This window comes from Curtobacterium sp. RIT-PI-V (genome assembly GCF_025642935.1).
In the GTDB taxonomy this organism is placed as follows: Bacteria; Actinomycetota; Actinomycetes; order Actinomycetales; family Microbacteriaceae; genus Curtobacterium.
The window spans coordinates 1-56,104 of the sequence record NZ_JANZKM010000011.1 but is presented as its reverse complement, the minus strand read 5'-3'; the positions used below and the strand labels follow the sequence as shown (position 1 = coordinate 56,104).

Sequence of the window (56,104 nt, the reverse complement as noted above, 5' to 3'; positions counted from 1 at the left end):
TCGGCAACCTGCTGCGCCCGGTCTCCGACCACGACGCCCGTGCCACCGTCGACGCTGCCTGGGACGCCGGCGTGCGCGGGTTCGACACCGCACCGCACTACGGCCTCGGCCTGTCCGAACGACGGCTCGGGGCGGCGCTCGCCGACCGCCCGCGCGACTCGTTCCTGGTGTCGACGAAGGTCGGGCGGTTGCTCGTCCCCGGGCGTGGCGACGGGGACGACTTGGCCTCTGGCGGGTTCGCGGTGCCGAACGACACCGTGCGGCAGTGGGACCCCTCGCCGTCGGGCGTGCGGCGGTCGTTGGACGAGTCGCTCGACCGGCTCGGACTCGACCACGTCGACGTCGCGTACCTGCACGACCCCGACGTGTACTCGCTCGAGGACGGCCTGACGCAGGCGCTGCCGACGCTCGCCGAGCTGCGGGACGAGGGTGTCGTCCGGGCTGTCGGCGTCGGGTCGAACTCGGTCGAGGCCCTCGACGCGGCGGTGTCCACCGGGCTCTGCGACGTGGTCATGCTCGCGGGGCGGTACACGCTCCTGGAGCAGCCGGCGGCGGACCTCGTCGACCGGTGCGCCTCGCTCGGCGTCGCGGTCGTCGCGGTCGGTGTCTACAACTCGGGACTACTCGGGCAGGACCGGCCGGACGCCACGGCGACGTACGATTACGCCACGGCTCCGGCGGCCCTCGTCGCCCGGGCGAACGCGATCGCCGACGTCTGCGAGCGGCACGGGGTCACCCTGCCCGAGGCGGCGTTGGCGTTCCCGCGCCGTGCTGCTGCGGTCGCCGCGATCGCCCTCGGTGCGCAGTCCGCCGAGCAGGTGCGCTCCAACGTCGAGCGGGCGGCGGCCGTCGTCCCGGAGTCCCTGTGGGAGGACCTGCGCGCCGCGGGCCTGCTCGGCGCCTGAGCCCCGCACGACCGAAGTCACCCCGAACCGCACGGATGCGCGGTTCGGGGTGACTTCGGTTGTGCGCCGGGTCGTGCCCGGCGGGGTGCTGGTGCCTAGCGGGTCTTGGCGCTGCGACCCGAGAAGCGGATGTAGATGATCAGCACGATGATGGCGCCGATGATCGAACCGATGATGCCGGCCGGCTGGAAGAAGCCGTCCATCGGGTCGTGCTGGAAGATCAGGAACCCGAGGAACCCGCCCACGAACGAGCCGATGATGCCCAGCAGGATGGTCATGGGGATCGAGATGTGCTGCTTGCCGGGGACGACGAGCCGGGCGATGGCGCCGGCGATGAGTCCGACGATGATCAAGCTGATGATGAGACCGAGCACGGTTTCCTCCTCGTGGGTGCGGTTGCCGCGGCATGGTTGCCGGAGTCAGGGCCGACGCCCGACACAACACCCACCCACCTGCAAGCGTTCTCGGTTTCAGTCGAGGGAGCGCCGCAACCAGCGCTCGACGCCCTCGACGTGCGACACCACGAGCGCCTGCACGAGCTGCGGGTCCCGGCGTCGGATGGCGTCCACGATGGCGGCGTGCTCGTCGAGGGTGCGCTGCACCGAGCCGTTCTGCGTCAGGCCGCGCCACACCCGCACCCGCACGGTCTTGCTCGACAGGGCGTCGAGCAGCCCGGACAGGTACTGGTTGCCGCCGATGCCCGCGATCGTCGAGTGGAACAGCAGGTCGTGCGCCACCAGGTCCTCGACGCCGGTGTCCTCGCCGACGGACTGCATCAGCGTGGCGAGCTCGTCGATCTGCTGCTCCGAGGCCCGCGCGGTGGCCAGGACGGCGGACGCGGGCTCGAGGATGCGGCGGACCTCGAGCAGGTCGACGAGGGACCGGTCGTGGTGCATGTCGACGACGAACGACACGGCCTCGAGCAGGACGCCGGGTTCCAGCGACGTGACGTAGGTGCCGTCGCCGCGGCGGACGTCGAGCACGCGGATGAGCTCGAGGGCCTTCACCGCTTCACGCAGGCTGTTCCGGGACAGGCCGAGCGACTCGCTCAGTTCCTTCTCGGGCGGGAGGCGCTGCCCGGGTTGGAGCTCACCGCTCACGATCATCTGCTGGATGCGTGCGATCGCATCGTCGGTCAGCGACGCCACGTCATCACCTCCTGATCCCGGCCCGCTCGCGGACGCGAGCCGACAGGTCGACGATAGCCGGGCCTCCCGGTCGTCACGGGCCGACCATCAGGCGGGCCGCAGCCGGAGGGCCTGCATCCCGCCGTCGACGGCCAGGTCGACGCCCGTCGTCGACCGGGCGAGCGGGCTCGTCAGGTAGGCGACCGCCTCGGCGACCTCCTCCGCCTGCACGAGCCGGCCGTGCGGTTGCCGGGCCTCGAGCGCTGCGCGTTCGGCGGCCGGGTCGCCCGCGGTGGACAGCAGCCGCGCGACCCACGGGGTGTCGGCCGTGCCGGGGTTGACGGCGTTGACGCGGATGCCCTCGCGGATGTGGTCGGCGGCCATCGCGCGGGTCAGCGCGGCGATCGCACCCTTGGTCGCCGAGTAGAGCGCCCGCTGGGGCAGCCCTGCGGTGGCGGCGATCGAGCAGGTGTTCACGATGCTCGCGTTGCCCGACGCTCGCAGGTGGGGGAGCGCTGCACGCGACAGCCGGACAGCGCCGAGGACGTTGACCTCGTACACGCGGCGCCACTCGTCGTCGTCGTTGTCCTCGACCGTGCCCTGCGCGCCGATGCCGGCGTTGTTGACCAGGACGTCGAGGCCGCCGAGCTGCTCGACGGCGGTGGCGACGGCGGTGCGGACCGAGGCGTCGTCGCTGACGTCGCACGTGACCGAGAGGAACCCCTCGACGGTCGACGGCTGGAGGTCGAGCACGGCGACCGTCGCTCCGCGGTCCTGCAGGGCGGCGGCGATCGCTGCGCCGATGCCGGACGCGCCGCCGGTGACGATCGCCCGGACGCCGTCGTGGCTGCCGGCGCTGCCGGCGCGGCCGGAGCCGGTGCTGCCGGTGCTGCCGGTGCTGCCGGTTGCGTCCGCCATCAGGCTGCTCCGACCGTCTGGCGCTGCGAGCCGAGCCCGTCAGCGGTGAGCTCGACGACGTCGCCGGGCTGCAGGTAGGGCGCGTGTCCGGCCAGCGCGACGCCCGCCGGGGTCCCCGTGCTGATGACGTCGCCGGGGTACAGCACCATGAACTGCGACAGGTACCGGACGATCTCCACAGGCCGGAAGATCATGTCGGCGGTGGTGCCGTCCTGGCGGACCTCGCCGTTGACGGTCAGTCGGAGCGCGAGTGCCGCAGGGTCGAGGCCGGCGGCGGCGAGCGACCCGGGTGTCACCAGCCACGGCCCGAGCGGGTTGAAGGTCTCGCAGGACTTGCCCTTGTCCCACTGTCCACCGTGCTCGAGCTGGAACTCGCGCTCGGACACGTCGTTCGCGATGGCGTAGCCGGCGATGGAGGCCTCGGCGTCCGCATCGGTCTCGCAGTACCGAGCCGTGCGGCCGATGACGATCGCGAGCTCGATCTCCCAGTCGGTCTTCGTGCTGTTCCGGGGGATCAGGACCTCGTCGTCGGGGCCGATCACCGTCATCGGGTCCTTCATGAACACGATCGGTTCGGTGGGGATGTCGGCGCCGGTCTCGGCGGCGTGGTCGCGGTAGTTCAGGCCGATGCACACGACCTTGCCGGGGCGTGCGATCGGCGCTCCGCGCCGCATGCCGTCGGCCCGGTCGCGGCCGATGATCGTCAGGTCGCCGGCGCTGCGCGCGTGGTCGACGCGGCCGACCGGGTCCGAGGCCAGGAAGGCCCCGCTGATGTCACTGGTGATCGAGCGGAGGTCGAAGACCTCGCCGTCGATGTCGATGGCCACGGGGATCTCGCTCCCCACCGGGCCGAGTCGTGCGAACTGCATCGTTCCTCGCTCTCCGGCTGCGCCAGTGCAGCCAGAAACATCCTATGTCTGCGTGGTCATCGGGACAAGGTAGATGCGCTCCGCGGTGCCGCTGAAGACGGCCTCGTGCTCGGTCGTCGACAGGTCGGCGAGTGCGCCCGTCGTCCGCTGCGCGACGTCGGCGTACCCGGTCGCCAGGGTCGACACCGGCCAGTCCGAGCCGAACAGCGACCGCTCGGGACCGAACTGCTCCACGAGCTCGCGGACGTACCGGTCGACCGGGCGGTCGCGCCAGTCCGGGCCAGCCTCGGTGAACAGGCCGGAGACCTTGCACGTGACGTTCGGGCGTGCGGCGAGGTCGGTCATCCGTCCGCGCCAGGCCGCCGCCGACTCGGCATCGTCGTGCGCGATGTCCGGCTTGCCGGCGTGGTCCAGCACGAACGATGCCTCGGGGACGGCGTCGACCAGGGCCAGCGAAGCGGCGTGCTCCCGCGCTCGGACGAGGACGTCGAACACCAGGCCGGCACCAGCGAGGGCGCGCACCCCGCGGGCGACGTCCGGGCGGGCGAGCCAGCCCGGATCCGGTTCGTCCTGCGCCTGGTGCCGGATGCCCGCCAGACGCTGCCCGCCCGGCAGCGCACGGACGGCGGCGATCCGGTCGGCCACGTCCGGCGCGGTGAGGTCCACCCAGCCGACGACGCCCGCGACCGGTTCGGGCTGTTCGAGCAGCCAGGCGGTCTCGCCGGGATCGTGCACGGCCTGCACGACGATCGTCCGCGTCACGCCGGTGTCCCGCGTCGCCGCTCGGAGGTCGTCCACGTCGAACCGGCGGCGGATCGGGGCGACGGAGTCGTCCATCCAGGGGTACGGCCGGTCGGCGGGGTCCCAGAGGTGGTGGTGAGCGTCGATGATCACGCCCTCATGATGCCCGATTCATCCGATGTCCGCCCGGCGCGCAGGTGCAGCGTTCCCCCGAGACTCGGGGTGGGCGACAGAACTCGGGCTCGGAGCCCCGAGACGAGTCGCTCAGCCCGAGTCTCGGGGCGAGCTGCCCGAGTCTCGGGCCGAGCCGCAGCTCAGACGGCGCCGGAGGCCTCGAGCTCGGCGCGCAGCTCGGCGTCCGACGGCTCGACGAAGTGCTTGCCGTTCGGCAGCACCACGACGGGGATGTTCTTCCGCCCGCTGATCGCCTCGGCTCGGTCGGCCGCCGACAGGTCCTGCTCGACGTCGACGTACTCGTAGTCGACGCCGAGGGTGTCGAGCAGCGCCTTGGACCGGCGGCAGTCGCGGCACCAGTCCGCACCGAACATCGTCACCTTGTCGAACACTCCGGTCGTGGATGCATCGCTCATGCCCAGAGAGTACGTCGGCGGACCCCCGCGCATTCCCTACGATTGGGGCATGCCGCCAGGACCCGACCCCGAGACGCGATCCTGGGCGTCGGCAGCACTCCGACGCTTCGCCTCGGTCACGAACCTGCTCGTCGCAGCCCGCCGGTTCCGCATCGTCGGTGGCGACCCCCGCGACACCGCGGCACTGCACGGGCTGCTCACCGGACTCGGTGCCCGTCCGGCCGCGGAGCACGAGCCGATCGACCAGCTCTGGTGCCTCGGTTCCCCCGACGACTCCACCCCCGTCATCGAGCGCGAGGCGGACCGCCCCCGCGGCGCCACGCTCATCGTGATCGACGCCGGCCGGCACCTGCCCGCCGTCGACGAGGACGCCTTCGGCCCCGTCGTCACCGCCCGCCCCGGCGTGCTCGGCGTCCCGATGCTCTCCGACGACGTCTTCCTCGTCTCCACCGGCCGCGACCCCGAGGACGACCCGGCCGCCGACGCCCGGCTGCGCTGGGCGCGACGCTCGATGCCCGTCTCGCGCGCGGTCGCCGCCGAACTCCGCGACGGCGGACTGCTCCGCGGCACCCGCATCGGCGTCGCGATGTTCCTCGAGCCGAAGACGGCGGTGCTGAGCCTGCTCCTCCGCGACGCTGGTGCCGAGGTCGTCGTCTACGCGCACGCCGACGAGACCGACGACGCCGTGGCCGCGTCGCTCCGAGCGGCGGGTCTGACTGTGCACGCGAGCAGCACGGCGTCGCTACCGGAGCAGAAGGCGCTCGCCCTCGCGATGCTCGACACCCGGCCGCACATCCTGCTCGACGACGGTTCGCACGTCATCCGACTCGCCCACCAGGAGCGTCCGGACCTGCTGCCGACGATGCTCGGCGCGGCCGAGGAGACCACGAGCGGCCTCCGACCCCTGCGCGTGATGGCGTCGCGGGGCGAGCTCGGCATCCCCGTGGTCGCCGTCAACGACGCCCGCACCAAGACGTTCTTCGACAACCGGTACGGCACCGGGCAGTCGACGGTGTTCGCGGCGCTCGACCTGGTCGACGGGCTCCCGTCCGGCACGCACCGAGTGATCCCGGGAGGCGCGGCGGTCGTCGCCGGGTTCGGGCACGTCGGCGAAGGGGTCGCGCTGGTGCTGTCCGCCCTCGGTCTCCGGGTCACGGTCGCCGAGACGGATCCCGTGCGCGCCCTGCAGGCGCTGTTCGCCGGCCACGCCGTCGCGCCGCTCGCCGAGGCGGTGCAGGACGCCGACCTCGTGGTGAGCGCCACCGGGGTCGCCGACACCATCGACCTGCGGGTGCTGCGCTCGTGCGCGGACGGGGCCGTCGTCGCCGTCGCGGGCGGGGTCGACCACGAGGTCGCGCTCGACGACGCCCGCGCCGCCGGAGCCGAACTGCGGCCAGTGGGCCCGAAGGCCGAACGCCTCGTGTTCCCCGACGCCGAGGGCGGACCGATCGTGCTCGACCGCGGCGGCTGCATCAACATCACCGCGGCCGAGGGCAACCCGATCGAGATCATGGACCTGTCCTTCGCCGCGCAGCTCGGGGCCGTCCGCATGCTGCTCGAACGGGGCGACGAACTCGAGCGAGCCGTCGTGCCCATCGACCCCGCGGTCGACGACGCGACCGCCCGCGTGGCGCTCGCCGCGTTCGGAGCGCGCCCCGTTCCTCCCGGCCTTCCAGCCGAACACCCTGCGGACCGCGAGCCGGACGTCCGGACTCGCCGTTTCGGAGACCCCGCATGAGCGCCGCGCCCCCGAGCGCCGCGCACCCGCGTGCCGACCACTCCGTCGTCGTGCACTCGGCGCGCGTCGTCGTGCCGATGACCGCGCCCCCGATCGCCGACGGCGCCGTCGCCGTGCAGGACGGCCGCATCCTGCACGTCGGCGACCGGTCGTGGGTCGTCGACCAGCTCGCCGGCTCGGGTGCGACGTTCACCGAACGGCAGTGGCGAGGGGCCCTCCTGCCGGGCCTCGTCAACGCGCACTCGCACCTGCAGTACACCGGCATGGCCAGTGTCGGACGCCGCCAGTACGACGGATTCGAGGACTGGGCGGCCGCGTTCAACGAGGACTACGCCGAACCCCACGACTGGCGGGCCGAGGCTGCGGCCGGTGCCGAGGCGTCGATCCTCGCCGGCGTGACGAGCATCGCGGACATCGTCACCGACATCGAGGCCTCCACCGCGCTCGAGACGTACGGGCTCGGCGGCATCGCCTACTGGGAGGTGATGGACTGGGAGAACGACGCCTGGCAGACCCACGGCCGCGACCAGGTGCTCGACGAACTCGCCCGGATCCCGACCACCCCCGGCGCCGGGCTGTCACCGCACGCGCCGTACTCGCTCGACGTCGCGCCCCTGCTCGAGCTCCCCGACATCGTCCGGCAGCGCGGACTCCGGCTGCACCTGCACCTGGGCGAGGCCGCCTTCGAGGGTGAGCGCATCGCCCTGGGGCCGGTCCCCGGACTCGACGGCGTCGACGGCGTCGGCCACGGCAACGACTGGCACCTGGCGAACGTGCCCTCGTTCCGGGCGCTGCGAGCCCTGGGCTTCGGCGCGAGTGCCACCGCGTTCGTCGACCGGCTCGGGGTACTCGGCCCGGACTGCCACATCGCGCACGGCGTCTACATGACCGCTGCCGACCGGGCTCTCCTGCGAGCTCGCGGCACCGCGGTCGCACTGTGCCCGCGGTCGAACGCCGTCATCGGCCTCGATCCGCCACCGGTCGCCGACTACCTGCGCGAGGGCAGCCCGATCGCCATCGGCACCGACTCGCTGTCGTCGTCGCCGTCCCTCGACCTGATGGCCGACGTCACCGCCCTCCACCGGATCGCCCGCGCCCAGGGGTACGGCCACCGCGACCTGCACGAGCGGCTCCTGTCAGCGGCGACCCTCGGTGGTGCCCACGCCATGGGCCTCGCCGTCGGGCCGGACCGCATCGGTCACCTCGCCGTGGGGGCCCGCGCCGACCTGGCCGTCTTCGATGTCGACGCCCGGACCGTGCCCGACGCACTCGCCGAGCTCGTCGAGGACGGTGCCGGGCGTGCGTCCGCGACCGTCATCCGTGGGGTCGTCCGCGCCGTCGACGGAGCACTGACCGGCGTGCCCACGTCATCGCCCGACCGCCCTGCCCGCCCTGTCATCCCTGTGGAGGAATCATGACCGAGACCGCACCCCGCCCCGGCATGGCCGCCCGTCGCACCGTCGACGGCGAACTGATCGAGTGGCTCGACGTGCCGAAGCGTGCCATCGCCCTCGGCATGGAACCGCACCCCGAGGGCGGTTGGTACGTCCGCACCTGGACCTCGCCGGCCACGGTGACGACACCCGCGGGGGACCGACCCGCCGCGACCCTGATCCACTTCCTGCTGCCCCCGGGCGAGGCCTCGGCCTGGCACCGGGTGACGAGCGACGAGATCTGGATGTGGCACGGGCCGGACACCGTCGAGCTCGAACTCGGCGGCTCCGGCGATGCTCCCGAGCCCGGTGCGCGGATCACCCTCGGGCCCGACGCCGGACGCGATCGGGTGAACGACGCGCAGGCGTTCGTGCGCGGTGGCGTGTGGCAGCGGACGATCCCGAACGACGGCGAGGTGCTGCTGAGTTGCCTGGTGTCACCGGGCTTCTCGTTCGAGGACTTCACGATGGCCGACTGACCTACCACTTCCGTGACCGCGGCGTCGAGTGGTGAGGGGTGGTCAGCGGATTGCTGCGTTGTCCCAGATGTTGCGCACGAAGCCAGCAACACGTGGAAGCAACGGGCCGGCCATGAGGGCTGTGGTTGCGAGCAGCGTTGCCGCCTGCAGGGCCAGGAACAACTCGAGCCACAGCGGCACGAACCCGCCCACCGCCCACGACACCGCCAGGATCGCCGTGAGCGACGACCCCACGCGCAGCACCTTCATCGGAGATCTGCTCCATGTGACGAGCGCGGAGGCCGCGAACGCTAGCGGCACGAGCACGTGCAACGCGGTCGACAGCGGGAGCCACAGATCGGTGCCGAGAGCCGGCGACTGTGTCACGACGAACCCCGCCACGGATGCGGCGGCGACGCCGGGTGCGAGATCATGTCCACGCACTGCGAACACCATGCAGGCCGATCCACCGAGCAAGGCCAACGCGACGAAGAACGCCGTCGCGCCGAAGCCGAACAGGTGGGAGCCACCGAAGCCGAGCAGGTTGTCGACGGACAGGACGGTGCTGCTGAGTGATGCGATCGTTCCGGTGGTCGCGACCGCGGTGCGCTCCGAAGCAGGCCTGGACGTGCTCGTCACGGGCTTCCCTCGACTGGACTCACGGTGGCGGCCACCTTCTCGTACGCGGTCGCGCACTTCGCCTTGAGGCGAGGACCGATCGGTGAGAGCGCTGCTGCCCATCGCTCCGTGTCCGGGACCTTGCGGATGCGGTCCCTGCCGAGGCTGTCGACTGCTCTGTGCACTTCGGCAGTGACGGCTGGGAACAACCTGTCGTACTGGGCCGCTGTCTCGTTGCGCTCATCCGGATTGTTCACGTATCGTTCTCCCTCGCTCGCGACGAACTGCGTGCAGGTGGTGAGGTACTCCTGCTCCGCTGTCAGCTTCGTGGGGGACCCGGCATCCCTGGCGATCTTCGGCGCGTCTGGAGGAGCGTCCAACGCCGCGACGATGGCAGGTGGTCCGATCACGTACCAGTTCTCACCGCGAGCGACGGCACGTTCCCCGTTGAACGTGTCGGCCCAGTCCTCAAGCGTCTGAGGAACGGACGCGGTGTGAGCGTAGGCGCGGACGAACGTTGCATCACCACCGTTGAAGCAATCGAATCCCCGCATTGCGTCCCAGAAGGAAAGGTCATCGAGCAACGCGTCGGCGTCTTCGCACGGCACGGAATCGCGGAGCTGATCAGCGATTGACTGCATCGAAGCCACGTCGAGCGCAGGCTCGTCGGGCCCGGACGCCGGGCCGGAATGAGCCGCTCGAAGTTCGCCGGATGCGCAACCCGACAGAAGAGCTGCGGCGACGCAGCTCGAGGCGATGACCCCGAGCCCGCGTCGCCGCATGCTGTGCCGTGTCACTGCCACTGCACGCCGGCCCAGCCGACCGCGGTGAGCCCCTTCACCTTCTTGGTGCCGGCAACATTGCCCCACGGAACGGTCTTCGTCTGCCCCGAGCCACAGCCGATCGCCGTCCAGGTGGGTGCGTGCTTGGAGTTGAACCCTTTGCCCCAGATGCAGGGGTTGGTGGTACCCATGTGCTTGTACCACTTGTACGGGGCCCGCGCTGCGGCGTTCCAGCCGATCACGTTGCAGCCGTTGACGGACTGGCCCATGACCGGTAGCACCGTGAAGGCGCGGTCCTTGCAATTACCGGACTGGGTCGTGGGGCCGTCGCCGACCATCACGACCTCACTGTCGGGATCAAAGCTCCCATCGACCACGACGTGTGGCGGGATCGAGTCCGTAGGCGTTCACTGCTTGCATGCGCCGGGACGGCGGGTGCCAGCACTGAAGCCGCGACTGCGGTCGACACGAGGACAGCAGAAAATGTGTTCTTCTTGGTCATCTCTCACCCTTGAGTAGCCGGTGAAGTTTTACCGGATGAACACATACTGCACGGCGACAGCGATCTAGGCAACCCGTCTCCTGGCCGGACGAGAAGTCGTTGCCGTGACCTCCCGCGTCGTCGACGTTGGGTCGGCATCGAAGGCTGATGCGCAACCGGCTGTGACTGCAAATCTCGGCGGATCGCCTGGTGCGCTCGGCGCGAGGCTGTCGTCGGTCTGCGGGACAGAGCGGGCGGAGCGCGTCCAGAGCGCAGAAAGGGGGCACCCCGTGGTGGGGCGCCCCTTGATCTCAGACCTCAGCCGAGCATGCGCTCGGTTCAGCCCGCTTCGCCAGATTACCGGCCCGACGTCGACCGGTCGACTGGTGTGTGACACGGAACCGGGTCGCGTTAGACGCCAGGAGTCGCGTTGGTATCCCACCGCGAAGTACACTTCGACCTGCCCCCAACCCCCTCGCACGAAGGCCCGACCGTGACCCGATCCCTCCGCTTCACCCTCGCCGTCGCAACAGCCGCGGTCGCCGCCCTCGCCCTGACGTCGTGCGCCGCCGGCAGCGGCAGCAACGAAGACGGCACCGTCACCGACGGCAAGCTGACGATCGCCACCGGTGAGCCGGCGTACTCGCCGTGGATCGAGGACAACAAGCCGGAGTCCGGCAAGGGCTTCGAGTCCGCCGTGGCCTACGCGGTCGCGAAGGAGATGGGCTACAGCAAGTCCGACGTCGTGTGGAAGCGCAGCACCTTCGACAGCGCGATCGCACCGGGTCCGAAGGACTGGGACCTCAACGTCCAGCAGTTCTCGATCGACGCCAAGCGCAAGAAGGCCGTCGACATGTCGAGCGCCTACTACACGACGACGCAGGCCGTGGTGACGACCAGCACCTCGAAGGCCGTCGACGACACGAGCATCGCCGCGCTGAAGAAGGACGCGATCGGCGTCGCCACCGGGTCCACGTCGATCGCCAGCGTGAAGAGCGTGCTGGGGGTCACTCCGCAGGTCTTCAACTCGAACGACGACGCCGTGCTCGCACTGAAGTCGGGCCAGATCGACGCGATCGTCACCGACCTGCCGACGGCGTTCTACATGGCGGCAGCGCAGCTCGACGACGGCACGGTGTCGGCGCAGTTCCCGTCGGACGGCAAGGGCGACCAGTTCGGCTTCGTCCTGCCGAAGGGCTCGGAGCTCACGAGCAAGGTGGACAAGGCGCTCAAGTCGCTGACGGACGACGGCACGCTCGAGGACCTGCAGACCAAGTGGCTCTCCTCGGAGACCAACACCCCGGTCCTGAAGTAACCGCATGACCGTGCCAGCAGGCGCCGGTACCGCGGTCGCCGCAGCCGCGCCGAGCCAGGTCGAGGCCGAGCGGCGGCTCTACCGTCGGCAGCGTGGACGCCGGTCGATCGTGGTGTCGGTGGTGTCGACGCTCGTGGTGATCGCGATCGCCTACTTCGGTGTCGTGAACACCCCCGGCTGGGCAGCGGTCCAGCAGTCGTTCTTCGACCCGCAGACCGCGATCGACAGCTTCCCGGACATCCTGCTGGGCCTCTGGCTGAACGTGCGCATCCTGTTCTTCAGCGCCATCGGCGTCGCCGTGTTCGGCACCCTGCTCGCCGTGGTGCGGGGCCTGCGGAACCCGGTCTTCTTCCCGCTGCGGATGCTCGCCACCGGGTACACGGACCTGTTCCGCGGCCTGCCGCTCATCATCGTGCTGTACCTGGTCGGCTACGGGATCCCCGGTCTCGGGGTGTTCCCGCGGCTGCCCGCCGAGGTCTGGGGCACGATCGCGATCGTCCTGACGTACTCGTCGTACATCGCCGAGGTCCTGCGTGCCGGCATGGAGGCCGTGCACCCCTCGCAGCGTCTGGCCGCGCGGTCGCTCGGGCTCTCGCACGCCAAGACGCTGCGGCTCGTGGTGCTGCCGCAGGCGATCCGCAAGGTCACACCGGCGCTGATGAACGACTTCGTCTCGATGCAGAAGGACGTCGGTCTGGTGTCGATCCTCGGCGCCGTCGACGCGGTCCGTTCGGCGCAGATCGCGCAGGCGGAGACCTACAACTTCACGCCGTACTTCGTCGCGGGGCTGCTGTTCGTGGTGATCAGTCTGCCGCTGATCCGCGTCACGGACGCGATCGCGCGCCGCCAGCAGCGGCGCGAGCAGATCGGAGGGACCGTATGAGCGAGGTCGGCCAGGAGGCCCGTGGTGCGTCGGGTGCGGACGCTGCGGTCCTCGAACTGCGCGGGTTGCGCAAGGCCTTCGGCGAGCAGGAGGTCCTGCGCGGCATCGACCTGACGCTGCACCGCCACGAGGTCATCTGCGTCATCGGGGCGTCCGGCTCGGGCAAGTCGACCCTGCTCAAGACGGTGAACCTGCTCGAGGGCATCGACGACGGCGAGATCCTGCTGCAGGGGACCGACATCGCCGATCCCCGCATCGCCGTCGACGGCGTCCGGGCGCGGATCGGCGTGGTCTTCCAGCAGTTGAACCTGTTCCCGCACATGCGCGTGCTCGACAACGTGACGCTTGCCTCACGGCAGGTGCACGGCGTCGGTCGAGCGCAGGCGGAGGCGACCGCGCGTCGGCTGCTCGAACGGATCGGGCTGGCAGAGTTCGCCGACGCGTACCCGGACCGGCTCTCCGGCGGCCAGCAGCAGCGTGTGGCCATCGTCCGGGCGATCGCTTCCGACCCCGAGCTCCTGCTGCTCGACGAGGTCACGAGCGCGCTCGACCCCCAGCTCGTCGGTGAGGTGCTCGACCTGGTCACCGAGCTGAAGCGGCAGGGGTCGACGATCCTGATGACCACGCACGAGATGCACTTCGCACGGAACGTGGCCGACCGGATCGTGTTCCTGCGCCGGGGCGAGGTCGTCGAGCAGGGCGTCCCCGCCGAGGTCCTCGACGCCCCGCAGCACCCGGCGCTGGTCGAGTTCCTCTCCCGCGTCCACGCCTAGAGCGTCAGCAGCACCTTCCCGACGACCTCGCCGTCGCGGACCTTCCGGTGCGCCTCCTCGACCTCGGCGAGCGGCAGGACGGTGTCGATCACCGGTCGGACGCTGCCGTCGGCGACGAAGGGCCAGACGTGCTCACGGACGGCGGCGACGATCGCGGCCTTCTCGGCGAGCGGCCGGGCGCGCAGGGTCGTCCCGCTGATCGACGCCCGCTTCCGCATCAGCTCGCCGAGGTCGAGCTCGGCGGTGCTGCCGCTGCCCGAGGCGATGACGGCGATGTGCCCGTTGGGTGCGAGGGCCTGCAGGTTCCGCGCCAGGTACGACGGTCCGACGACGTCGAGCACCACGTCGACCCCGACGCCGTCCGTGAACGCCAGGACGCGCTCCACGAAGTCCTCGGCGCGGTGGTCGACCACCAGGTCCGCGCCGAGGTCACGCGACGCCTGGACCTTGCGGTCACCGCCGCTCGTCGCGATGACCGTGGCGCCGAGGGCCTTCGCCCACAGGACGGCGTGCGAGCCCATGCCGCCGGTGCCTCCGTGCACGAGCAGCGTCTGGCCGGGGCGGAGTCCGGCGAGCATGCCGATGTTCGAGTACACGGTGCAGGCGGCTTCGGGCAGACCGGCAGCCTCGACCAGGTCGACCGAGTCGGGGACCGGCAGCACCTGCGTCGCGGGAGCCACGACGAGCGAGGCGTAGCCGCCGCCGGAGAGCAGGGCACAGACGCGGTCGCCGACGGCCACCGAGGTCACCCCCTCGCCGAGGGCCCGGACGGTGCCGGAGACCTCGAGCCCGAGGATCTCCGAGGCCCCGGGCGGCGGCGGGTAGTTCCCCGCGCGCTGCTGCAGGTCGGCGTTGTTCACCCCGGCGGCAGCGACCTCGATGAGCACCTCACCCGCGGCGGGCACCGGGTCGGGCAGGTCGGTCACGGACATGGTGGTGTCGTCGAACGTGATGGCGCGCATGCCCTCGACGGTACGCCGGGCGGCCGGTCATCCTGTGAGTGCCCCATGTACGCTCGATGACGGATCTGCACCTCATCCGGGGGAGTGCGGACCGATCGAGGGGGACTCTCCACCATGCCGAAGAACAAGCTCATCGCGCTCGCCACCGCCGGCCTCGCGCTCACCCTGCTCGCCGGTTGCTCGACCGGGCCGTCGAAGGCCGACCAGTGCACCCAGTTCGAGAAGACGGTCAAGACCGCCGCCGAGGGCGTGCAGTCCGAGGCCGCGAACCTGCAGTCCGACCCGGACGCCGCCGTCACGAAGCTCAAGGAGCTCGACGAGAAGATCTCCGACGGCGTCGACGACCTGTCCGACGACGCCCTGCAGGACAAGGGCGAGGCGTTCGAGGACGCCTACGGCGACCTCGTCGACCAGATCGAGGACATCGCGAAGGACCCGCAGTCGGCCGACGTCTCGGCGCTCACGAAGTCCAGCACCAAGGTGCAGGACGCCGGCAACGCCTTCCAGAAGGAGTGCAACTCCTGATGCGCCGCACCCTCACCGCGGTGACCACGGCGCTCGTCGCCGTGGCGCTGCTGGCAGGCTGCTCCGGCGGGTCGTCGGACGACGGCGACTCAGCGGACACGTCTGCTCCGTCGAAGACCTCCGCCCCGTCGAAGACGTCGGCCGCCGCTCCCGCGCAGACCAAGACCGAGGCGTGCGCCCTGGTCGAGAACGAGCTCCGGTCGTTCATCGCCGAGCAGACGTCGTCCTCGGCGCCGGCGGACCCCGCAGCCCGCGCGAAGCTGGTCGGCGAGTTCACCGACCGTCTCGACGCAGCGCTGCCGAAGGTCACCAACGACGACGTCCACGACGCCTTCGAGGACTTCACCGAGGACGCGAAGGAGTACGCCTCGGCGCTCACCTCCAGCGGCTCGAGCGACTCCGCCGAGGCGAAGGACGCCCAGACCGACGTGCAGTCATCACTGAACGAGGTCTCGGCGGTCTGCCCGAGCAACTAGCCCGACGTCGCAGTGCACCAGCACCACACGACGACGCCCCGCAGCTCCGACCGGAACTGCGGGGCGTCGTCGTGCCGGGGACGCGTCAGACGGCCGCCGGCTGCGACGCGTCCAGACGGGCGACGTCCTCCGGTCGCAGCTTCACGGTCGGTGCGGTCAGCGAGTCGAGGATCGACTGCGGCCGCGACGCCCCGGGGATCGGGACGACCACGTCGCTCTTCTGCAGCTCCCACGCGAGCGCGATGACCTGCGGGGTCACGCCGCGGTCGCGTGCGATGTACGCGAAGTCCTCGTAGGCGGTGCCGAGGTCGGCGGCGTTCGCGATGCCGCCGAGCGGGCTCCACGGCAGGAACGCGATCCCGAGCTCGTCGCAGAGCTCGAGTTCCGGCTCGCTCGACCGGAACTTCGGCGAGAACTGGTTCTGCACCGAGGCGAGTCGTCCGTCGAGGACCTCGTTCGCTGTCCGGATCTGGTCGGGATCCGCGTTCGAGATGCCGGCCATCCGGATGACGCCCTCGTCGAGCAGCTCGCCGAGCGCGCCGACCGACTCGGCGTACGGGACGGCGGGGTCCGGACGGTGGAACTGGTACAGGCCGATCGCCTCGACGCCGAGGCGCTTCGCCGACGCCCTCGCCGCCTGCTTCAGGTACTCCGGGTGGCCGTTCTGCGCCCAGGCGCCGGCCTCCGGTCGCAGGTGGCCGCCCTTCGTGGCGATGAGGATCGACTCGGTGTCGCCGTGGAACTCGCGGACCGCCCGGGCGATGAGCTCCTCGTTGTGCCCCACCTCGTCGTGGGCGGCCAGGTGGTACGCGTCCGCGGTGTCGATGAGCGTGACACCGTTCTCGAGCGCGGCATGGATGGTCGCGATGGACTGTCGTTCGTCGGGGCGCCCCTCGATCGACATGGGCATCCCGCCCAGACCGATGGCGCTGACCGACACGTCTCCGATGACTCGTTGCTTCATGGCCCCAGCATGCGCCGGGGGCGCGCGGTCGCGCACAGGGTGCGTCGCGCAGTGGTGGTGACCGCCCGCCGACCGGGAGGCCCGTGGCGGCCCCGCCCCGCGCCTCCCGTCCGCCGTCCGGTCCCGTCCACCGCACCCACTCCGTTCTGCGTCGGTCGCTCAGCGCCGCGCCCAGCTGGGCGCGTGCTCCGGCAGCGGCCCGAACGCGATGCCCCGGGCGTAGAGGCCCCGCGACGGCGGCACGTACCGGGCGAGCAGCACGGGCAGCAGCGGTGGCCCGTCCTGCAGCCGTCCGGCGAAGGCCCGCTCGAACACGACGCGGTGCAGCACGGCCTGCGCCGACTGGACGACCACTGCCGGCGGCCTCCGACGACGCTGCACCGCGGCCAGCGCACCGTCCAGCCCCGCACCACCGAGCCCGCGCCGCAACGACGGAACCAGGATCGCGGCCGTCGCCACGGCGTCCTGCACCGCGAGGTTGATCCCCACCCCGCCCGCGGGCGACATCGCGTGCGCCGCGTCGCCGATGCACAGCAGCCCCGGCCGCCACCACCGCCGCAACCGGTCCATCCGGACGTCGAGCACGTGCACGTCGTCCATCGACCCGATCGTGTCGACCCGGTCGGCGAAGTCCGGACGGAGCCGGGCCACCCGCTCCCGGAAGGCAACGACCCCCTCGGCTCGCAGCGCCGCGTCCGAGCCCTTCGGAGCGAAGTACGCGACCTGGTGGTAGTCGGGCCGCGGGAAGCTCAGCAGCACGTCCTCCCCCGAGAACGCGGGGGTCAGGGCGCTCGCCGCATCGCCCGACCGCCGGGGGAGCCGGAACCACCAGGTGTCGAACGGCACCGGGAACGCCCGCGGCACGAACCCCGCTGCTCGGCGCAGCACCGAGTTCCGTCCGTCGCAGGCGACCACGACGTCGGCGCGGAGCTCCTCGGGTTCGCCGCTGCCGTCACGCGGGCGGAGGTGGACCCCGGTGACGGTGCCGTTCTCCTCGATGAGCCCGGTCGCCGCGCGGCCCATCGCGATGTCGAACGACGGTTCCTGCCGGGCAGCGGTCACGAGCAGGTCGAGCAGGTCCCACTGCGGCACCATCGCCACGTGGTCGTACGGGGGAGCGAGCCGTGAGAAGTCGCCGAGAAGCAGCCGCGACCCGTCGGGCATCGGCAGGGAGAAGTCGTCGAGCCGTGACTGCGGCAGGGCCCGGAAGCGCTCGCCGAGGCCGAGCTCGTCGAGCAGCCGGATCGTCGAGGCGTGCACGGTGTCGCCCCGGAAGTCCCGGTTGAAGTCGTCGTGCTGCTCGATGACGCGCACGTCGATGCCGGCCCGGGCGAGCAGCAGCCCGAGGACGACCCCGGCGGGGCCGCCACCGACCACCGCGACCGTCGTCCGCGACACCGTCACCATGCCGTGGACGCTACGCCGTGTCGGACCCGCGCACTGCGCGCACCCGCAACACGACAGGACACGAGGTGATCACCTCGTGTCCTGTCGGAAGCGTGGTGCGCGTCGGGGCTAGGCGCTCGCGGACACCGAGGACGACGCAGTCTCGCCGTCGGCGGCGTTCGCGAAGACGACCCCGCCCCACGTGATCACGGCGATCGCGAGCACGAAGCCGACCGCGGCGATCCACCACGACGACTTCCGACGGATCCACGCGCCGATCGCGAGCACGATCGTGGCGACGCCGATCACGAACGCGCCGCCGACGGCGATGGCCGTGCCGCCGATGTACCCGCCGGGCGAGCACCCGGCCGAGGCATCGCAGGTCGCGGTCGCCGAGATGACCGCGATGATGCCGACGACGGCGGTGACGATCGTCATCACGGCACCGAAGGCCAGCAGCAGCACGGTCGAGATCCGGTCGGCGAGCTTCGCCGGCGGGAACAACGTGGTGCCGCTGCGCTCCCAGGCCGCGCGCTGCGGGTCCTGGGGGCCGGGCGAGGACTGCGGCGGACCGCCGGGGACGTTGGACCAGGTCATGGGAGCAGTCCTACCGCGCTTCCACGCCGAACGCCTGTGCGAGCCGCTGGATCTTCTGCGCCCGACCCAGGCGGGGCAGGTCCGAACCGTCGCGGATGACCTTGCCACGGGCCTCGAAGTCGTCGAGGAAGTCCTGCGCCCAGGCGACGTCGGTCGGCGTGGGGGAGATGACCTCGTTGATGACGGGCAGCTGCTCGGTGTCCAGGCAGAGCTTGCCGGTCAGGCCGAGCGACACCGCGACCTGGGACTGCTCGCGCAGGATCGGGTGCGACGACCCCACCGTCGGGCCGTCGATCGGGCCGGGCAGGTCGCCGACGCGCGACGCGACGACGAGCTTCGACCGCGGGTACGCCATCGCCAGGGTGTCGGCGCTCGTGCCGGTGTCGCGGCGGTAGTCGCCCGAGCCGAACGCCAGCCGGAACGCGCCCTGCGCCCGCGCGATCGAGACGGACTCCTCGATGCCGAGCGCCGACTCGACCAGCGCGATGACCGGGGTCTGGCCGCCGAGCCGGTGCCACGTGTCGGTGACCTGGGCGGGGGACTCGGTCTTGGCGAGCATCACGCCCTGCAGCCCGGGCAGCCCACGGAGTTCTTCGACGTCGTCGGCCCAGAAGTCGGTCGTGACGTCGTTGATCCGGACCCAGGCCTCACCGCCGCCGGCCAGCCACGCGGCGACGCCCTGCCGTGCCGAGGGCTTGGCGGCGGGGTCGACGGCGTCCTCGATGTCCAGGATGATCTGGTCGGCGCGGGACCGCTGCGACTTCTCGAACCGGTCGGTCGCGGTGCCGGAGACGAGCAGCCACGAGCGGGAGATCTCGGCGGGGACCGATCGACGCCGGTTCGGCGTGGGGGCGGACGGGGTGGTGCGGTCGTCGATGGCCATGCCCCGTTGGTACCACATCGGACGCGTCGGACGGCCGATCGGAGGTCTGTCGCGTCGGATCGGACGCCTGACGCCGTGTACCGGAAACCCCGAAACCTCGGTTCATTGCCAGAGAGGGCGCTCGTTCCCGCCTACAGTGTCGGATGTGTGGCGAGCGGACAGGGTGACCGACGGTGAGGACGACGTGAACGACGACGTCCCCGTCGAGGGTGCCCACGAGCGCCCCGACGACGAGCGAGACGACCGCGGTCAGCGAGACCACCGCGACGACCGAGACGAGCAGCAGGACGTGGACGAGGACCGGACCGACGACGAACCGGACCGTACGCTCCGCCCGGAACTGCAGCTGACCAGCCCGCAGGCGATCAGCCTCGGCGATCCCCGGCTGCAGGCGGGCAACGCGGCCGAACCGACGTGGGACGGCTGGCGCGGCCAGCTCACCGGCGTCGGCGGCACGAGCCCGCTCACCCACTTCAGCGACCACCCCCGCGCGCGCATCGAACTGTCGACGACGCACCCGGGCGGCCTCGCTCAGTTCATCACCGGCAAGACCACCCTGCTGTCCAGCCTGATCCGCGACGAGGTGGCGCTCCGTGCGGCCCGCGTCGCCGCCGGCCAAGTCGAGGCGAAGGGCACCGAGCTCGCCACGGTGCGCGGGATCGACGCCGTGAAGCTCGGCATCGGCATGGCCGACTGGAAGCACGGCGACGAGCAGTTCCGCGGCCCGGTGCTCCTGCGCCCGCTGGCGATCCGTCGCCACGGCCGTGACTTCGAGGTCCGGCTCCTCGGCGAACCCGTGCTCAACCCCGGTCTCGCCGATGCGCTGCACGAGCAGTTCGGCGTCATCCTCGACGCGCAGTCCTTCGTGGCACTCGCGCAGCAGGACGGCTCGTTCACGCCGAACCCCGTCATCGACCGGCTGCGCGGCCTGACCGCGCACATCCCCGGTTTCTCCGTGCACGCCCGGCTCGTGGTCTCCACCTTCGCCGAGGTCGCGACCGGCCTGGTCGAGGACACCGGCGACCTGTCCCACCCCGTGCTCGACGCCCTGGCCGGCAACCCGAGCGCCAAGTGGCAGGTCGAGCAGTCGTACCACCCGGTCGAGCAGACCCCGTCCGACGAGCGCAGCCCGGAGACCGACACCCTGCTGCTCGACGCCGACGACGAGCAGGAGAACGTGATCGCGCAGATCGCGGCCGGCAACTCCATCGTCGTCAAGACCCTGCCGGGCACCGGTGGCACCCAGACGATCGTGAACGCCCTGGGCGGCCTGGTCGCCGCGAACAAGCGCGTCCTCGTGGTGAGCCCGCGCCGTGCGACCCTGCGCGGCATCGCGGCGCGCTTCGGCGAGGTCCAGCTGCCCGGCGTCGCGGTCACACCGTCGACCCTGCGCCGTGACGTCGTCCGTGCCATCGCCCGGAACGAGAAGGCGGCCCGTCCGAACCTGCGCGAGGTCGACGACGCCCTGGTCCGGCTCCGCAAGGTCCTGAAGGACTACCGCGGTTCGCTCACCCGCAAGGACGCCGACTTCGGCGTCTCGGTGCTCGACTGCCTGGTCGAACTCTCGCGCCTGTCCCTCCTGCCGGTCCCGCCGTCGACGACCGCGCGGCTGTCGAAGCAGTCCGTGGCGTCCATGGTGGAGGGGCGCTCGCGCGTCGCCGAGACGATGGTCAGCGCGGCCAACCTCGGTGAGTTCCGCTACGGTCCCGACGACTCGCCCTGGTACGGCGCGAAGTTCTCCACCAGCGACGGCGCCCAGCGCGCGCACCGCATCGCGAAGGACCTCGACTCCGACGGGCTGCCGACGCTGCTCCGCCGAGCACACGACCTCGTGAGCTCGACGCACATGCGCCAGTTCACGACGATCAACGAGCTCGGCATCTACCTGCGCCTGCTCACCGAGATCCGTGACACCCTCGACCGCTTCCTGCCGGTGGTCTTCGACCGCTCGGTGTCCGAGCTCGTCGCCGCCACCGCCCCGCGCGGCGAGGGCGCTCCGATGTCGTCGACGAACCGTCGTCGCCTGAAGAAGCTCGCACGTGAGTACGTCCGCCCCGGCGTGCACGTCTCCGACCTGCACGAGGCCCTGACCCGGGTGCAGCAGCAGCGGGTGCTCTGGCAGCGCTACGTCGCCGCTGGCGTGAACCCCGAGGTGCCCACAGGCATCGCGGACGTGCAGGTGCTGTTCTCGAACGTCGCCGAGGACCTCGCGCGCCTCGACGAGCCGCTCGGCCGGACCGAGCGCGACCGGCAGCTCGCGAACACCCCGGTCGACCAGCTCGTCCCCACCATCGCCGAGCTCGCGGCCGAGTCCGACGTCCTGCACAACCTGCAGGAGCGCACCGAGCTCATGCAGACCCTGCGCGACCTGCAGCTCGAGCCGCTCATCACCGACCTGGCGAACCGGCACGTGCCGGACCTGCAGGTACCGGCCGAGCTCGAGCTCGCCTGGTGGCAGTCCGCCCTCGAGACGATGCTCGAGTCCGACCGGGCGCTGCTCGGCGCGAACACCGACATGCTCGACCGGGTCGAGGCCGACTTCCGCCTCGTCGACGACGCCCACGCGGCCGGGGTCTCCCAGGGCCTGGCGTGGCAGCTCGCCGAGAACTGGAAGGTCGGGCTCGTCGACTGGCCGGAAGAGGCCACGGCGCTGAAGACCCAGCTGCGCGAGGGTGCGATCACCTCGCGCCTGCTCCAGGACTCCGCACCCCACCTGTCCCGGTCGATCGCGCCCGTGTGGCTCGCGAGCCCGTACGAGGTCTCCCAGATCGCCGACACGATGCCGTTCGACACCGTGATCCTGGTCGACGCCGGGGCCGTGACGATCGCCGAGACCGTCGGGGCCGTCCGTCGTGCGCGCCAGACCGTCGTCTTCGGTGACCCGGTCACGCAGACACCGTCGCCGTTCCGCATCGCCGTCGACCCCGAGCACCGTGCGCTGCAGGTCGACGAGGGCACCCTCGACGCCTTCCACGCCGACTCCGCACTGGCGAAGCTCTCCACGCTGCTGCCGACCCTGTCGCTCTCGCGGTCGTACCGCGCCGGCGGCGAGGACCTGGCCGAACTCGTGAACCGTCGCTTCTACGGCGGCAAGATCGAGTCGCTGCCGTGGGCCGGCTCGTTCCTCGGGCACGGATCGATCGCGCTCGACTACGTCAGCGACGGCAAGGCCGTGCCGGACCCCGAGTCCGGCGCCGTCGAGAGCGTCGACGCCGAGGTGGACCGCGTCGTCCGACTCGTCATCGACCACGCCCGCACCCGTCCGAGCGAGTCGCTCATGGTCATCACCGCCTCGGCGAAGCACGCCGTGCGCGTCGAGCAGGCCGTGCTGACCGCGGCGCAGGGCCACAAGGACCTGACCGAGTTCGTCATCGGTGACCGCGCCGAGCCGTTCATCGTGGCGACGCTCGAGCAGTCGGTCGCGCAGAGCCGCGACCGCGTCGTGTTCTCCATCGGCTACGGCCGCACCCCGCACGGCCGTGTCCTGCGTGACTTCGGTCCGCTCGGCAAGCCCGGCGGCGAGCGGTTGCTCGCGGTCGCGATGACCCGTGCGCGCCGCTCGATGGTGATCGTGACGTGCTTCCAGCCGTCCGACATCGAGGCCGAGCGCATGGGGCACGGCACGGTCGCCCTCGCCGAGATCCTGGCCGAGGTGCGTGCGCGCACCACCGCCGAGTACGTGCCGGACGACTCCGACCCGCTGCTCGTCGACCTGGCCCGCCGACTCGAGATGCGTGGCATCCCGGTCGCGCTCGGGCACCGCGGCAAGCTCGGCCTGGTGGCCGCGCACGGCGGTGTCTGCGTCACGATCGAGACCGACGCGTCGCTGGTCAAGGGGTCGCTGCGCGAGTCACTGCGCCTCCGCCCGGAGGTCCTGCGCCGACTCGGATGGCACTACGTCCGCGTGCACGCGTTCCAGCTGTTCTCCGACCCGGACCGCGTCGCGAACACCGTCGCCGCCGTGCTCGGCGTCGACCGTGGCGCCACGCAGGAGATCTCGATCCCCCCGATCCCCGCCCGGCGATGACTCCTCGGCCGAGTCGGCGGGCCTCCCGGCCCGCCGGTCCGGTGACGCCGGAGGCGGACCAGCTGGTGGGCACGTGGACGCGGGCCGACGACGCGTCGTCAGTCGCGCCTCCCGGTCCAGCAGCGTCGACCGGACGCGACACGGACGACCTGTCGGGAGGCCCGGTGCGGCGTCGCAGACGCGTCACCACCCAGCCGGTGCCGGGCTACGACCCGGCGCCGCCGCCGGAACCGGCGCGACACCGCGACGGCGAGAACGACGACCAGCTCCGGCGGGACGTCCCGCCGCACTGGTAACAGGTAGCCTGGCCTGCGATGACTGACACCGTGCGGCAGCGCCCCGACTGGCAGACCTGGCCGAACCTGATCTCGCTGTTCCGGCTGCTGCTGATCCCGGTCTTCGTGTGGCTCGTCGTCGCCGGACACCCCGGCTGGGCGTTGGTCGCACTCGTCGTCATCGGCGTGAGCGACTGGGCGGACGGCTTCATCGCACGCAAGTTCGACCAGGGCTCGAAGCTCGGCAAGGCGATCGACCCCGTCGCCGACCGACTCGCCATCATCGCGATCGTGCTGTCGCTCGTGCTCACCGGCCTGCTGCCGTGGTGGGTCGTCGCCGTCGTCGTGCTCGTCGACCTGGTGCTCGTGGTGCTGTCGAGCGTGCTGTTCCACGGCAACCCGGACCTCGACGTCACGTGGACCGGCAAGATCCGCTCCGCGCTGCTCTTCGTGGGCCTGCCGGTGCTGCTGTTCTCGGCCGTGCACGCCGTCGACGAGAACGCGCCGTGGGTGCGGATCGTCGCACTGGTCTTCGTCTACCTCGGCACCGTGGGCCACGTCCTGGCGGGCATCCAGTACGCGACGGCGATGTTCGCGAAGCGCCGCCGAGTCCCCGCCGCCTGACGGCACCCCTGCCGCACCTTGACGCCGGCTGCGGCCGGTAGCGCACGATCGCGCCCCCGAACGGGCATCGCGCCCCGAAGAGTCGGGGCGCGAAGGCCGTGGAGGGGCGCGATCGCGGCGCCGTCGGCGGGGATGCCCCTGCTAGAGCTTCGTCGAGCCGCCGATGCCGGGGCCCTCGGGCGCGGTGCTCGGAGCGACGTGCGCACCCGATCCCGTGCTCGTCGGCTCGCCGTTCTGGGAGCGGAGCAGGTCGCGGATCTCGAGCAGCACCTCGACGTCCGTCGGGGGCACGTCCTGCGGGGTCTGCTCCTCGTCGTTCTTGACGCGCTCGAACGCCACCTTCTTCAGGTGGTTCACGGGCACGACGAGGGCGAAGTACACGACGGCGGCGACGATCACGAAGTTGATGACCGCGCCGATGATCGCGCCGAACAGGATCTTCGCGCTTCCGCCGGAGACCGTCGGGATGGACCAGACGAGCGCCTTGTCGAGGCTCGAGGCGTTGAAGACCGCGCCGATCAGGGGGTTGATGAGGCTGGTGACGATCGCGGTGACGATCGCGGTGAACGCAGCACCGATGACGACTGCGACGGCCAGGTCGATGACGTTGCCGCGGAGCAGGAACTCCTTGAAGCCCTTCACGGGACTCCTTCCGGTCGAGGACAGTCGCCGGACGGCGACCCCATCAACCTATCGGCGAGGAGTTCTCTCGGTCAGGAGGCGCTGGGCTTCGGCGTGCTCGGCTTCGGCTCGCTCTTGGCCGGAGTGGACTTCGGCTCCGACTTGGCCGGCGTGCTCGACGAGCCCTCGGACTTCGGCGCCGGGCGGGAGTCGGTGCGGTAGAAGCCGCCGCCGTTGAACGTCACGCCGACGGGGGAGAACACCTTGCGCAGGACACCGCCGCACACCGGGCACTCGGTCAGGGTGGCGTCGGAGAACGACTGCTTGATGTCGAACGCGTTGTCGCACTCGGTGCAACGGTACGAGTAGGTGGGCACGTCAGCTCCGGAACGTGATGATGCGTGACGGCGTGATGATGCCGTCGACGGGTTCGTCGTGGGGTTCGCGCGGGACCTCGTCGAGGTACTCCGCGTCGAAGATCACAGCATAGACGGGCGGGCGCTTCGCCATGGACCCGAGGGTCTTGTCGTAGTAGCCGCGACCCCATCCCATCCGGACGCCGTCGTGCCCGACGGCAGCTGCGGGAGCGAGGATCGCGTCGACGTCGTTGATGGCGAGCGGGGACAGGACCTCGCCGACGACCTCGGGCATGCCGAAGATGCCCTCGGTCTCGCTCTCGCCGTCGCCGACCGCCCAGTCGAGCAGGCCGTCCTCGCGCGTGACCGGCAGGAGCACCCGGATGTCGTGCGCGAACGCCCAGTTCAGGAAGGGCCGGACGTTCGGCTCGTCCGACGCCGACAGGTAGAGCGCCAGCGAGGTCACCTGGCGCTCCTCGGCGAAGCGCTGCAGGGTCGCGGTGAGCGCCGCGCTGTCCGCGTCGCGTTCCGTCGTGGTCCGGGTGCGCCGCCGCTGCCGGAGTTCGGCTCGCAGGGCGCGCTTCTCGTTCCCGAGATCAGCGATCATGCGCAGGAGTCTACCGAGCGCATCCGTTGCGGCTTCCCGCCGGGAAACGCGCTGATGCCGTGTCCCCAGTAGCGATGACATGCCCCGGAAACCCGGATCGGATACGGTCTGGGGCATGGGCTTCCAGATTTCCAAGGCGGTGATCCCAGCGGCAGGGCTGGGCACTCGCTTCCTCCCCGCGACCAAGGCGATGCCGAAGGAGATGCTCCCCGTCGTCGACAAGCCAGCCATCCAGTACGTGGTGGAAGAGGCTGTCGGCGCAGGACTCACCGACGTCCTGATGATCACGGGCCGCAACAAGAACGCACTCGAGAACCACTTCGACCACGTGTCGGAGCTCGAGGAGACCCTCAAGAAGAAGGGTGACCACGAGAAGCTGCAGAAGGTCAACCAGTCGACGGACCTCGCCGACATGCACTACGTGCGCCAGGGTGACCCGCTCGGCCTCGGCCACGCGGTGCTCCGCGCGAAGATGCACGTCGGCCGCGAGCCGTTCGCCGTGCTCCTCGGTGACGACATCATCGACGCCCGCGACCCGCTGCTCAAGCGCATGATCGAGGTCCAGGGCGAGAAGAACGCCACCATCGTGGCGCTGCTCGAGGTCCCCGAGTCGCAGACCCACCTGTACGGCATCGCCACGGTCGAACCGACTGACACCGACGACGTCGTGAAGATCACCGGGCTCGTCGAGAAGCCCCCGCAGGGCGAGGCGCCCTCGAACCTGGCGATCATCGGCCGCTACGTCATCCGCCCCGAGGTCTTCGACGTCCTCGAGAAGCAGGAGCCCGGCAAGGGCGGCGAGATCCAGCTCACCGACGCGCTCATGAAGATGGCGAGTGCCGAGGAGTGGACCGGCGGCGTGTACGGCGTCGTGTTCCGTGGACGCCGGTACGACACCGGTGACAAACTCGACTACATCAAGGCGATCGTGCAGCTCGCCTCGGACCGCGAAGACCTCGGCCCCGACCTCAAGTCGTGGCTGAAGGAGTTCAACGCGGGCGAATGAGTCGGCCATCCCGCCCGGGCCCGTGCACTCGGACCCGGGCGGGACACCCCGCCCCGCACAGCGGCGGGATCCCGGAGGAACCAAGCGATGACGACGATCCCGACCCTCTCCCACGGGCGGGTCACCATCCGGCCCCTCCGGCTCCGTGACACGCGCGACCTCGACCTCGCGCTGGCGTCCAACCGTTCGTGGCTCCGCACCTGGGAGGCCACGAACCCCTCAGGACACGTCTCCACCGACGTCCGTGGCAGCATCCGCGCGCTCCAGGCCAACGCCCGCGCGGGACTCGGACTGCCGTTCGCGATGGAACTCGACGGCCGGTTCGTCGGGCAGCTGAACGTCTCCGGCATCACCTACGGATCCCTGGCCAGCGCCTCGATCGGCTACTGGGTCGTCGAGGACGCCGCCGGACACAACGTGACCCCGATCTCGGTCGCCCTCGCCGTCGACCACTGCTTCCGCGCCGTCGGCGTGCACCGCATCGAGATCTGCATCCGGCCGGAGAACGCCCCGTCCCTGCGCGTCGTCGAGAAGCTCGGTTTCCGGTACGAAGGGCTGCGTCGCCGGTACATCCACATCAACGGGGACTGGCGCGACCACTTCTGCTTCGCGCTCGTCGCCGAGGAGGTCCGCGAGGGCGTCCTCGAGCGCTGGGTCCGCGGGCAGGTGCCACCCGGCCTCGGCGCGGTGCCGCTCGCCGCCCGCGACGAAGCGGCGCTGCCGATCACCACCACGCCGCGTCTCTGACAGGAGGCCCGTGGCACGACCCACGGATTCCGCCGCGACACGCGCAACACGCGTTCCGCAATCACGCGACGGGGATACCCCCGCCCCTACCGTGTCCCCATGGCAGGAATCGGCTCGTGGGGTGGCGGCATCGTCCTGCTCGTCGCGGCCGTGCTCTGGCTCGTCTACCTGATGCCGTCGTGGGCCGCCCGACGCCAGTACCTCGCCACCGAACGCAACGCGATCCGCTTGCAGCAGACCCTGCGGATCCTGGCGCAGACCGCCGAACTGCCCGACGAGGTCCGTGTCGAGATGAACGCGAAGTCCCTGGCCGAGGCGCAGCGCGTCGCCCGGTCCGAAGAGGCCAAGCGCACCGCGATCGTCCGGGCTCACGAGGCCGCACGCCAGCGGGAGATCACCCGCCGGCTCGCCGAGCAGGCCCCCGTCCTCGAGCGTGCGTCGTCGGTGCCCGCGCTGACCGCGATGCGCATGCGCCGCTCCCGCCTCGGAGCCACCCTGTTCGGCACGCTCGGCGTCGTCGTCGCGCTGGTCGTCTTCGTCGCGTCGCCCGCCCTGTGGCTCGTCGGTGTCGCCGGGCTCCTCGCCGCGGGTGGGTCCGTAGCCGTCCTGGCCCAGCTGCACCAGGTGGCGACGGCACGGAAGACCCGTGTCGCGGCGGCCGAGGCGGGCGCGACCCGTGCCTCCCGGCCCGCGAGCACGTGGACGGACCCGGCGCCGCCGCTGTCGACCGAGCAGTCCGCAGAACCCGCGGAGGACCGCAGCTGGACCCCGAACCGGGTGCCGAAGCCGCTGTACGTGGAGCGTCCGACAGCGCCCGCTGCCTCGCCGGAGTCGTCCGCCGAGCTCGCTGCGCGACTCAAGGAGCGCGTCGCCGAGGCCAAGGCCGAGGCGGAAGCGGAAGCGGCAGCGATCCGCGCAGGGGAGTCCGACCCGTCGCTCGCCACCGTGTCCCGGATGCGTCCGGAGCTCGAGGACGCTGCCGCGTCGCTGTCCGCCCACGACCAGGGGCGTCTCGCCGAGCGGCTGGGGCTGCGTGCTCCCGCCGTCCCGGAGCTCGTCGCCGAGACGCCGGACGAGCCGACCACGCCGCCGGGTCCGCCGAGCAAGTGGGCCGGCATGGGTGTCCTGGACGACGACGCGTACCAGCAGGCCGACCTCGACGCGATCATGCGTCGGCGCCGCGCGGTCTGACCCGCGGCATCAGCGGCACGCCGAACGGCTGTCCACGATTTCGGATCGGCCGAACGGTGGTGCTAGTGTGATCGAGCACTTGGGGCTATGGCGCAGTTGGTAGCGCGTCTCGTTCGCAATGAGAAGGTCAGGGGTTCGAATCCCCTTAGCTCCACCAGGTAGCAACACGAACGGCCCGGAGCCGACAGGTTCCGGGCCGTTCTGCTGTCGTCGTGCTGTGGACGAACAGGGGTGGTGTGTTGTCCGACGCACCGCCCTAGACTCCCCGTGCGCCGGTGGGCGCTTCCGGCCCGCAGGGCCCGACCAGGGGGAGAGCATGTTCCGTACCAGTCGTCTCATCGCGACCGTCGCGACCACGGTGGTCGTCGTCGCCGGCATCGCCGTCGGCGGTCCGTCCTCCAGCGCGTCCGCAGCGGTCACCCCGTTGGGAGTCGACATCTCCTGGCCGCAGTGCGGCCGCCAGGTCCCGACCGACCAGGCGTTCGGCATCGTCGGCGTCAACGGTTCCCTCGGCAACACCACGAACCCGTGCCTCGCCGAACAACTCGCGTGGGCTGGGCGTTCGGTCGGGGGCTCGGCCCAGCCGAAGACGCAGCTGTACGTGCTGTTCGCCAATCCGGGCCTGACGGCATCGGTCTGGCCCACGTCGAACAGCTACCAGGGCACGGTGCCCACCAACCCGTTCGGCAAGTGCGTGACCAAGGGTGGCAAGAAGCAGGTCACCCTGGCGTGCTCCTTCATGTACGGGTACGCCCGCGGGTACGACGACGTGAAGAGCCGTGGCGTCGCGAACCCGTCCGCGTACCGCTGGTGGCTCGACGTCGAGACGGGGCTGTCGTACCAGCGGGACACCGCCCAGAACCGCGCGGCGATGCAGGGCATGATCGTCGGGCTCAAGGCCGGTGGCGTGCGCACGATCGGCATCTACTCGAACGGTTCGCAGTGGAAGACCATCGCGGGCACGGTCAAGTCGAGCAGCCCGCTGCGCGGCCGGTCGAACTGGATCGCGATCGGCAAGGGCACGATCACCAAGGCACGGAAGACCTGCGCCGGCACACCCCTGTCCGGCGGCAAGATCGCGATGGTCCAGGTCGAGGTCCCCTACGGTTCCAGGACCATCGACCGCGACGTCTCCTGCACCTGACCGCCTCGAGGCCGACAGGCCCGGCGCCAGCTGGCACCGGGCCTGTCGTCCGTCATCGTGCCGAGCGGACCCGCCACGGCCTGAGCGTCAGCTCGCGAAGCTGTCCGTCAGGACGCCCGCCTGCGCGAAGGTGGTGTGGATGGCGTTCGCGGCCTGCTCGAAGGCACGGTTGCCGCGTGAGATGCCGAGCGCACCGCCCTTGATCGCGGACTTGCCGGAGCCGCGCAGCAGTCGAGCGACGGTGCGGCCGTCCGGGGCGATCATGATCTGCACGTCCAGGCGGGTGTGGAACGTGCGGTCGTTCGCCATGCCGCCGATGAGCAGCGTCAGGCCCATGCTGCCGCGGGTGGCTCGCAGCGAGCCCTGCTCGGCGTCGTCGACGGTGTAGCCCTCGCGGGCGAGGGCCTCGCGCACCTGTGCACGGGCGGTCTCGGGGTCGGTCGCGACGAAGAAGTCGTGGCTCTCGGGCATGGTCTGCTGATCCTCTCGAACGTGTCCGTGCGGACACGGAGGACGCTCGCCCCCCGGAGACGATCATGCCGTGTCGGAACGTCAGGTGCGTCGCTTACGCTGGCTGTGTCATGACTGCCTCGATGAACCGCCGCGCACTCCTGTCCCTCGCCGGTGTCGCCGGGATCGGGCTCGCGGTCGCCGCGTGCTCGTCCGGCGGTGGCAAGGACGGCGGCGGCAAGAGCAGCAGCGGCAAGAACGGCAATGCCGAGGACGGCAACGGCAGTACGAGCACGTCCACCCCGAAGCCCGTCGCGAAGTCCCTGACCCCGGCGCAGGTCCCGCTCGTCGGCGGCGTCACGGTCACGGTCGCGGGGACCGGCCTCGCCGCGGTCAAGGGCGTCACCGTCGGCGGGGTCGCCGCGCGCGACGTCACGGCGACGGCCACGAAGGTCACCTTCACGGCCCCGCACCAGGCGATGTACACCCCTGGTGACGCCGCCGTCGCGCTCTTCACCGAGTCGATCGAGCCGAGCCCGTCCGCCAACCAGTCGTCCGACGGCAACGGCAGCGCCGCGAACGACGGGCAGACCGGCGTGACGCAGGACTCGGCCACGGCGACACCGACCCCCACGGCAGCGCCGGTCCCCGATGCGTCCACCGCGGTCGCGACGTCGTCGATGGCGTACGCCGCGCTGACCGACGTCGACCGGCAGCTCCAGTACGCGATGGCGCACTGGAAGGACTACAACCTGTCCGAGTACGGCACCATGAACCCGATCGGTGGCGACTGCGCGAACTACGTGAGCCAGACGCTCATCGCCCGCGGTTGGGAGCAGCGCTCCGACTGGTACAACCGGGCTGCCGGCGCCGAGCACAGTGCCACGTGGACGTACTGCCCGACGATGGACCCGTGGCTCGAGACGAACGCTGCGGAGTTCGGGCTCACCCGGCGTTCCTCGGACGAGCGCGACGAGGTGAAGGTCGGCGACATCGTCTTCTACGACTGGAACGCGAACGGGTCGCCGGACCACACCACCATCGTGTCCGAGGTCTTCACCGAGCCCGACGGCACCATCCGCATCAAGTCGGCGAGCCACAACCAGGACGGCCCGTACCGCGACCTCGACGAGATGATCACGGTGCAGCACCCGGGTGGGACGGCCTGGTTCCACACGTTCGACGCGTAGGCCGACAGGCCGACTGACATCGGCCCGCCGCTCAGGGGTACCCGAGGAACCAGAGCAGCACGATCGCGACCGGCTGCAGGCACACCCCGACCACGAGCCACGTCACCGCTCGCCGCCGTGTCCGCACGAACACGTCCGACCCGAGCACCGGCGCCATCGGCATGAGCAGCCGCGGCAACGACTGCTGCGGCAGGAACACCGCGACCAGGTACAGCCCGTACGACGCCGTGAACGCGAGCACGTCCGGCCCGAGGGCTCTGGTGCTCCTGCGAGAGAAGAACCACACCGCGCCGGCGAGCACCGCGACGACGAGCACGACGCCGAGCGGTCCGAGCCATGTCGAGGCCATCGTGAACCACGGCGTCAGCGGGGCGAAGTGCTGTCGCCCGACGAACCCCACCCACCACGACAGTTCGGTGTCCAGGTAGGCGTTCGGCCGCCCGGTCACCGCCGAGGCGATCACCGGCCACGCCAGACCCGCCGCCGCGACGACGAGCCCGGACGCCACGATCGCGATGCGGTCGTGCCACGGGAACGGTGTTCCCTGTCGACGCGCGGCCATCCACCGGACGACCAGGTGCACGGCAAGCGCCACCGCCAACGCGAGGACTCCGGGTTTCGTGAACGCCGCGACCACCCCGAGCGGTGCGATCAGCCAGTACCGACGCCGGACCAGCGCCAGCAGCGCGCCGAACAGCAGCACGAGCAGCAGGCTCTCGGCGTAGGCGACCTGCAGCAGGAACCCGGTCGGCGCGAACGCGAACAGTGCGGTGGCCCAGCGGGCCCGGTGCGAGCACCCCACCGCGAGCACGAGCCGGTACAGCAGCACGCAGGCCACGGCGCCCGCGATCGTTGCGACGAGCACGCCCGCGACCCAGAACGACGCACCCGTCAGGGCCATGACGGCCCACACGACGGCCGGGAACACCGGGAGGAACGCCCAGGCGTTCGGTGCGACGTGGCCCGCATCGTCGAGGGGGAGCGTGGCCGGGTACCCGTGCTCCGCGATGGTCCGGTAGAACGAGGCGTCCCAGGATCCGGAGAACGTGAAGAACGACGGGTCCTGCCGGTACGAGGCGAACGTCCAGTCGTTCGCGGTCGCCAGCACGTACATCGTCGCGAGCAGCAGCGTGCTCACCAGGCGCGAGGCCGCCCAGATCAGCAGGGGCGCGGTCCACGTGCTGCGGGGACCGGTCAGCAGGCTGCGCACCCCCGACCGGGAGGCCCGGCTCGTCTCCGCCACGCTCGTCACCCGCCCGATCCTCGCAGACCAGGGCCCGTGCCCGCTCCAGCGGGCGGGCCGTGCGTCGGGCCGAGAGCCGGCCTGCGTGCATCGTGAGCAGCAATGGTCGGGTCCGTCTGCCGGACCCGACCATTGCTGCTCACGAAGTGCGGGCCTCCCGGCTAGCGACCGGTGACCGCCAGGCGGATCTGCTCGATCGGGACCTTCGGGGACCGGTCGGCGTTCAGCAGGCCGTTCGTCTCCTGCATGGTGTCGGTCAGCTGCGTGTAGCAGGAGCCGGCCAGGAACGAACTCGCCCGGATGGCGTCGTACAGCGCCGTGATGCGGGTGACCCAGTCGTCGCCGTCGCTGGCCGAGGTGTAGCCCCAGCCGTCCTCGCGCTGTGCACCCGGCTGGTAGTTCACGCCACCGAACTCGGTGAGCATCACCGGCTGGCCGAGGTCCTGCGCACCACCGACGAGCACCCAGCGGTCCGCCGGGCCGAAGTGGGCGAAGAGGGCCGTGCGGGCGGCATCGTCCGCGTAGGTCTTGGCGAGGGCGTCGCCGGCACCCTCGTAGTCGTGGACCGTGACGATGTCGGAGTTGGTGTGCTCCCACCCGTCGTTCGAGATCACCGGACGCGTCGGGTCGATCGCCCGCGTGACGTCGGCGAGGGACCGGGCGTAGGCCTGCTGCGCCGGGTCGGTGGCGATGTGCTGCACGCCCCAGCTCTCGTTCGCGGGCACCCACGTGACGATCGACGGGTGCGAGGCATCGCGCTCGACGGCGTCCATCCACTCGCGCATCAGGCGCTGGACGGCTCGCGGCGAGAAGGCGTAGGCGCCGGGGGCCTCGCCCCAGACCAGGATGCCGAGGCGGTCCGCCCAGTACAGGAACCGGGGGTCCTCGATCTTCTGGTGGTTGCGGGCGGCGTTGAAGCCGAGCTCCTTGATGAGCTCGACCTCGCGGCGCAGCGCCTCGCGCGACGGTGCGGCGATGTGCGAGTCCGGCCAGTAGCCCTGGTTCAGGACGCTGCGGACGTCGTAGCTGCGGCCGTTCAGCAGGAAGGTGCCGCCGTCGACCCCGACCGTGCGGAGCCCGAAGTAGGACGCGACGGAGTCGATCGGCGTCGCGCCGGTGCGGGGGAGCAGCGAGACCGTGGCGTCGACCAGGCGTGGGGCGTCCGGGGTCCAGTGCAGTTCGTCCTCGGCCTGCCCGTTCGTCTGGCGCGCGATCGGCACGACCACGTCGAACTCGTCCGAGGTGTCGCCGAGCGTGGCCTCGACGGTGGCGAGGTGCTCGTCGCGCTCGTCCCACCAGGCGACGACGCGCAGGCGCTCTCCGCCGGTGCGGCCGCCCGCGATCCGGACCGTCAGGCGGACGGTGGCGTGGTCGACGTTCGTCCAGCGCAGGTACTCGATCGAGGCGGTCGGCACGGCTTCGAGCCACACGGTCTGCCAGATGCCCGTGGTGCGGCGGTACCAGATGGCGTGCGGGTCCTCGTGCCAGTCCTGCTTGCCGCGGGGCTGGGTCAGGTCGTGCGGGTCGTCCTCGGCGCGGACGACCAGGGTGTGGACGGCGTCGGGGTCGGCCTCCGGGCTCGTCAACGCGTCGGTCACGTCGAAGGAGAAGGGCGTGTGGCCGCCCTCGTGCTCGCCGATGAACTGGCCGTCGATCCAGACGCGGGCGCGGTAGTCGACGGCGCCGAAGTGCAGGACGAGTCGGGGTGCGACGGTGCCGTGTCCAGCGGCCTCGAGGTCGGCGCGGGTGATGGCACGGGAGTACCAGACCACCGGGTGGAAGCCGGGCTCGTCGATGCCCGAGGCGACGGACTCGGGCGGGAACGGAACGACGATGTCGCGGGCGTCGGGGAACCCGGTGCGCCAGTCGGTGTCGTCGCCGTCGTTCCGGAAGGACCACGTGCCGTCGAGGTCGGCCCACGCGGTGCGGAGCATCTGCGGCCGGGGGTACGTGCCGTCCTGCCGCGAGGCGAGGGGGAGTGCGGGAGCGGATGCGGTGTCAGGTGCGGCCACGGTGCCGTCGAGCGTGCTCATGGGTCCATGCTCCCGCGCCGGTACATCGTTGTAAAGAGCGTCGCAACGATTGCCGTCAGGCGGCTGCGGCAGTGCCCGAGGTGGCGTCAGGCGATCGCGGCGTCGCGCGTCAGGACCATCACGTCCATGCGTCCCTGCTGCACCACGTCGCCACGCTGGTTCCGCAGTGAGACCGTCCGCTCGACGACGCCGGTCGTGCCGGAGCTCGTCAGGCGTGTCGACAGGATCTCGACCTCGCAGGTCACGGTGTCCCCGATGAACACCGGCTCGGTGAACCGCCACTGGTCGATCCCGAGCAGGGCCACCGCCGACCCCTCGAACACCCCGGTCCGTGCGATCAGCCCCAGGCAGAGCGAGGTGCCGAGCAGCCCGTGCACGATCCGCTGGCCGTAGCGGGTCTTGCCGGCGAATTCGACGTCGGTGTGCACCTGGTTGTTGTCGTTCGTCCACGAGGCGAAGGACACGACGTCCGCTTCGGTGATCGTGCGACCCGGGGTCGTGAAGGTCTGTCCGGCGGCGAGGTCCTCGAGGTAGTGGGGCACGCCTGCGATTCTCGCAGAGCGGCGCGACGAGCGCCTCGAGGTGCAGCGCGACGAGCAGCAGACCGAGCAGCAGACCGAGCCGCGCTCACAGTCGTGCCAGCACCTTCCGCGATCGTCGCAGCCCCCGCTCGAGCACCGCGTGCTCGGCCGTCGCCAGCGCCCCGTACCCGAAGGTGTCGGCGCCGTCCCGAGCCGCTGGCCCGGAGAGTCGCCGGTAGGCCTCTGCTGCGTGTGCCGCGTCGAGGGCGTCACCGAGCGTCTCTTGCACCCGCCGCAGCAGACCGAGCCGCCGCTTCCCGAGGTCGGCGACGTCACCGGCCGCCTGCAGCGCGTACCGCAGGCGCCGTGCCGCCTTCCGGATCTCGTGCAGGACGTCGAGACCCATCGCCCCACCGTCGACCAGTCGTCGGACCCGAGCGCGCTCGCGGTCGATGCGCTTCGTGACGAAGGCAGCGGCGGCGTCGTCGGCGTGCGGTCCGGCCGGGGCGCGGAGCAGCAGCTGGTCGAGCGCGTCGAGGGTACGGAACCAGTCGTCCGAGCGCAGCGCCAGGCGGAGTTCCGCTGCGGCCGCGCTGCGGAGTGCCGCCGCCTGCTCGCCGATCCGGTCCAGCGTCGGCGCGTCGACGAAGCCGTCGGGGGCCCGCGCCGCCGACCGGAACAGCCCGCCGTGCACGACCTCGGCATCGCGGGCGACACCGGCGACGCGTCCGGCCTCGGCGAGGGCAGCCCGCAGTGCCTCGGTTGCCTCACGGTCGAGCGCCCCGCGGTACGCCGCGAGCACGCTCCGCAGCCGACGGACCACCTTCCGGAAGTCGTGCACCGACTCGTGGTCGTCGGCGCGGACTCGGGGGTCGACCGCGACGAGGTCGGCGCGCATCGACTCGAGCGCCCGCACCACGAACGCTGCAGCGGTGTCCGAGCGTGGTCGCTTCGCCCGGTTGCCGCGCCGCTCCGGTGCGAGCACGGGAGCGGGCGGGACCGCGACCGCCGAGGTCGCCGGCGGCTCGGTGGCCGCGTCGTCCAGGGCCCGCTCGGCCGCTCGTGCCGTGGTGCCGTCCCGCCCGTCGTCCGACAGCGCCCACCACCGTGCGGACCGCAGTACGGAGGTGTCCGGGTCGCCTTCGTCCACGCGGACGTCGGCGATCTCGGCCCGCACCCGACCGTCCTTGCCGCGCAGGATCACGAGCGTCGTCGTGGTGTCCCGGACGCGGACCGTCGCCACCGCACGCCCGCGCAGGAACACCTCGACCCCGTCACGCGGGGGCTGCTCGCGGTCCGGTCGATCGAGGTCCGCGCCCACCGGTTCCGGGCCGTCGCCGTGGTCGAGGCTCCAGGAACCGTCCTGGGCGCGGGTGAGCGTCACCCCTTCGGCCGCGAGCACGCGCTCGTCGGCGTCCCACACGGTCTCGCGGAGCGTCACGGGCTCGTGCCGTTCGAAGGCGGATGCGAGGGGCTCGAGTGCCGGCAGTCGGCGGTCGTCGGGGATCCGCCAGCTCCGGCGGGGATCGGTGCGGGCGGTGTCGGGGGCGGGGTGCTGACTCGGCATGTCCGCAAGTGTCGTCCGCCCGTGGCCATGCGGTCCGAGCGCGGGCGCGTTCTGTGGACGGGCGGCCCAGAACCGCGAGCTGTGCAGGGATGAGTGGCGGACTCGGCACCTCGCCAGCACTCGGCGCGTACGGTCCGCTGCATGAGCGACGGAGCCCGCCACCCCAGCGACACCGCACCCGACACCCGCGACACCGCACCCGACACCCGCGACACCGCACCCCCGAGCGGTACCGCCTCGAGCGACACCGCCCCGAGCGACCACGACCTCGAGTCCTGGATCGCCGACCGCCGGTGGTACGCCTCGAAGGGGTCCGTGCCGCGCCTCCGCACCCTCTCCACCGCCGACGGCACGCGGCTCGTCCTCGACGAAGCCCCAGCAGCACCAGCGGCTCCGGTCCTCTACCAGTCACCCGTGACCAGTGGCCCCGACGGCGCCATCGCCGACGCCACCACCGACCGCACTTGGATCACGGCGCTCGCCGCACGCATCGACGCGGACCCGCAGAGCCTCCGCCCCATCGGTACCGTCACCGCTGCCCGCGTCCTGACGGGCGAGCAGTCCAACACCTCGGTCATCTGTGACACCGAGTCCGGCGCCCGCGTCATCATCAAGGTGTTCCGCGTCCTGCACCACGGCGACAACCCCGACGTCACGACGCAGCTCGCGTTGTCCGCAGCCGGCAGCGCGCGCGTCCCGCAGGTCTACGGCGCACTGCGGGGGAGCTGGCCCGACGTCGGGCAGGGCAGCGGCACGGCGACCGGTCACCTCGCGTTCGCGCAGGAGTTCCTGCCGGGCCTCGAGGACGCCTGGCGCGTGGCCCTCGAGGAAGCGCACGCCGGCACCCCCTTCGGCGACCGGGCCGAGCAGCTCGGGGTGGCGCTCGCCGACGTCCACCGCACCCTCGCCGAGGCACTGCCGTCCGAGCCCGCCGACGAGGCCCGACGCGCCACGGCCGTCGCGACGATGCACGAGCGGCTCGACACCGCCGCGCGCGAGGCCCCGGCCGTCGCCGAGCACGCAGACGCGATCCGGGCGGTCTACGCGACGGCGACGGCGACGCCCTGGCCGGACCTGCAGCGCATCCACGGCGACCTGCACCTCGGGCAGGTGCTCGCCGCACCCGAGCCGCGCGGCTGGGTCTTCCTCGACTTCGAGGGGGAGCCGCTCCGTCCCCTGGCCGAACGCTCGTTGCCGGACGTCACGCTCCGTGACGTGGCCGGCATGCTCCGGTCGTTCGACTACGTCGCCGGAGCCCTGGCGCACGACGCGGAACCGGTCGACGCAGCGGGATGGGCGGACGAGGCACGCGTGCGGTTCCTCGACGGGTACCAGCGGGGGACCGGCACCGACATCGGCGCACACCGGGAGCTCCTCGATGCGTTCGAGCTCGACAAGGCCGTCTACGAGGTCGTCTACGAGACCCGGAACCGACCCGACTGGGTCGGCATCCCGCTCGCGGCCGTCACCCGCCTGGTCGGCCGCAGCGCGTCCTGACCGCGCACCCGAAAGCGGACGGGAGGCCCGTGGCGATCCCGCCACGGGCCTCCCGTCCGATGCCGGGTGCGCGAGAGGGCCGGATCGCGCGCAGGGAGACGAACCGCGCGTGGGAGGCCGGAAGGAACGACTTCCGTCGCGCGGGACGTCCTGCCCCGCGCGAGACGGCTGCCCGCTAGTTGACGGGGCCGGTGTACTTCTCGCCCGGTCCGGAGCCCGGTGCGTCCGGGATCGCCGATGCCTCGCGGAACGCGAGCTGCACCGAGCGCAGCCCGTCGCGCAGCGGTCGGGCGTGGTGGTCGCCGATCTCGGTCGCCGCAGCGGTGACCAGGCCGGCCAGTGCGGTGATGAGCTTGCGCGCTTCGTCCAGGTCGGTCTGCGCCTGGGGGTCGTCGGCCAGGCCGACCTTCACGGCGGCGGCACTGAGCAGGTGCACGGCGACAGTGTTGATGAGTTCGACGGCCGGCACCTCCGAGATGTCCCTGGCGGCGTCGATGCCGCTGCCGTCGTCGTCGATCGGGGTGTCGGTCACGGTGCTCCTCTGCTAGACTCGCTCGCGGCAGATGCTGTCCGTGTGCCATCAGGTTCTCCTGAAGCACTCGGACGGTGTCACGAAAGAGGAGTCTCTCCCACCCGCGGCCGCGTTCCACCAGGCTACCGGGTCACCACCGCTCCACGAGTGCACAGCAACTGGGTGCACACGTCGGTCGGGTCCACGGATCCGACGCAGGGCGGCTGCCGAACGGGTTCCGATCCGTGCGTCAGATCTCCTCTCTCGTGCTGTCGTCCAGGGCAAACGTCCCGGACGACCACCACCTGATTGAAGGAGCTCCGCATCACCGATCCCCGTACCAACGACCGAATCCGCGTTCCCGAAGTCCGACTCGTCGGCCCGCAGGGTGAGCAGGTCGGCGTTGTCCCGATCGCCATGGCACTGCGCCTCGCGCAGGAAGCCGAACTGGATCTGGTCGAGGTCGCGCCGAACTCGAAGCCGCCCGTGGCCAAGATCATGGACTACGGCAAGTTCAAGTACGAAGCCGCTCAGAAGGCCAAGGAAGCCCGTCGCAACCAGGTGAACACGGACCTGAAAGAGGTCCGTTTCCGCCTGAAGATCGACGTGCACGACTACGAGACGAAGCGCAAGCGCGCCGAGGGGTTCCTCCTCGGTGGCGACAAGGTGAAGGCGATGATCCTCTTCCGTGGCCGCGAGCAGTCGCGTCCGGAGCAGGGTGTCCGTCTCCTCCACAAGTTCGCGGAGGAGATCGCCGAGTTCGGCGTCGTCGAGTCCCGTCCCACCCAGGACGGCCGCAACATGACGATGATCATCGCCCCCCTGAAGAACAAGTCCGACGTCAAGGGCGAGCAGAACGCGAAGCGCGCTGCACAGAAGGCCGAGCGTCGTGCCACCGAGCACGCCGCGAAGGACCACTCGGAGACCGAGGCCCCGGCCGAGGCCCCCGCGCAGGACACGGCACCGGCCAAGAGCGACGCTCCCGCCGAGTAGGTCACCCAGACCGACCCCGCAACGACGCGGCTCCCATCCACCCCACGGAAAGGCACCACCATGCCCAAGCAGAAGACCCACTCCGGGTCGAAGAAGCGCTTCAAGATCACCGGTACCGGCAAGGTCATGAAGCAGCAGGCCGGTATGCGTCACAACCTCGAGGTCAAGAGCTCCAAGCGCAAGGCCCGCCTGAACGAGGACCAGGTCCTCTCCAAGGCAGACGCGAAGAACGTCAAGAAGCTCCTCGGCCACTGAGCCCCCGGATCGTAAAGGAATAGTGCAATGGCACGAGTAAAGAGAGCGGTCAACGCCGCCAAGAAGCGCCGCGTCATCCTCGAGCGCGCCGAGGGTTACCGCGGCCAGCGTTCGCGTCTGTACCGCAAGGCCAAGGAGCAGGTCACCCACTCCCTGGTCTACGCGTACCGCGACCGTCACGCGAAGAAGGGCGAGTTCCGTCGCCTGTGGATCCAGCGCATCAACGCTGCGTCCCGTGCGAACGGCCTGACCTACAACCGTCTGATCCAGGGTCTGGGTCTGGCCGGTGTCGAGGTCGACCGTCGCATCCTCGCCGACCTCGCAGTGAACAACCCCGAGACCTTCACCGCGCTCGTCGAGACCGCGAAGAAGGCCCTCCCGGCCGACACCTCGGCCCCGAAGGCTGCGTAGTCAGTTCTTCTGCTCGCGAAACCCCCGCCGCACGGCGGGGGTTTCGTCGTTCCTAGACTTGGGTCGTGAGCGAACTCCTCGAGAACCCCCGTGCCGGACGCGTGAAGGCCGTCGCGGCCCTGTCGAAGAAGGACGTCCGTGCCGAAACGGGCCTCTTCCTGCTGGAGGGGCCGCAGGCGGTGCGTGAAGCACTCGAGTACGCCCCGGAGCTCCTGCGCGAGCTCTACGTGACGCCGACGGCCGCAGCCCGCTACGGGCTCGACGACGCGCCGGTCGACACCTGGTTCGTGACGGAGCAGGTCCTCGACGCGATGGCCGACACCGTGACGCCGCAGGGCGTCGTCGCCGTCTGCCAGCAGTTCCCGACGTCGGTCAAGGACGTCTTCCCGGACCGTCGCGTCGGTGACGCTGCTGTTGCCGTCGACCTGGAGGCCCGTGGGGACGCCGACGAGCCGGCCGCGTTGCCGGGTCTGGTCGCCATCCTCGAAGAGGTGCGGGACCCGGGGAACGCCGGCACGATCATCCGCGCCGCCGACTCCGCCGGCGCCGACGCGGTGGTCCTCACCGGTCGGTCGGTGGACCCGTACAACCCGAAGGTCGTCCGGTCGACCACGGGCTCGCTGTTCCACGTGCCGGTGTCGGTCGGCGTGACCCTGGCCGACACGATCGCACGGGCGAAGGCACTCGGGTACACCGTGCTCGCGGCCGACGTCTCGGGCGACGACCTGCCGGTGGTCCGGGCCGAGGGCATGCTCGACGGTCCGACCGCGTGGGTGTTCGGCAACGAGGCCCGTGGGCTCACCACCGAGGACCTCGCGCTCGTCGACCGTGCGGTGAAGGTGCCGATCTACGGCCAGGCGGAGTCGATGAACCTGGCGACGGCGGCCTCGGTCTGCCTGTACGAGTCGGCGTTCGCACTCCGGAGCTGACGTTCCTCCCTCCCCACGGGCTCGGCCGTCACGCCGCTCTGCAGGCTCCGCGGCGCGCCGGGACCGGCCCGCGTGGGCCCAGTCCGACCGGTGCAGGCGGGTGGTATCCCGTCGGCCGGTAGGCTTGGGTCTCGTGTCAGAACCTCTCGAGATCAGCGAATCGGCCGTCGCCGACGCCGTGGACGCAGCACTCGCCGCCGTCCGCGCCACGACGACGGTCGCCGAACTGAAGCAGGCCAGGGCCGAGCACACCGGTGAGCAGTCGCCGCTGGCTCGGATGAACGCGTCGATGCGCAGCGTGCCGCCGGAGCAGAAGGCCGCGGCCGGCAAGCTCGTCGGTCAGGCCCGCGGGCGGCTGAACGCGGCGATCGCGGAGCAGGAGTCGGTCCTCGCCGTGGCCGAAGAGCGCGCGCGGCTCGAGGCCGAGCGTGTCGACGTCACCGCGTTGCCGACCCACCGCCCGACCGGCTCGCGCCACCCGCTCTCGCTGCTCAACGAAGCCGTCGCGGACATCTTCGTCGGCATGGGGTGGGAAGTGGCGGAGGGCCCCGAACTCGAGCACGAGTGGTTCAACTTCGACGCCCTGAACTTCGACCAGGACCACCCGGCCCGGGCCATGGCGGACACGATCTTCGTCGAGCCCGTCGACCGCCACCTGGTCATGCGCACCCACACGTCGCCCGTGCAGGTGCGGTCGCTGCTGTCCCGCGACCTCCCGCTCTACGTCATCGCCCCGGGCCGTGTGTACCGCGCCGACGAGCTCGACGCCACGCACCTGCCGGTCTTCACCCAGGTCGAGGGCATCGCGATCGACAAGGGCCTGACGATGGCGCACCTGCGCGGCACGCTCGAGCACTTCGCCCGCCAGGTCTTCGGCGCCGAGGCGCAGATCCGTCTGCGCCCGAACTACTTCCCGTTCACCGAGCCCAGCGCCGAGATGGACGTCTGGCAGCCGAACGCCAAGGGCGGCGCCCGGTGGGTCGAGTGGGGCGGCTGCGGCATGGTCAACCCGAACGTCCTGCGTGCCGCCGGCATCGACCCGGACGAGTACCAGGGCTTCGCCTTCGGCATGGGCATCGAGCGGACGCTGCAGTTCCGCAACGGCCTGAACGACATGCGTGACTTCCTCGAGGGCGACATCCGCTTCTCGCAGCAGTTCGGAACGGTGGTCTGATGCGCGTCCCACTCCGCTGGCTCGGCGAGTCCGTCGACCTCCCCGAGGACGTCACCCTCGAGCACGTCCACGCGGCGCTCGTGTCGGTCGGCTTCGAGGAAGAGGACGTCCACACGTTCGACCTGACCGGCCCCGTCGTGGTCGGCCGGGTGCTCGAGCGCGTCCCGGAACCGCAGAAGAACGGCAAGACGATCAACTGGTGTCAGGTGGACGTCGGTGAGCCCGAGCCCCGCGGCATCGTCTGCGGTGCGCACAACTTCGACGTGGGCGACCTCGTCGTCGTGACGTTGCCCGGTGCCGTGCTGCCCGGACCGTTCCCGATCGCGGCCCGCAAGACCTACGGCCACGTCTCCGACGGCATGATCGCCTCGGCACGCGAGCTCGGTCTCGGCGACGAGCACGAGGGCATCCTCCGCTTCGCCGACCTCGACATGGAGCCCGACGTCGGCCAGGACGCCATCGCGCTCCTCGGCCTCGACGACGCGGCGGTCGAGATCAACGTCACGCCGGACCGCGGGTACGTGCTGAGCATGCGCGGTGTCGCGCGTGAGTACGCCCACGCCACCGGCGCGAGCTTCCACGACCCCGTCGACCGGGTCGCACCCCGCACGGCCGAGGGCTTCTCGGTCACGATCGACGACCAGGCCCCGATCCGCGGTCGCGTCGGCGCGAGCACCTTCGTCACCCGCGTCGTCCGTGGCATCGACTCCACGGCGAAGACACCGGCTTGGATGGTGTCGCGTCTCGCACTCGCAGGCGTCCGGTCGATCTCGCTGCCGGTCGACATCACGAACTACGTCATGTTCGAGCTCGGCCAGCCGCTGCACGGCTACGACCTGTCGACCGTCCGCGGCGGCCTGGGCGTCCGTCGTGCGGCTGTCGGCGAGACGCTCGAGACCCTCGACGGCGCCGTGCGGAAGCTCGACCCCGAGGACCTCGTCATCACCGACGACGACGGCCCCGTCGGGCTCGCCGGCGTGATGGGCGGTGCCCGGACCGAGATCTCGGCGAGCACGACCGACGTCCTGATCGAGGCAGCCGGCTTCGACCAGGTCTCGATCGCGCGGACCGCTCGCCGCCACAAGCTGCCGAGCGAGGCCTCCCGTCGGTTCGAGCGCGGCGTCGACCCGCTCGTGGCCGAGGCTGCTGCGAACCGCGCCGTCGACCTCCTCGTCGAGCTGGCCGGCGGCACGGCCGACGCCCTCGGTTCCACGCTCGTCGACACCGAGCCCCGTGCGACGGTCGCCATGCGGACCTCGCGTCCGGCCGAGCTCATCGGCGTGGACTACACCGACGCCGAGGTCGTGGACACCCTCCGTGCGATCGGCGCGACGGTGCAGGTCGACGGTTCGCAGCTCGCCGTCACCCCGCCGACCTGGCGTCCGGACCTCACCGACGACACCACGTTGGTCGAAGAGGTCGCGCGGATCGTCGGGTACGACCGCATCCCGAGCGTGCTCCCCGTCGCCCCGCCCGGACGCGGGCTCACCCCTCACCAGCAGGCGCGCCGCCGGGTCTCCGCGGCCCTCGCCGCCGCGGGTCTGGTCGAAGCGGTGACGGCGCCGTTCGTCTCCGCCGCGACGCAGGACGCCTACCCGGGGATCGACCCGGATGGCGGTCCGAGCGTCGTCCTCGCCAACGCCCTCGACAGCGAGCAGAACCTGCTCCGCCGCAGTGGTGTGCCGGCCCTCGTGGACGCGGCCCGTCGCAACGTGTCGCGCGGCCTGCTCGACGTCGCGCTCTACGAGACCTCGCGGGTGTTCCTGCCGGTGACGGGCGTGACGCTCGGCACCGACGAGGTCCCGGCCGGTGCCGCGCTGCCCGACCGCGCGACGCTCGAGGCGCTCGACGCGTCCCTGCCCGCACAGCCGTTCCACGTGTCCGCCCTGCTCACCGGCAACCGCGTCGGCAAGCAGGCGGGCGTCACGGCCGAGCAGTACGGCATCGCCGACGCGATCGACGCGGCCCGCCAGGTCGCGTGGGCCGTCGGCGTGGAACTGCGCGTCGCGCAGACCACCCACCCGTCCCTGCACCCGGGCCGTGCGGCATCGTTGCTCGTGGGCGACACCGTCGTGGGCGTCGCCGGCGAACTCCTGCCGGAGCTGTCCGCCGCCGCGGTGCTGCCCCGCGTGGTGGCCGTGGTCGAGCTCGACCTCGACGCCATGGTGGCCGCGGCCCCCGACCTCGTCGCGGTCGCGCCGATCGTGTCGTACCCGGCAGCGACGCAGGACCTGTCCTTGGTCGTCGACGCCGGGGTGCCGGCCGGTGACGTGTTGGATGCGGTCCGCTCTGGTGCCGGAGACCTGTTGGAGTATGCTCGGCTCGTGGATGACTACCGGGGCTCCGGCGTGGACGAGGGACAGAAGTCCCTGACGTTCGCCCTGCGCTTCCGTGCCACGGACCGCACGCTGACCGCTGCCGAGGCCACCGAGGCCCGTGACGGCGCAGTCCGACGTGCCGGCGAGCGATTCGGGGCGACCCTGCGCGACTGACCCACGACGGGATCAGCACCGCCCGGGGTCGCCGCCTCCGACTCTCTCGACGACCAGTCCGACCAAAGGTGGAATCCCATGTCCGTATCCGTCGCCGTGGCGGGAGCCTCCGGCTACGCGGGTGGTGAGCTCCTGCGCGTGCTCTCCGCCCATCCCGAGTTCGACGTCAGGACGGTGACGGCGTTCTCGAACGCCGGACAGCCGTTGATCGCGACGCAGCCGCACCTCCGGTCGCTGTCGCACCTGACCCTCGAGAAGACGACGGCCGAGACGCTCCGAGGGCACGACGTCGTGTTCCTGGCGCTGCCGCACGGTCAGTCGGGGGCGATCACCGCGGAGCTCGGCGACGACGCCCTGGTGGTGGACTGCGGCGCGGACCACCGTCTGACGGACCCCGCGGCCTGGGCTCGGTTCTACGGTGGCGACTACCACGGCGCCTGGACCTACGGCCTGCCCGAGCTCCTGCTCGCCGCCCCGACCCCGGGTTCGGCCGACGAGTGGCGCGAGGTCGAGGACATCGCGTCGCAGGGCAAGCAGCGTTCGGCCCTGGTCGGCACCAAGCGGATCGCGGTCCCCGGGTGCAACGTCACCGCGGTGACGCTCGGCATCCAGCCGGGCATCCAGGCCGGGCTCGTCGAGTCGGACGACCTCGTCGCGGTGCTGAGCGTCGGCCCGAGCGGTGCCGGCAAGAAGCTCGCCAACACCTACCTGGCGTCCGAGATCATGGGCTCCGCCAGCGCCTACGCGGTGGGTGGCACGCACCGGCACGTCCCGGAGATCCAGCAGAACCTGGTCGTCGCGGGTGCCGCCGACGTGACGATCTCGTTCACGCCCGTGCTCGTCCCGATGTCGCGGGGCATCCTCGCGACGACGACCGCCAAGACCACCCCGGGTGTCAGCGCCCGCGACGTGCGGCTCGCCTGGGAGCAGGCCTACGCCGACGAGCCGTTCGTGCACCTGTTGCCCGAGGGCGAGTTCCCCCGGGTCGCGGACACCATCGGCGCGAACACCGCGCTCGTCGGCATCGCGGTCGACGAGGCCGCAGGCCGCGTCGTCGCCGTGACGGCACTCGACAACCTCGCGAAGGGCACGGCGGGTGCCGCCGTCCAGTCGACCAACATCGCCCTGGGTCTGCCGGAGACCCTGGGCCTCAGCGTGGACGGAGTCGCACCGTGATCGACCTCACCGACGTGAGCAAGCCCACCCAGGGCGAACCGGGCCTCCAGGGCGTCACCGCGGCAGCGGGTTTCCGCGCTGCCGGCGTGACCGCCGGCCTGAAGACCAGCGGCAAGCCGGACGTGGCACTCGTCGTCAACGACGGGCCCGACGCAGCCGTGGCCGCCGTCTTCACCAGCAACCGCGCGCAGGCGCACCCGGTGATCTGGTCCCGCCAGGTCGTCGGTGACGGCGTCGCGCGCGCCGTCGTGTTGAACTCGGGCGGTGCCAACTGCTTCACGGGCCCCTTCGGCTTCCAGACCACGCACCTGACTGCCGAAGCGGTGGGCGACGCCCTCGGCATCGGCGCGGGCGACGTCGTCGTCTGCTCCACCGGTCTCATCGGGGTCGGTGACCAGACGTTCCGCGACAACGTGCTGCGCGGGGTCGACCTGGCGAGCACCGCACTGAGCGCCGACGGCGGCCCGGACGCGGCCACGGCCATCATGACGACCGACACCAGGGCGAAGCAGTCCGTGGTGACCGAGGACGGCTGGACCGTCGGCGGCATGGCGAAGGGTGCCGGCATGCTCGCACCCGGGCTCGCGACGATGCTCGTCGTGATCACCACCGACGCCGTGCAGACCCCGGACCAGCTCGACCAGGCCCTCCGCGCGGCCACCCGCGTCACCTTCGACCGCGTCGACTCGGACGGCTGCATGTCGACGAACGACACCGTCGTGCTGCTGTCGTCGGGTGCGAGCGGGGTGACGCCCGAGGTCGGCGACTTCCAGGAAGCCCTGACCGCGGTCTGCGCCGACCTGGCCCGCCAGCTGCAGCAGGACGCCGAGGGCGCCAGCCACGACATCGCGATCGAGGTCGTGCACGCCGCGACCGAGGACGACGCCGTCACCGTCGGCCGGAGTGTGGCGCGCAACAACCTGTTCAAGGCGGCCGTCTTCGGCAACGACCCGAACTGGGGTCGGGTCCTCGCTGCCATCGGCACCACGGACGCCGACTTCGACCCGTACGCGGTCGACGTCAGCATGAACGGTGTCCGGGTCTGCCACGCCGGCGCCCCAGACCAGCCGAGCGACACCGTCGACCTGACACCGCGGGACACCCACGTGCGCATCGACCTCGGCGTCGGGACGCACTCGGCGACGATCCTGACCAACGACCTCACGCACGACTACGTGCACGAGAACAGCGCGTACTCCAGCTGATGGCGAACGACACCGAAGGGGCCGGGACGCCCCTCACGAAGGAAGAAGAGCACGAGTTCGCCGCCGTCAAGGCCGCGACCCTGATCGAGTCCCTGCCGTGGCTCAAGCGGTTCTCCGGCAAGGTCGTCGTCGTCAAGTTCGGCGGCAACGCGATGGTGAACGAGGACCTCAAGCGTGCGTTCGCCGAGGACATGGTCTACCTCCGCTACGCCGGGCTGCACCCCGTCGTCGTGCACGGCGGGGGCCCGCAGATCTCGGCCGCGCTCAAGGAACAGGGCATCGAGTCCGAGTTCCGCGGCGGTTACCGCGTCACCACGACCGAGGCGATCTCCGTCGTCCGCGACGTCCTGGCGGGCGAGGTCAACCGCGAGATCGTCGACCTGATGAACGAGCACGGCGAAGGCCTGGCCGTCGGCGTGTTCGGCGACGGTGGGTCCCTGTTCACCGGTGAGCAGAAGGGCGTGGTCGTCGACGGGCAGGAGTACGACCTCGGGCACGTCGGTGACATCACCCACGTCGACCCGTCAGGGGTACTCGCCGCGATCGAGGCCGGCCGCATCCCGGTGGTCTCGAGCATCGCGATCGACGACGCCCACCCGGAGCAGGCGCTCAACGTGAACGCCGACGCGGCCGCGGGTGCCCTGGCGATCGCGCTGCGTGCGTCGAAGCTCATCATGCTCACCGACGTCCCCGGCCTGTACCGCAACTGGCCGGACCGCGACTCGCTCGTCGACCTCATCGCGGTCGAGGAGCTCCGCGAGCTCCTGCCGTCCCTCGAGTCGGGCATGATCCCGAAGATGACCGCGTGCCTCGACGCCGTGGTCGGGGGGGTCGGCGGGGCGACGATCATCGACGGCCGGATCCCGCATTCGATCCTGCTCGAGGTCTTCACCCTGCGCGGTGCGGGCACCGAGGTGATCCCTGACCCGAGCCGACGCACCGAGAACCAGATGACCCACGCCGAGATCGGCCGACGCGTCGCAGCACCGTCGACGAGCACCAGCACCGGCCAACACGTGGCCAGCACGACCGAGAAGGGGCAGCAGCCGTGAGCAGCGAGACGCAGACCGAGACCTGGAACGACCGGTTCGGGGCGTCGCTCATGCGATCCCTGACCCCGCCGAAGATCATGCTCGAGCGCGGACAGGGCTGCCGTGTCTGGGACGTCGAGGGCAACGAGTACCTCGACTTCCTGGCGGGCATCGCCGTGAACTCGCTCGGCCACGCGCACCCCGTCCTGGTCGAGGCGATCGCCGACCAGGCCGCGAAGCTCGTGCACGTGTCGAACTACTTCGCGACGCCGCCCCAGCTCGAGCTGGCGGAGCGTCTCAAGCACATCACCGGTGCGGGCGACGCCGGGCGGGTGTACTTCGGCAACTCCGGTGCCGAGGCGAACGAGGCCGCGTTCAAGCTCGCGCGCCTGAACAAGGGCGCCGACGGGCAGAAGACCCGCATCCTCGCGCTGAAGCAGGGGTTCCACGGCCGGACGATGGGTGCACTCGCGCTCACCGGCAAGCCCGCGCTGCAGCAGGACTTCCTGCCGATGATCCCGGGGGTCGAGCACATCGACTCCACCGTCGCAGCGCTCGAGGCGTCCATCGACGACACGGTCGCAGCGATCGTCATCGAGCCGATCAAGGGCGAGGCCGGCGTCGTCGACCTGCCCGAGGGGTTCCTGCTCGCCGCGCGCCGGCTGACCGAGGAGCACGGTGCGCTGCTGATCCTCGACGAGATCCAGACCGGCGTCGGCCGGACGGGCAACTGGTTCACCTACCAGGGCCACGGCTTCACCCCCGACGCCGTCACGGTGGCCAAGGGCATCGCCGGCGGCTTCCCGATCGGTGCGCTCGTGACCTTCGGGTGGGCGTCCGACCTGTTCTCGGCCGGTCAGCACGGTTCGACCTTCGGCGGCAACCCGCTCGGCACCCGCGTGGCGAACGCGGTCCTCGCCGAGATCGAGCGTGCCGACCTCGTCGCGGCCGCCGTGGTCAAGGGCGAGCGGATCCGGGCCGGCATCGCCGGCATCGGCTCGCCGCTCGTCGAAGAGGTCCGCGGCACCGGCCTGCTCATCGGCGTCGGGCTCACCGGCCCGATCGCGGCCGCGGTGAACGCCGCCGCCCTCGAGCGCGGCCTCATCATCAACGCACCGAACGAGTCGAGCCTGCGCCTCGCGCCGCCGCTCATCGTGTCCGACGCCGAGATCGACGAGTTCGTGTCGATCCTGGCCCAGAGCCTCGCGGCCGTCGCTGCCGAGCAGGGCACCGCTACCCAGGAGACCTCCGCATGACCCGCCACTTCCTCCGGGACGACGACCTCAGCCAGGCCGAGCAGTCCGCGATCCTCGACATCGCCGACCAGATGAAGGCCGACCGCTGGGGTACGAAGCCCCTCGCCGGCCCGCAGAGCGTCGCGGTCATCTTCGACAAGTCGTCGACCCGCACCCGGGTGTCGTTCCACGTCGGCATCTCCGACCTGGGCGGCAGCCCGCTCATCATCTCGACGGCGAACAGCCAGCTCGGCGGCAAGGAGACCCCGTCGGACACCGCCCGCGTGCTCGAGCGCATGGTGTCCGCGATCGTCTGGCGCACCTACGGTCAGGCCGGTCTCGAGGAGATGGCCGCCGACACGACCGTCCCCGTGGTCAACGCGCTGTCCGACGACTTCCACCCGTGCCAGCTGCTCGCTGACCTGCTCACCATCCGCGAGCACCGCGGCACGCTGGCGGGCCAGACCGTGGCGTTCATCGGCGACGGCGCGAGCAACATGGCGCAGTCGTACCTGCTCGCCGGCGCGACCGCGGGCATGCACGTCCGCGTCGCGGCTCCCGCCGAGTTCTCGCCGTCCCCGCAGGTCGTCACCGACGCCGAGCACCGTTCGGCCGAGACCGGCGGCTCCGTCCTCGTCGTCACCGACCCGGTGGCAGCGGTCGCCGGCGCCGACGTCGTGGTCACCGACACGTGGGTCTCGATGGGCAAGGAGTCCGAGAAGCAGTCGCGCCTCGACACCTTCTCGGGGTACCGCGTGGACGACGCGCTGATGGCGCACGCTGCCGACGACGCGGTGTTCATGCACTGCCTGCCCGCCGACCGTGGCTACGAGGTGACCGCCGAGGTCATCGACGGGCCGCGCAGCATCATCTGGGACGAGGCGGAGAACCGTCTGCACGCCCAGAAGGCGCTGCTGGCCTGGCTCCTCGCCGCGAACGGCGCGAACGGCGCGAACGGCGCGAACGGCGCGAACGGCGCGAACAGCGCGAACGCCGCGAACGCCGCGACCGCCGCGGCGACCGCGTAGGCGCACCGCATGGCTGACCGCGTCGTCCTCGCCTACTCCGGCGGCCTCGACACCTCCGTCGGGATCGGCTGGCTGCGTGACGCCACCGGCAAAGAGGTGGTGGCACTCGCGGTCGACGTCGGCCAGGGCGGCGAGGACCTCGACGCGATCCGACAGCGCGCGCTCGACTGCGGGGCCGTCGAGTCGATCGTGGTCGACGCCAAGGACGAGTACGCCGACGAGTACATCGTGCCGGCCCTCAAGGCCAACGCGCTCTACCAGAAGCGCTACCCGCTGGTGTCGGCGCTGAGCCGCCCGCTCATCGCGAAGCACCTCGCGCTGACGGCGAAGCAGCTCGGCGCCGACAGCGTGGCGCACGGCTGCACCGGCAAGGGCAACGACCAGGTCCGCTTCGAGGCAGCGGTCGCGGCGATCGCCCCGGACCTGCGCAGCGTGGCTCCGGTGCGTGACCTCGCCCTGACCCGTGACAAGGCGATCGCGTACGCCGAGCAGCACGCTCTGCCGATCCAGCAGTCACAGCGGTCGCCGTTCTCGATCGACCAGAACGTGTGGGGCCGCGCGGTCGAGACGGGTTTCCTCGAAGACCCGTGGAACGCCCCGACCGAGGACCTCTACGCCTACACCCAGGACCCCGCCGTGCCGCGTGACCCGGACGAGGTGACCATCACGTTCGAGCGCGGCGTCCCGGTGGCGCTCGACGGGCAGCGTTTCAGCGTGCTGCGGATCGTGCAGGAGCTGAACGCCGTGTCCGGCAAACACGGCGTCGGTCGGATCGACGTCGTCGAGGACCGTCTCGTCGGCATCAAGTCGCGCGAGGTGTACGAGGCCCCGGCGGCGATCGCGCTCATCACGGCGCACGAAGAGCTCGAGCGCCTCACCCTCGAGCGGGACGTGAACCGCTACAAGCGCGGTGTCGAGTCGGAGTGGGCCGACCTGGTCTACGACGGCCTGTGGTTCGGCGGGCTGAAGCGCAGCCTCGACGCCTTCGTGGACCACACCCAGCAGCACGTCTCCGGCGACGTCCGCCTCCAGCTGCACGGCGGTCGTGCGACGGTCACCGGCCGTCGCTCGGAGCAGAGCCTGTACGACTTCGACCTCGCCACCTACGACACCGGCGACACGTTCGACCAGTCCCTCTCGAAGGGCTTCACCGAACTCTGGTCGCTCCCCAGCAAGATCTCCGCCCGCCGCGACGCGGCGAACTGACACCAACGACGCAGGACGACATGACCGACGAGAAGACCGACGCCACCAACACCGGAGCCCTCTGGGGCGCCCGCTTCGCCGACGGCCCGAGTGCGGCCCTGGCAGCGCTGTCGAAGTCGACGCACTTCGACTGGCAGCTCGCCCCGTACGACATCGCCGGCTCCCGCGCGCACGCCCGGGCCCTGCACACGGCCGGCTACCTGACGGCGGACGAGCTCGAGCGCATGCTCGCCGGACTCGACCGGCTCGAGGCCGCGCACGCCGACGGCACGCTGCAGCCCGATGCGTCCGACGAGGACGTCCACGGCGCCCTCGAGCGCCTCCTCATCGCCGACCTCGGTCCGGAACTCGGCGGCAAGCTCCGCGCCGGCCGCAGCCGCAACGACCAGATCGCGACGCTCGGGCGGATGCACATGCTCGACCACGGGCGGCGCATCGGCCGACTCGTGATCGACCTGGTCGACGCGATCACCCAGCAGGCCAACGAGCACCCGGCCGCGATCATGCCGGGTCGCACGCACCTGCAGCACGCGCAGCCCGTCCTCCTCGCGCACCACCTGCTGGCGCACGCGTGGCCGTTGGTCCGCGACCTCGAGCGCCTCCGCGACTGGGCGGGCCGCGCGAGCGTGAGCCCGTACGGCGCCGGTGCGCTCGCCGGCAGCTCGCTCGGCCTCGACCCCGCCGCGATCGCCGCGGAGCTCGGGTTCGACCGCCCGGCCGACAACTCGATCGACGCCACGGCCGCCCGCGACGTCGTCGCCGAGTTCGCGTTCGTGCTCGCGCAGATCGGCATCGACGTCTCGCGGCTGTCGGAGGAGGTCATCCTCTGGAACACGAAGGAGTTCGGCTTCGTCCGGCTCCACGACGCGTTCTCGACCGGCTCGAGCATCATGCCGCAGAAGAAGAACCCGGACATCGCCGAGCTCGCGCGCGGCAAGTCCGGTCGTCTGATCGGCAACCTGACGGGCCTGCTCGCGACCCTGAAGGGTCTGCCGCTCGCCTACAACCGCGACCTGCAGGAGGACAAGGAGCCCGTCTTCGACTCGGTCGCCACGCTCGAGGTCCTGCTGCCCGCCTTCACCGGCATGATCGCAACGCTCACGTTCGACACGGACCGGATGGCCGAGCTCGCGCCGCAGGGCTTCTCGCTCGCGACCGACGTGGCCGAGTGGCTGGTCCGCCAGGGTGTCCCGTTCCGTGACGCGCACGAAGTGTCCGGCGCGTTGGTCCGGTACTGCGAGCAGCGCGGCATCGAGCTCGACGACCCGACCGACGACGAGTACCGGTCGGTCTCCGAGCACCTGACCCCGGGGGTCCGTGCCGTGCTCACGATCGAGGGCAGCGTCGCGTCCCGCTCGGGTGTCGGCGGGACCGCTCCAGACCGAGTGGCCGAGCAGCTGGCGTCCCTCACGCGTCGCGTCCACGACCTGGCCGAGGGCGCACCCTTCACGCGATGACCGAGGGGCTGCTCGCGATGCTCACCGAGCCGGCGCCGCGCATCGCCCCGGCGCTGCTCGGTGCGACGATCACGGGCCGTGGAGTGACCCTGCGCATCACCGAGGTCGAGGCCTACTTCGGCCCCACCGACCCCGGCTCGCACGGCCACCGCGGCCAGACCGAGCGCAACCGTCACCTGTTCGGCGCTCCGGGGACCCTGTACGCGTACCGCTCGTACGGCATCCACACCTGCGTCAACGTCGTGAGCGCGCCGGCGGGCACCTCCTCCGGCTCCCTGCTCCGCGGGGCGCAGGTGATCGAGGGTGTCGAGACAGCACGTGGACGACGTGGCCCGTCGGTCGCCGACGTCGCGTTGGCGCGCGGCCCCGGCAACCTCGGTGGCGCACTCGGCGCGGTGCTCGGGCAGGACGACGGCACCTCGCTGCTCGACGGGTCCGGTCCGTTCGTGCTCACGTTGGCACCCGGCCTGGAGGCCCGGCTCGCCTCCGCCCCGCCGGCCCGGGTCGCCGAGGAACTCCTGACCGAGACCGCACCCGGCCCCGGCGGGGCCGGAACGGTCCCACGCATCTCGCGCGGACCGCGCACCGGCGTCGGCGGCATCGCCGGCGGTGCGCAGTACCCCTGGCGTTTCTGGCTGACGGGCGACCCGACGGTCTCGACGTACCGGCGGCACAAGGGTGCCCTCGACTGATCCCCACCGGCACGGCCGGCCCGCCGCTGGCGCGTCGCGCCGGAACCGGCGGCGTGGGCCCGGACGCACCACGGGCCTCCCGGTCGACGACGCGCTGTCGGTGGTGCGCCGCCGCTACGATGGCGGGGTGTCCAGTGATACCGCTCAAGACGTCCTGACGCGCCAGCAGAACGACCCCACCTTCGCCTCGGTGTGGGACGAACTGCGCTGGCGCGGTCTGGTGCAGGTCTCGACCGACGAGACCGCACTCCAAGAGGCCCTCGACGGTGATCCGATCACGTACTACTGCGGCTTCGACCCCACGGCGCCGTCGTTGCACTGCGGCAACCTGCTGCAGCTCCTGACCATGCGTCGGTTGCAGCTCGCCGGACACAAGCCGCTGGCGCTCGTCGGGGGATCGACGGGGCTCATCGGCGACCCGCGTCCGACGGCGGAGCGCACGCTGAACACCCGCGAGACCGTCGCCGAGTGGGTGGCGCGTCTGCAGGGACAGGTGTCGCGGTTCCTCAGTCCGGACGGTGACAACGGCGTCCGGCTGGTGAACAACCTGGACTGGACGTCACCGATGTCCGCCATCGACTTCCTGCGCGACGTCGGCAAGTACTTCCGGGTGAACTCGATGCTCAAGAAGGACGCCGTCGCCGCGCGGCTGAACTCGGACGCAGGCATCAGCTACACCGAGTTCAGCTACCAGATCCTGCAGGGCCTCGACTACCGCGAGCTCTTCCGGCAGTACGGCTGCACGCTGCAGACGGGTGGCTCGGACCAGTGGGGCAACCTGACCTCGGGGACGGAGCTCATCCGTCGTGCCGAGGGGGCGACGGTGCACGCGCTCGGGACACCCTTGATCACGAACTCGGACGGCACGAAGTTCGGCAAGAGCGAGGGCAACGCGATCTGGCTCGACGCCGAGATGACGTCGCCGTACGCGCTGTACCAGTTCTGGCTCAACACGGCCGATGCCGACGTGATCGCCCGCCTGCGGGAGTTCACGTTCCTGTCCCGTGCCGAGATCGAGCGACTGGAGCAGGCGGTCGCCGACGAACCGTTCCGACGCGAAGCGCAGCGGACCCTCGCGTTCGAGGTCACCTCGCTCGTGCACGGGGTCGACGCCACCCAGGCCGCGATCGACGCTGCGGCCGCACTGTTCGGCAACGGCGACCTCGGTGCCCTCGACCCGGTCACCCTGCGGTCGGCGATCGCGGAGCTGCCGGGTTCGGTCACGATCGAGGCCGGCGCCGACGTGGCCCGGGCTCTCGTGGAGACCGAGCTCGTGAAGTCCCTCGGTGAAGCCCGGCGGGCGATCGACCAGGGCGGCGTGTACGTGAACAACGTCCGGGCCGAGGACGCCACCGCACCGCTGTCGGACCTCGCCCTGCCCGGGGGAGTCCTCGTGCTCCGCCGTGGCAAGAAGACCCTCGCCGGTGTGACGCTGGCCTGATCGCGCCGGCACCCGGGCGACGCGTGTTGCACAACGCGACACGCCCGGGATCGGGCCTGGCTTGGCACACTCGCCCGGCCCTGCGTAAAGTTCCTACTCGTCACCCCAAAGGTGCGGCGGAGCGGCTGGAGCGAAAGCCCAGAGCACGTCGGCCCTCAAGCGGGACCATCCTCCACTGAAGATCAGATCTGGCCTTGTGCTCGATCGCTTCGACGCTTAGGATGACAAGCCCACCGGTTCTCTCCCCTCGGGGATGAGCCACAGGACCTCCGGGTCCGACGACACACCGGTGGCAAGCCAAGTACACAAGCCTCGTGGCTGGAGCTCGAACCTGAGCCGAAGAGC

At 71.2% G+C, this 56,104-nt stretch carries 55 protein-coding genes and 1 tRNA gene (1 of these 56 cut by a window edge); 33 read left to right on the top strand and 23 right to left on the bottom strand.

What is annotated here, in order from left to right:
• Positions 1 to 905, top strand: the 3' portion of a protein-coding gene (locus OGL88_RS08870; protein ID WP_263054753.1) for an aldo/keto reductase. Its footprint begins 58 nt before the window's first position; the window shows 905 of its 963 coding nt (coding positions 59-963); its start codon lies beyond the left edge, outside the window; its stop codon occupies positions 903 to 905.
• Positions 906 to 1,000: 95 nt separating this feature from the next.
• On the opposite strand, the gene OGL88_RS08865 is transcribed toward OGL88_RS08870, so the two are convergent.
• The 6 genes from OGL88_RS08865 to OGL88_RS08840 all read right to left on the bottom strand — a co-directional run bounded on the left by OGL88_RS08865 (position 1,001) and on the right by OGL88_RS08840 (position 5,150).
• A complete protein-coding gene (locus tag OGL88_RS08865; protein WP_123936825.1) occupies positions 1,001 to 1,279 on the bottom strand; it encodes a GlsB/YeaQ/YmgE family stress response membrane protein in 279 nt (92 codons plus the stop codon).
• A 96-nt stretch (positions 1,280 to 1,375) separates the two neighbouring features.
• On the bottom strand, positions 1,376 to 2,053 hold the full coding sequence (locus OGL88_RS08860; protein WP_111086323.1) for a FadR/GntR family transcriptional regulator: 678 nt from the start codon (positions 2,051 to 2,053) through the stop codon (positions 1,376 to 1,378).
• Between the two features lie 87 nt (positions 2,054 to 2,140).
• The gene (locus OGL88_RS08855; protein ID WP_263054754.1) at positions 2,141 to 2,950 is read right to left on the bottom strand and encodes an SDR family NAD(P)-dependent oxidoreductase; all 810 of its coding nucleotides are present in this window, start codon (positions 2,948 to 2,950) and stop codon (positions 2,141 to 2,143) included.
• Positions 2,950 to 3,819: a fumarylacetoacetate hydrolase family protein gene (locus OGL88_RS08850; protein WP_263054755.1), complete on the bottom strand. Its 870-nt coding sequence runs from the start codon at positions 3,817 to 3,819 to the stop codon at positions 2,950 to 2,952. Before OGL88_RS08850 ends, OGL88_RS08855 begins: the two co-directional genes overlap by 1 nt.
• Before the next feature lie 42 nt (positions 3,820 to 3,861).
• Complete coding sequence (locus tag OGL88_RS08845) at positions 3,862 to 4,713, bottom strand: amidohydrolase family protein (protein ID WP_263054756.1); 852 nt, start codon at positions 4,711 to 4,713, stop codon at positions 3,862 to 3,864.
• Positions 4,714 to 4,874: 161 nt separating this feature from the next.
• Positions 4,875 to 5,150: a glutaredoxin family protein gene (locus OGL88_RS08840; protein WP_205463178.1), complete on the bottom strand. Its 276-nt coding sequence runs from the start codon at positions 5,148 to 5,150 to the stop codon at positions 4,875 to 4,877.
• Between the two features lie 49 nt (positions 5,151 to 5,199).
• Here OGL88_RS08840 and OGL88_RS08835 point away from each other — a divergent pair, with 49 nt between their 5' ends.
• From OGL88_RS08835 to OGL88_RS08825, 3 genes are read left to right on the top strand one after another with little or no spacing between them, the layout of a single operon-like run.
• A complete protein-coding gene (locus tag OGL88_RS08835) occupies positions 5,200 to 6,888 on the top strand; it encodes an adenosylhomocysteinase (protein ID WP_263091204.1) in 1,689 nt (562 codons plus the stop codon).
• A complete protein-coding gene (locus tag OGL88_RS08830; RefSeq protein WP_263054758.1) occupies positions 6,885 to 8,306 on the top strand; it encodes an amidohydrolase family protein in 1,422 nt (473 codons plus the stop codon). The genes OGL88_RS08835 and OGL88_RS08830 overlap by 4 nt, the downstream gene beginning before the upstream one ends.
• Positions 8,303 to 8,800, top strand: coding sequence for a cupin domain-containing protein (locus tag OGL88_RS08825; RefSeq protein WP_235035774.1), 498 nt, complete (start codon positions 8,303 to 8,305; stop codon positions 8,798 to 8,800). Before OGL88_RS08830 ends, OGL88_RS08825 begins: the two co-directional genes overlap by 4 nt.
• Before the next feature lie 42 nt (positions 8,801 to 8,842).
• Here the strand turns inward: OGL88_RS08825 and OGL88_RS08820 are convergent, their stop codons facing one another.
• The 3 genes from OGL88_RS08820 to OGL88_RS08810 all read right to left on the bottom strand — a co-directional run bounded on the left by OGL88_RS08820 (position 8,843) and on the right by OGL88_RS08810 (position 10,520).
• Positions 8,843 to 9,418: a hypothetical protein gene (locus OGL88_RS08820; RefSeq protein WP_263054759.1), complete on the bottom strand. Its 576-nt coding sequence runs from the start codon at positions 9,416 to 9,418 to the stop codon at positions 8,843 to 8,845.
• Positions 9,415 to 10,047 carry a hypothetical protein gene (locus tag OGL88_RS08815; protein WP_263091203.1) on the bottom strand — a complete coding sequence of 211 codons (633 nt, stop codon included), beginning with the start codon at positions 10,045 to 10,047 and terminating at the stop codon, positions 9,415 to 9,417. The genes OGL88_RS08820 and OGL88_RS08815 overlap by 4 nt, the downstream gene beginning before the upstream one ends.
• 143 nt (positions 10,048 to 10,190) lie before the next feature.
• Positions 10,191 to 10,520: a hypothetical protein gene (locus OGL88_RS08810; protein WP_263091202.1), complete on the bottom strand. Its 330-nt coding sequence runs from the start codon at positions 10,518 to 10,520 to the stop codon at positions 10,191 to 10,193.
• A 633-nt stretch (positions 10,521 to 11,153) separates the two neighbouring features.
• On the opposite strand from OGL88_RS08810, the gene OGL88_RS08805 reads away from it, so the two are divergent.
• Genes OGL88_RS08805 through OGL88_RS08795 form a run of 3 tightly spaced genes read left to right on the top strand, consistent with a single transcriptional unit; the run spans position 11,154 to position 13,631 of the window.
• Positions 11,154 to 11,975 (top strand): ABC transporter substrate-binding protein, encoded by an 822-nt coding sequence (locus OGL88_RS08805; RefSeq protein ID WP_263054762.1) that lies wholly within the window; start codon positions 11,154 to 11,156, stop codon positions 11,973 to 11,975.
• Positions 11,976 to 11,979: 4 nt separating this feature from the next.
• Positions 11,980 to 12,858 (top strand): amino acid ABC transporter permease, encoded by an 879-nt coding sequence (locus OGL88_RS08800; protein ID WP_205463175.1) that lies wholly within the window; start codon positions 11,980 to 11,982, stop codon positions 12,856 to 12,858.
• Positions 12,855 to 13,631, top strand: a complete 777-nt coding sequence (locus OGL88_RS08795) for an amino acid ABC transporter ATP-binding protein (protein WP_263054763.1) — start codon at positions 12,855 to 12,857, stop codon at positions 13,629 to 13,631. Before OGL88_RS08800 ends, OGL88_RS08795 begins: the two co-directional genes overlap by 4 nt.
• Here OGL88_RS08795 and OGL88_RS08790 read toward each other — a convergent pair.
• Positions 13,628 to 14,593 carry an NAD(P)H-quinone oxidoreductase gene (locus OGL88_RS08790; RefSeq protein ID WP_263054764.1) on the bottom strand — a complete coding sequence of 322 codons (966 nt, stop codon included), beginning with the start codon at positions 14,591 to 14,593 and terminating at the stop codon, positions 13,628 to 13,630. The two genes, OGL88_RS08795 and OGL88_RS08790, sit on opposite strands and share 4 nt — an antisense overlap.
• Positions 14,594 to 14,707: 114 nt before the next feature.
• Here OGL88_RS08790 and OGL88_RS08785 point away from each other — a divergent pair, with 114 nt between their 5' ends.
• Together OGL88_RS08785 and OGL88_RS08780 are read left to right on the top strand one after the other, a co-directional pair.
• Complete coding sequence (locus OGL88_RS08785) at positions 14,708 to 15,118, top strand: hypothetical protein (RefSeq protein WP_263054765.1); 411 nt, start codon at positions 14,708 to 14,710, stop codon at positions 15,116 to 15,118.
• Complete coding sequence (locus tag OGL88_RS08780) at positions 15,118 to 15,594, top strand: hypothetical protein (protein ID WP_205463172.1); 477 nt, start codon at positions 15,118 to 15,120, stop codon at positions 15,592 to 15,594. Before OGL88_RS08785 ends, OGL88_RS08780 begins: the two co-directional genes overlap by 1 nt.
• Positions 15,595 to 15,679: 85 nt before the next feature.
• Here the strand turns inward: OGL88_RS08780 and OGL88_RS08775 are convergent, their stop codons facing one another.
• The 4 genes from OGL88_RS08775 to OGL88_RS08760 all read right to left on the bottom strand — a co-directional run bounded on the left by OGL88_RS08775 (position 15,680) and on the right by OGL88_RS08760 (position 19,424).
• Positions 15,680 to 16,558 carry an aldo/keto reductase gene (locus OGL88_RS08775; protein WP_205463171.1) on the bottom strand — a complete coding sequence of 293 codons (879 nt, stop codon included), beginning with the start codon at positions 16,556 to 16,558 and terminating at the stop codon, positions 15,680 to 15,682.
• A 159-nt stretch (positions 16,559 to 16,717) separates the two neighbouring features.
• The gene (locus tag OGL88_RS08770; protein WP_263054766.1) at positions 16,718 to 17,965 is read right to left on the bottom strand and encodes an FAD-dependent oxidoreductase; all 1,248 of its coding nucleotides are present in this window, start codon (positions 17,963 to 17,965) and stop codon (positions 16,718 to 16,720) included.
• Between the two features lie 108 nt (positions 17,966 to 18,073).
• On the bottom strand, positions 18,074 to 18,541 hold the full coding sequence (locus tag OGL88_RS08765; RefSeq protein ID WP_308202613.1) for a DUF6264 family protein: 468 nt from the start codon (positions 18,539 to 18,541) through the stop codon (positions 18,074 to 18,076).
• Between the two features lie 10 nt (positions 18,542 to 18,551).
• Positions 18,552 to 19,424: an HpcH/HpaI aldolase/citrate lyase family protein gene (locus OGL88_RS08760; protein WP_111086303.1), complete on the bottom strand. Its 873-nt coding sequence runs from the start codon at positions 19,422 to 19,424 to the stop codon at positions 18,552 to 18,554.
• Between the two features lie 163 nt (positions 19,425 to 19,587).
• On the opposite strand from OGL88_RS08760, the gene OGL88_RS08755 reads away from it, so the two are divergent.
• Positions 19,588 to 23,451, top strand: a complete 3,864-nt coding sequence (locus OGL88_RS08755; protein ID WP_263091201.1) for an AAA family ATPase — start codon at positions 19,588 to 19,590, stop codon at positions 23,449 to 23,451.
• Between the two features lie 314 nt (positions 23,452 to 23,765).
• Complete coding sequence (locus tag OGL88_RS08750) at positions 23,766 to 24,350, top strand: CDP-alcohol phosphatidyltransferase family protein (RefSeq protein WP_263054769.1); 585 nt, start codon at positions 23,766 to 23,768, stop codon at positions 24,348 to 24,350.
• Positions 24,351 to 24,491: 141 nt separating this feature from the next.
• Here OGL88_RS08750 and mscL read toward each other — a convergent pair whose 3' ends face one another.
• From mscL to OGL88_RS08735, 3 genes are all read right to left on the bottom strand, one after another.
• Entirely contained in the window at positions 24,492 to 24,992 is a 501-nt protein-coding gene (mscL, locus tag OGL88_RS08745; RefSeq protein ID WP_173170839.1) for a large conductance mechanosensitive channel protein MscL, read from the bottom strand.
• A 71-nt stretch (positions 24,993 to 25,063) separates the two neighbouring features.
• Entirely contained in the window at positions 25,064 to 25,348 is a 285-nt protein-coding gene (locus tag OGL88_RS08740; protein WP_263054770.1) for an FmdB family zinc ribbon protein, read from the bottom strand.
• Position 25,349: 1 nt separating this feature from the next.
• Positions 25,350 to 25,934, bottom strand: a complete 585-nt coding sequence (locus tag OGL88_RS08735; RefSeq protein WP_111086298.1) for a 5-formyltetrahydrofolate cyclo-ligase — start codon at positions 25,932 to 25,934, stop codon at positions 25,350 to 25,352.
• Positions 25,935 to 26,049: 115 nt separating this feature from the next.
• Between OGL88_RS08735 and galU the strand changes: the two genes are divergently transcribed.
• The 5 genes from galU to OGL88_RS08710 all read left to right on the top strand — a co-directional run bounded on the left by galU (position 26,050) and on the right by OGL88_RS08710 (position 30,022).
• Positions 26,050 to 26,940, top strand: a complete 891-nt coding sequence (gene galU, locus OGL88_RS08730; RefSeq protein WP_123340808.1) for a UTP--glucose-1-phosphate uridylyltransferase GalU — start codon at positions 26,050 to 26,052, stop codon at positions 26,938 to 26,940.
• Positions 26,941 to 27,027: 87 nt separating this feature from the next.
• Positions 27,028 to 27,687, top strand: a complete 660-nt coding sequence (locus tag OGL88_RS08725) for a GNAT family N-acetyltransferase (protein ID WP_111086296.1) — start codon at positions 27,028 to 27,030, stop codon at positions 27,685 to 27,687.
• Positions 27,688 to 27,786: 99 nt separating this feature from the next.
• Positions 27,787 to 28,878: a hypothetical protein gene (locus OGL88_RS08720; protein ID WP_263054771.1), complete on the top strand. Its 1,092-nt coding sequence runs from the start codon at positions 27,787 to 27,789 to the stop codon at positions 28,876 to 28,878.
• Between the two features lie 81 nt (positions 28,879 to 28,959).
• Positions 28,960 to 29,035: transfer RNA gene (locus tag OGL88_RS08715), tRNA-Ala, on the top strand.
• A gap of 159 nt (positions 29,036 to 29,194) precedes the next feature.
• A complete protein-coding gene (locus OGL88_RS08710; protein ID WP_263054772.1) occupies positions 29,195 to 30,022 on the top strand; it encodes a hypothetical protein in 828 nt (275 codons plus the stop codon).
• A gap of 87 nt (positions 30,023 to 30,109) precedes the next feature.
• Here the strand turns inward: OGL88_RS08710 and OGL88_RS08705 are convergent, their stop codons facing one another.
• Positions 30,110 to 30,493, bottom strand: a complete 384-nt coding sequence (locus tag OGL88_RS08705; RefSeq protein ID WP_263054773.1) for a hypothetical protein — start codon at positions 30,491 to 30,493, stop codon at positions 30,110 to 30,112.
• A 110-nt stretch (positions 30,494 to 30,603) separates the two neighbouring features.
• Here OGL88_RS08705 and OGL88_RS08700 point away from each other — a divergent pair, with 110 nt between their 5' ends.
• Positions 30,604 to 31,662 carry an amidase domain-containing protein gene (locus tag OGL88_RS08700; protein WP_263054774.1) on the top strand — a complete coding sequence of 353 codons (1,059 nt, stop codon included), beginning with the start codon at positions 30,604 to 30,606 and terminating at the stop codon, positions 31,660 to 31,662.
• A gap of 31 nt (positions 31,663 to 31,693) precedes the next feature.
• Here the strand turns inward: OGL88_RS08700 and OGL88_RS08695 are convergent, their stop codons facing one another.
• From OGL88_RS08695 to OGL88_RS08680, 4 genes are all read right to left on the bottom strand, one after another.
• A complete protein-coding gene (locus OGL88_RS08695) occupies positions 31,694 to 32,914 on the bottom strand; it encodes a hypothetical protein (protein ID WP_263091200.1) in 1,221 nt (406 codons plus the stop codon).
• Positions 32,915 to 33,066: 152 nt separating this feature from the next.
• Entirely contained in the window at positions 33,067 to 34,938 is a 1,872-nt protein-coding gene (locus OGL88_RS08690) for a glycoside hydrolase family 2 protein (RefSeq protein ID WP_263054776.1), read from the bottom strand.
• 86 nt (positions 34,939 to 35,024) lie between these two features.
• Positions 35,025 to 35,480: a MaoC/PaaZ C-terminal domain-containing protein gene (locus OGL88_RS08685; RefSeq protein WP_205463155.1), complete on the bottom strand. Its 456-nt coding sequence runs from the start codon at positions 35,478 to 35,480 to the stop codon at positions 35,025 to 35,027.
• A gap of 85 nt (positions 35,481 to 35,565) precedes the next feature.
• Positions 35,566 to 37,026, bottom strand: coding sequence for a CHAD domain-containing protein (locus tag OGL88_RS08680; RefSeq protein WP_263091199.1), 1,461 nt, complete (start codon positions 37,024 to 37,026; stop codon positions 35,566 to 35,568).
• A 141-nt stretch (positions 37,027 to 37,167) separates the two neighbouring features.
• Here OGL88_RS08680 and OGL88_RS08675 point away from each other — a divergent pair, with 141 nt between their 5' ends.
• On the top strand, positions 37,168 to 38,523 hold the full coding sequence (locus OGL88_RS08675; RefSeq protein WP_263054778.1) for a phosphotransferase: 1,356 nt from the start codon (positions 37,168 to 37,170) through the stop codon (positions 38,521 to 38,523).
• Positions 38,524 to 38,698: 175 nt separating this feature from the next.
• Here OGL88_RS08675 and OGL88_RS08670 read toward each other — a convergent pair whose 3' ends face one another.
• Positions 38,699 to 39,055, bottom strand: coding sequence for a DUF1844 domain-containing protein (locus OGL88_RS08670; protein ID WP_263054779.1), 357 nt, complete (start codon positions 39,053 to 39,055; stop codon positions 38,699 to 38,701).
• Positions 39,056 to 39,343: 288 nt separating this feature from the next.
• On the opposite strand from OGL88_RS08670, the gene infC reads away from it, so the two are divergent.
• The 15 genes from infC (at position 39,344) to tyrS (ending at position 55,759) form a co-directional block, all read left to right on the top strand.
• Positions 39,344 to 40,027 carry a translation initiation factor IF-3 gene (gene infC, locus OGL88_RS08665; protein ID WP_263054780.1) on the top strand — a complete coding sequence of 228 codons (684 nt, stop codon included), beginning with the start codon at positions 39,344 to 39,346 and terminating at the stop codon, positions 40,025 to 40,027.
• 60 nt (positions 40,028 to 40,087) lie between these two features.
• Complete coding sequence (rpmI, locus tag OGL88_RS08660; protein WP_111086286.1) at positions 40,088 to 40,282, top strand: 50S ribosomal protein L35; 195 nt, start codon at positions 40,088 to 40,090, stop codon at positions 40,280 to 40,282.
• A gap of 27 nt (positions 40,283 to 40,309) precedes the next feature.
• Positions 40,310 to 40,693, top strand: coding sequence for a 50S ribosomal protein L20 (rplT, locus tag OGL88_RS08655; RefSeq protein ID WP_111086285.1), 384 nt, complete (start codon positions 40,310 to 40,312; stop codon positions 40,691 to 40,693).
• A 65-nt stretch (positions 40,694 to 40,758) separates the two neighbouring features.
• Positions 40,759 to 41,622: a TrmH family RNA methyltransferase gene (locus tag OGL88_RS08650; protein WP_263054781.1), complete on the top strand. Its 864-nt coding sequence runs from the start codon at positions 40,759 to 40,761 to the stop codon at positions 41,620 to 41,622.
• Positions 41,623 to 41,755: 133 nt separating this feature from the next.
• Positions 41,756 to 42,796, top strand: a complete 1,041-nt coding sequence (gene pheS, locus OGL88_RS08645) for a phenylalanine--tRNA ligase subunit alpha (RefSeq protein ID WP_111086283.1) — start codon at positions 41,756 to 41,758, stop codon at positions 42,794 to 42,796.
• Positions 42,796 to 45,288, top strand: a complete 2,493-nt coding sequence (gene pheT, locus OGL88_RS08640; protein ID WP_263054782.1) for a phenylalanine--tRNA ligase subunit beta — start codon at positions 42,796 to 42,798, stop codon at positions 45,286 to 45,288. The genes pheS and pheT overlap by 1 nt, the downstream gene beginning before the upstream one ends.
• A gap of 78 nt (positions 45,289 to 45,366) precedes the next feature.
• Complete coding sequence (locus OGL88_RS08635; protein WP_263054783.1) at positions 45,367 to 46,464, top strand: N-acetyl-gamma-glutamyl-phosphate reductase; 1,098 nt, start codon at positions 45,367 to 45,369, stop codon at positions 46,462 to 46,464.
• On the top strand, positions 46,461 to 47,669 hold the full coding sequence (gene argJ, locus OGL88_RS08630; protein WP_263054784.1) for a bifunctional glutamate N-acetyltransferase/amino-acid acetyltransferase ArgJ: 1,209 nt from the start codon (positions 46,461 to 46,463) through the stop codon (positions 47,667 to 47,669). Before OGL88_RS08635 ends, argJ begins: the two co-directional genes overlap by 4 nt.
• Positions 47,669 to 48,721 (top strand): acetylglutamate kinase, encoded by a 1,053-nt coding sequence (argB, locus tag OGL88_RS08625; RefSeq protein WP_263054785.1) that lies wholly within the window; start codon positions 47,669 to 47,671, stop codon positions 48,719 to 48,721. The genes argJ and argB overlap by 1 nt, the downstream gene beginning before the upstream one ends.
• Before the next feature lie 50 nt (positions 48,722 to 48,771).
• Positions 48,772 to 49,956, top strand: coding sequence for an acetylornithine transaminase (locus OGL88_RS08620; protein WP_374114436.1), 1,185 nt, complete (start codon positions 48,772 to 48,774; stop codon positions 49,954 to 49,956).
• Positions 49,953 to 50,963, top strand: a complete 1,011-nt coding sequence (gene argF, locus OGL88_RS08615; RefSeq protein WP_263054787.1) for an ornithine carbamoyltransferase — start codon at positions 49,953 to 49,955, stop codon at positions 50,961 to 50,963. The genes OGL88_RS08620 and argF overlap by 4 nt, the downstream gene beginning before the upstream one ends.
• 9 nt (positions 50,964 to 50,972) lie before the next feature.
• Positions 50,973 to 52,169, top strand: a complete 1,197-nt coding sequence (locus tag OGL88_RS08610; protein WP_263054788.1) for an argininosuccinate synthase — start codon at positions 50,973 to 50,975, stop codon at positions 52,167 to 52,169.
• 20 nt (positions 52,170 to 52,189) lie between these two features.
• Positions 52,190 to 53,626, top strand: coding sequence for an argininosuccinate lyase (gene argH, locus OGL88_RS08605; protein ID WP_263054789.1), 1,437 nt, complete (start codon positions 52,190 to 52,192; stop codon positions 53,624 to 53,626).
• On the top strand, positions 53,623 to 54,318 hold the full coding sequence (locus OGL88_RS08600; RefSeq protein ID WP_263054790.1) for a DNA-3-methyladenine glycosylase: 696 nt from the start codon (positions 53,623 to 53,625) through the stop codon (positions 54,316 to 54,318). The genes argH and OGL88_RS08600 overlap by 4 nt, the downstream gene beginning before the upstream one ends.
• A gap of 127 nt (positions 54,319 to 54,445) precedes the next feature.
• Positions 54,446 to 55,759, top strand: a complete 1,314-nt coding sequence (tyrS, locus tag OGL88_RS08595; RefSeq protein WP_263091198.1) for a tyrosine--tRNA ligase — start codon at positions 54,446 to 54,448, stop codon at positions 55,757 to 55,759.
• The last annotated feature ends 345 nt before the right edge of the window (positions 55,760 to 56,104 follow it).

Excerpts from the sequence above, each read along its gene's own strand:
- OGL88_RS08855 (WP_263054754.1), bottom strand. The coding sequence starts at position 2,950 with ATGGCGGACGCAACCGGCAGCACCGGCAGCACCGGCAGCACCGGCTCC.
- OGL88_RS08850 (WP_263054755.1), bottom strand. The coding sequence starts at position 3,819 with ATGCAGTTCGCACGACTCGGCCCGGTGGGGAGCGAGATCCCCGTGGCC.
- OGL88_RS08840 (WP_205463178.1), bottom strand. The coding sequence starts at position 5,150 with ATGAGCGATGCATCCACGACCGGAGTGTTCGACAAGGTGACGATGTTC.
- OGL88_RS08835 (WP_263091204.1), top strand. The coding sequence starts at position 5,200 with ATGCCGCCAGGACCCGACCCCGAGACGCGATCCTGGGCGTCGGCAGCA.
- OGL88_RS08830 (WP_263054758.1), top strand. The coding sequence starts at position 6,885 with ATGAGCGCCGCGCCCCCGAGCGCCGCGCACCCGCGTGCCGACCACTCC.
- OGL88_RS08825 (WP_235035774.1), top strand. The coding sequence starts at position 8,303 with ATGACCGAGACCGCACCCCGCCCCGGCATGGCCGCCCGTCGCACCGTC.
- OGL88_RS08800 (WP_205463175.1), top strand. The coding sequence starts at position 11,980 with ATGACCGTGCCAGCAGGCGCCGGTACCGCGGTCGCCGCAGCCGCGCCG.
- OGL88_RS08795 (WP_263054763.1), top strand. The coding sequence starts at position 12,855 with ATGAGCGAGGTCGGCCAGGAGGCCCGTGGTGCGTCGGGTGCGGACGCT.
- OGL88_RS08790 (WP_263054764.1), bottom strand. The coding sequence starts at position 14,593 with ATGCGCGCCATCACGTTCGACGACACCACCATGTCCGTGACCGACCTG.
- OGL88_RS08785 (WP_263054765.1), top strand. The coding sequence starts at position 14,708 with ATGCCGAAGAACAAGCTCATCGCGCTCGCCACCGCCGGCCTCGCGCTC.
- OGL88_RS08780 (WP_205463172.1), top strand. The coding sequence starts at position 15,118 with ATGCGCCGCACCCTCACCGCGGTGACCACGGCGCTCGTCGCCGTGGCG.
- OGL88_RS08775 (WP_205463171.1), bottom strand. The coding sequence starts at position 16,558 with ATGAAGCAACGAGTCATCGGAGACGTGTCGGTCAGCGCCATCGGTCTG.
- OGL88_RS08770 (WP_263054766.1), bottom strand. The coding sequence starts at position 17,965 with ATGGTGACGGTGTCGCGGACGACGGTCGCGGTGGTCGGTGGCGGCCCC.
- OGL88_RS08765 (WP_308202613.1), bottom strand. The coding sequence starts at position 18,541 with ATGACCTGGTCCAACGTCCCCGGCGGTCCGCCGCAGTCCTCGCCCGGC.
- OGL88_RS08760 (WP_111086303.1), bottom strand. The coding sequence starts at position 19,424 with ATGGCCATCGACGACCGCACCACCCCGTCCGCCCCCACGCCGAACCGG.
- OGL88_RS08750 (WP_263054769.1), top strand. The coding sequence starts at position 23,766 with ATGACTGACACCGTGCGGCAGCGCCCCGACTGGCAGACCTGGCCGAAC.
- OGL88_RS08735 (WP_111086298.1), bottom strand. The coding sequence starts at position 25,934 with ATGATCGCTGATCTCGGGAACGAGAAGCGCGCCCTGCGAGCCGAACTC.
- galU (WP_123340808.1), top strand. The coding sequence starts at position 26,050 with ATGGGCTTCCAGATTTCCAAGGCGGTGATCCCAGCGGCAGGGCTGGGC.
- OGL88_RS08725 (WP_111086296.1), top strand. The coding sequence starts at position 27,028 with ATGACGACGATCCCGACCCTCTCCCACGGGCGGGTCACCATCCGGCCC.
- OGL88_RS08720 (WP_263054771.1), top strand. The coding sequence starts at position 27,787 with ATGGCAGGAATCGGCTCGTGGGGTGGCGGCATCGTCCTGCTCGTCGCG.
- OGL88_RS08710 (WP_263054772.1), top strand. The coding sequence starts at position 29,195 with ATGTTCCGTACCAGTCGTCTCATCGCGACCGTCGCGACCACGGTGGTC.
- OGL88_RS08705 (WP_263054773.1), bottom strand. The coding sequence starts at position 30,493 with ATGCCCGAGAGCCACGACTTCTTCGTCGCGACCGACCCCGAGACCGCC.
- OGL88_RS08700 (WP_263054774.1), top strand. The coding sequence starts at position 30,604 with ATGACTGCCTCGATGAACCGCCGCGCACTCCTGTCCCTCGCCGGTGTC.
- OGL88_RS08690 (WP_263054776.1), bottom strand. The coding sequence starts at position 34,938 with ATGAGCACGCTCGACGGCACCGTGGCCGCACCTGACACCGCATCCGCT.
- OGL88_RS08680 (WP_263091199.1), bottom strand. The coding sequence starts at position 37,026 with ATGCCGAGTCAGCACCCCGCCCCCGACACCGCCCGCACCGATCCCCGC.
- OGL88_RS08675 (WP_263054778.1), top strand. The coding sequence starts at position 37,168 with ATGAGCGACGGAGCCCGCCACCCCAGCGACACCGCACCCGACACCCGC.
- rpmI (WP_111086286.1), top strand. The coding sequence starts at position 40,088 with ATGCCCAAGCAGAAGACCCACTCCGGGTCGAAGAAGCGCTTCAAGATC.
- rplT (WP_111086285.1), top strand. The coding sequence starts at position 40,310 with ATGGCACGAGTAAAGAGAGCGGTCAACGCCGCCAAGAAGCGCCGCGTC.
- pheT (WP_263054782.1), top strand. The coding sequence starts at position 42,796 with ATGCGCGTCCCACTCCGCTGGCTCGGCGAGTCCGTCGACCTCCCCGAG.
- OGL88_RS08635 (WP_263054783.1), top strand. The coding sequence starts at position 45,367 with ATGTCCGTATCCGTCGCCGTGGCGGGAGCCTCCGGCTACGCGGGTGGT.
- argB (WP_263054785.1), top strand. The coding sequence starts at position 47,669 with ATGGCGAACGACACCGAAGGGGCCGGGACGCCCCTCACGAAGGAAGAA.
- OGL88_RS08620 (WP_374114436.1), top strand. The coding sequence starts at position 48,772 with ATGCGATCCCTGACCCCGCCGAAGATCATGCTCGAGCGCGGACAGGGC.
- argF (WP_263054787.1), top strand. The coding sequence starts at position 49,953 with ATGACCCGCCACTTCCTCCGGGACGACGACCTCAGCCAGGCCGAGCAG.
- OGL88_RS08610 (WP_263054788.1), top strand. The coding sequence starts at position 50,973 with ATGGCTGACCGCGTCGTCCTCGCCTACTCCGGCGGCCTCGACACCTCC.
- argH (WP_263054789.1), top strand. The coding sequence starts at position 52,190 with ATGACCGACGAGAAGACCGACGCCACCAACACCGGAGCCCTCTGGGGC.
- OGL88_RS08600 (WP_263054790.1), top strand. The coding sequence starts at position 53,623 with ATGACCGAGGGGCTGCTCGCGATGCTCACCGAGCCGGCGCCGCGCATC.